We start from the raw sequence: 57,671 nt of genomic DNA on the forward strand, positions 1-57,671 counted from the left end.
TCAAATTACTTTTTATGAAGCGATTGATCATGGTGTAGGTCAAGATGAGCTGGTGACTAACGTATTGGTTGAAAGCACTCAAAGTGATGCTGACGGCACACAAGAGACGGTTGTGGCACCGTTAACGATTACTATTTATGACTCTGATCCGGTGATTAGAGATGACACATACTCAGTCGTAGAAGATCAAACAATTACGGGCAATCTACTTGAAAATGATATTGATCTTGATGGAACACTTTATGTGAAATTTGTAGAGGCTGGCGGGGAGCAGAAGTCAATTCTAGAGGGGGGATCCGTAAGTTTTAGTTTAGAAAAAGGCGAATTAACCGTATTTTCTGATGGCTCTTGGCAGTTTGATGCAGGTCGAAACCTAGATCATTCGGTCGAGCAAAGTGTTTCTTTCAGCTATTTAGCTGCAGATGACTCCCAAGACTATGGCTTGGCTAACGCGACCATTGATATTAGTGATGGACAAGCAGGTTACGTAGGCAATGCGACTATAGACGTAACAGAAGTCCCTTTGGATGGCCCGATATTGAACTTTGAAGGAACTGTCAATATTGTCGCGGGATCTGACAACCCTGATCCGAGTAGTTTGTATTTCGGTGGGTCATCTATTACTAAGTTAGAAGCATTAGGGCTTACAAGCTCAGTCTCTGATAATGAGCTTAGCTACACGTTAAGTTCCAGTGGAAAGCAAATTACAGCATTTGCGAATGGTGTCACTGTATTTACGTTAACATTGAGTGGCGTTGAGTCGGGTAACGATGTATTAGCATCAATTTCGCTTACTCTTGAGCACCCTATCGATCAATTCAATAGCAGTGATATGGTCACTTTCCCGTTGACCATTGGTGGCGTAGATTTAGATGCCACACCGCTTGTAGAGAATGAAATTGACTATGTTCTAAAGGATGGCGCAGACCCAACTTTAAATAATTTGAATGGGGTAGAAGTAAAAGAATCTGATCTCGCAAATGGAAGTGTGTTGAGCTCAGGGAATTTTCAAGTTGAGGTTGGCAGTGATTACCTCGAATCTTTGTCGTTCATCGTCTCTGAACAACCCTTGTTGACGAGTGGTGAACAAGTTGTGCTTTATCAAGTCTCTGCGGATGGCAAAACACTTGATGGTTATATTCTTGACGAAGATGGGCAAACTCAGATTCCCATCTTTCAAGCTACCCTCAATGCTTCATTACCTATTGATGCAAATAGCGACATTACCTACTCCTTTGAGCTTTTTCAGGCTCTCGACCAACAAGAAAATACTGATCCAAACGTGCCTCTCGTTGTTACTGCAATGGACTCAGACCAAGATAACACGTCGGTCGTTTTAGACATTAATGTGATAGATAACGACAATGAACAAGCGCTAATCAATAGTGGCAATGTCGAGTTAACCGAAACACCTGTCGATACAAACATTGCTCCTGATGGTGTTTCAGCCATAGCGAATACGGATGTGATAGTTACGTCATCATTCGATCCGATTGTGTATCTGGGTGTTGACATAAATGATGGAGATACTGTCAAAACTACGCTTGGTGATGCTGTTACTTATAACGGAGAGGCTGCCACTTGGTACGATAACAATGATGGAAGCTTTGACGCAATTTCAGACACTGGAGACGTTGTATTTAGGGTCACGTTACCTAGTGACTTCTCTTTGCCATCAAATGATACGTCTACCGTTAATGTAACTGTAGAGCTTTATCACTCGCTTGACCATGTTTTAGGTGATGGGACGCAATTGTCGATCTCTATGCCCATCGTGGCGAGAGATTCTGATGGAAGCGAGATCTCTACGGAGTCCAACATACTGGTCTATGATGGCTTGTTTCCGGAACTAGTAATTACAGAGGGAATCACAGTCAATGAAAGCGGGTTGAATGATGATTCGCTTGATTCTGGCATCGAGGGCTCGTCACCATCCATTACGCTATTACAAGGTTCAGACTCTATCGCCAGTGTGAGCGTGAATATCGATATGTTCAATGCGCTCGGCTATAAAACAAGTAGTGGTAGCCTGGTTTCGCTTGATTCACCGGACTCGAATGGTTGGTTATATGCAAGAGATGAAAGCGAGCAAGACGTCTTTAGAATTAGATTTAATACCGATGGGACTGCCGAGTTTGATCTATACCGTGCACTTGAACACGATGAACCTGACGGTGTTCCAGCGGACGAGAACACATTAGAACTCAGTTTTTCAATTTATGCCGTTGATAAGGATGGCGACCAGTCTGAAGCTGAGACATATACCGTTAGTGTAGTAGATGATATCCCTGAAGACACAAGCTCACCAATAGAAATTGAACTTACCGAGGGGGATGAGTTTTCGGGAAACTGGTTTAGCAATAATGCCGACTTAATCAGTTCAGATGGCACGTTGATTTCAAGTTTGACCTATGCAGGTGAAACATACGATACGGCGAGTTCGGTATTTAGCAATGATGCTTGGACCATCGATTTAATCAATAGTAGTGATGGTAACTTAAAATATGGAACGCTGACTATTGCTCAAGATGGGACATTTACGCTAACTACCGAGCTTATTGTTAATACGCCTGTAGGTGGTTTGCTTGATGATCTAACGATAACTGTGACGGATGCAGACGGTGACCAAGCAAGCAGTGAAGCTCAATTAATTCTTGATGATGCTAGGGGCTTTATTCGAACCGTTAATGTAGATACGTTAGAAGATAATGGCGCGAATAATAGTGGAGACCCTACGCCAGTCGCGTTACCGATTAGAGTTTCTCCTGGGGATACGGAGAATAATGAGCGTGTTGAAGCGATAAGGATCTCTGTTGAATCTCTACAAGGAGGGGCTCTGTTTTTAGACGGAGCGCGCCTTGAAGATGATGATAATGACGGATTTATTAGTCTTTCTGGTACAGAGCTAATGGGGGTGGGTATATTCACTGTTCCAAATGGTGATCTCACTTATCAACCAGCACTAAACCTGTCGGGCAACACTATCAAAGTTTCGTTAGCAGTGTCTGCATTAATCGTATCTGATGTCGAACCAGATGGTTTTGTATTACAAGGCAATAACACGTTAAATGTTAACGTCTTACCGGTTGCAGATTTGCCAGAGTGGTCTAATGATTCGGACTTTTCTTATCAAAGTGTTGAAGATTCCGCTGAATCACTTTCGCTCAATATTGTCGCTGAAAAGTTTGACCAAGACGGTTCTGAAACGCTCCACTACCAAATTTCGAATATTCCAGATGGACTTATATTAACACTTAACGGAAGTGCTATTGAGGAAGGGAAATCGTATAGCCAATCCGAGTTAGATCAAATTGAAATCACATCTAACGAAAACTTAGCCGGAAGATTTACTTTTGATGTAACGGCAGTAACGACTGAGTCGGGTAGTGTGTTTGCCGATGAGCAAGATAAAACAGCGGAGATCACTGAGCAAGTTGTTATCGATATATCTCCAGATGCCGATGTGCCTGCGCTGACCGTTAAAAACATTCAGGGGCTTGAAGACCAAGCGATTGACTTAAAAGAGTACATCTTAGGGCGGCTCACTGACACAGATGGCTCGGAGTCTCTGTCTTATCGCATAGAAGTTCAAGATGGTTGGACATTGCCTGTCGGAGCTGGGATTACGCTTATCGGTATTAATACCTACCTAGTGACCTCCAATGCTCTAGCCAATTCGGAGGCGTTACTTCAACCAAAATCGGATATCAGCTCATTTACTGAATCTCTATCCCTTCAAGTAACCGCCATTTCAACAGAGTCGACTATTGATGGCTTAGCACCTCTTAATGAAACCGCCGAGAGCCAATCTGCAACCATTGACATTAAGCTAAAAGGCGTGGTCGATGAACCAATTGTCCTAGATGGTGGACAGGGGAATTGGCAATATGATCAAGCGACTAAAGTAATTAGTAATCTCTCTACGTTAGACGAAGATAACCTGATACAACTGGATTTTATCATCCAGACATCAGACGACGATCTATCAGAAGAAATTAATATCTTGCTTCAGAACATCCCTGTGGGAACACAACTGACAGATGTAAATGGTGACCCTATTGCTCTTCCAATTGCATACGTGGACCCAATAACGGGGCCAGTTTATCAGGTCTCGAACGCTGTTCTTGAAAACACTTACCTCAAAACAGAGCAAGATTTTAGTGGAACACTGAGCATGGATGTTATCGTCGTTTCAACAGAGCCGGATGGTGATTCTGCTGAAACCCCTCTTAAAGTGGAAATGGAAATCTTACCTATTGTTGATCAAACTGACGGTCAAGAATTACAAAGCAATGGTATTGAGGACAATTTCATCACACTAAATCTTGAGCCTGTCGTTAATCAAGATATAGATTCTAGTGAGTCCTTGACAGGATACACCATTGTATCCATTTCAGATGGCTTAACACTTTACTTTGATGGTAATGCAGTAGAGGAAAGTAATTTACCGTTAGAACTCAATGAACTACTCGATGGTAGCTCGGCAACATTATCTGAGTTGTTAAACAGTGGACGAATCACTGTAAAAGCTAATGAAGACCTAAGTGGGACGTTTAGCCTGGAAGTTCAGTACGAAGTGACAGACACGTCTCCGACGATGGAGACTGATGTAAAGGCAATCAATGGCTCTTTGAGCGTCGTGGTTTCTGGAAAAGTGGATATTGGTAATGAAGATATTGACAAAACACGTTTAGAAGGCGCGACTGAAGTATTCACAAGTACGGATGGGTCTGCTGTTGACGTGAGTGGAGGCATTACATTTACAGAAGCGGATATTGATGGTTCAGAGTATCTCGATTACATCGTTTTACAGATACCGCAGGGTCAAGACCTCATTGTTACTCATCCGAATGGTGCTTCTCAAGATGCCGATGGGAACTGGCTGATTCCAATGGAAGGAATCACAAGTGATAGCGTGTTGGAAACCGCTCAAGATTTGCTTGCTGGCGCATCGATTTATAGCCCATCTAACACAGAGATACTTGATGTGAATGTGTTAGCGTATGTTCGAGATGGAACGGATGCTCAATACATCACAGGTCAGTTCCAAATTCAAATTACTGGCCATGAAGGAGATGGAGACCAGTGTGCTGATCCTGGTGAACCGGGAAGCGTTCAAAGTGGGGATATTGTAGGTAAAGAAGGTGAAGATGTCTCAATTGGGGCGTTTTTAAACCCTGATGTGGCGAGTAGTGATGATAACTTAGTTTCCTTCTTTGTCGCCGCAGATTCTTTACCTGAAGGAGTCGAGCTTACTGGCGAAGGTGTGATACCTGCTTATGATAATACGGGCAATCTGTTGGGTTATTCAATTTCTAGCGCTGGATTGTCTTCCTTGACGCTTACTGGCGTGGATGAGGACTTTGCTGGTTGCATTACTTTCAATTTAGAAGTGACAGAAACGGCCCCATGCGATGGTGACTCGAAAACAACCGCTCAGACCATTACGGTACAAATCTCTCCTGTTGTCGATGATATCGCGATAGCACCAAGCCAAGTTACGGTTCAAGAAGATACTATAACCAACCTGAATCTTGCTCTTGTATTGGGCGATAGTGAAGGGCCAATGCAGTCCATTACTGGAGAAGGTGACGCAGCGACTGGCCTTGAAAGTGTCAATTGGGTTTCTTTATCGGTGTCTGACGAGAATGCGCGGTTTACTGCCGTGGACCCGAGCCTACTCATTGACAACGGTGATGGAACATGGGTAGTGACAGATGTTACGCGTCTAAACGAAATTCAGTTAATCCCACCTGAAAACTACAGTGGAGAGCTTGTTATTTCCGTTGACGCAAACATTACTGATGAAGTCACGGGAAGTTGTTTAAGTACTGACAGTGCGAAAGATACTCAAACTAAATCAACAGAAGTTACCGTTACCATTGCCCCAGTGGTTGATAAAGCGGTTCTGGAAACAGAAGACGTAGTTGGTAATGAAGATAATTATATTTATTTAGGAAACTTATCTGCATCATTAATCGATCAAGATGGTTCTGAGTCGATGTCTTTGGTCATGACAGGAGTGCCAGACGGAGCCGTGTTGGTTTGGGACAATAATGGGACGTTCGAATTACTCCCTGATAACGGTTCAACGGATGGTGAGAGCAAGGAGTGGCAGCTAACTCAAGCACAACTTGATAAGGTTTACTTTCTACCGCCACTAGATTTTAGTGGGGATATTTCATTAACACTGCAAGCTATTACCCAAGAGTCTGGATCAAACGACTATAACTATACCACTTCTCAGTTCAACGTCGGCGTAAAACCGATTGGCGATGATGTATCTTTGAATACAACCTCTAACACGTTCACTGGAGATGAAGGTGATTCCATTTCGATTGACTTTTTAGCGAGCGGTTTTGAAACAAATAGCAACGAATATATAGAAGTGTCGATGTTGATCAAAGCAAGCTCTGAACCCTCTGCATTGGAAGGCTTAGGTAGGATTCGTATTGGAACTCAATTCTCATCCTTTACCTTCGATGACGCGGGCAATGCCGTGGCGACGGTATTAGTGCGAGCAAATGAAGTGTCAGGTTTGGAGTTCATTCCGAAGGATGCATTTGGAACGATGGATGTTGCTCTCAATGTTAGAACGTTTGATCAAGCGATAGTGTCAGAGACACTCGAAACCGATTTTGGAGATGTGCAAACTACCGATCTAACCATTGTTGTTACCCCTGAAGCTGATGAGCCAACACTAACGGCCGATTATCAGTCTATTGTGTCTGAAGCGTCTGGGAGTATTCCTTTGGGGTTGAGCATGAATTTAGTCAATCCTGCACCCGAAGAGTTTGGAAGTGTGGAGATTCGCGGATTACCAACAGATCTAGAGTTGAGTCATGGTGAAAGATTGAACGGCATTTATACTGTTGATCAAGAGGATGTCGCTGATCTTTCCATCGTTGGCGGGTTTAGCGGTGCAAGTGATTTTTCGTTGTCGATAAAACCGATTGCAACACTGGGTGCTACAGTCGCAGAAGGTGCTGCTCAGACAGTCAATGTTACCTTAGTGGAAGAAGGGGGCCAAACATTACTTGCGACAGATGCTAATGATTTGCTTATTGGAGGAAGTGGCAGCGATGTATTCCAGTTTGACAGTTCAGGGCTCGGTAACGAGTTAAAGCCCTCGTACGATGTGATCAACGATTTCCAAATATCCGTTATTGGTGATGATAATGACACAATTGACATCGCCTCGATAATCACCGCTACCTCGATAACAGAAGTCGATAATAAGCTCGATTTAACAGAGAATGATGATGGCGTAACGCTTCACATAAAACCAGAAGAGACGGGGACAAAACAACAGATTCTTATGCAGGGCGTCACTCTCGATCAGCTTTACAAAGGTGACTCGACTGGCGTAGCCGAAGAAAATGTCTTACAGAAGATGATTGATGACAACAACTTGCTAGTAGGTGGTATGTCATGAAGCATCACTCATCCTCATCAAGTGAGCTGACTAACGATCCTTGGGGGCAATCGTTAACTTGGTTGATGCGTTATTTTGAGGTTAGACACCATACAAAAAAGGTGCTTTCTGGATTACCTCTTGTTGAGGGTAGATTGGATAGTGACTTATTCATCAGAGCCGCTGAGCGAGCCGATCTTGAACTCACATTAATCGATTTAAAATCCACCGCAATGTTGAGCTTTCCATTGGTGGTAATCAATAGGAAGACGTTACAACCCGCTATTATATCTGAGCGACATAACAGCGATTATCAAGTCACGTTATTTAGTGAAGATCAAGGTGAAACGCAATACGTCACGAGCGAGGAGCTGCATAATCAATTCCAGCCTCAAGCATGGCAAGTTTCTATGCGTCCAGAGCTGGACAAACGGATAAGTTCTATTCAAGCGGATTATAATGAACATTGGCTTTTCGCCGTAGTGAAAGAAATGTCTCCGTGGTATCGAGATCTTTTGATTGCCTCTTTCCTTATCAATACGCTAGCGCTAGTTATTCCGCTTTTCACTATGAACGTTTACGATCGTGTAGTGCCTAATCAAGCTTTCAGTACATTATGGGTTTTGGTCGCTGGTGTCTCCGTCATGATTATTTTTGATTGGCTATTGCGTAAAGCAAGGGGAGTTGTCACTGATACCGCGGGTAAGTACATCGATAACAAGCTTTCTTCGATACTTTTTTCTAAAGTTATGGGGATGAAACTTGAACACCGTCCTGCATCAGTCGGTGCATTCGCTCGACAACTACAAGATTTTGATAGTGTTCGCGATTTTTTTACTTCTGCATCTCTTGTGACCTTAGTTGATCTCCCATTTACGTTGTTATTTTTAGTCTTAATAGGTTGGCTAGGTGGGGCAATGATGTTCATACCTATTGCCGTCATGTTTACCCTGCTGATCCTTGGCTTTGCGGTAAAAGCAAAAATAGAACAATCACATACGGAAAGTGCTGCACTATCCATGAAGCGACAAGCTCACTTGTTTGATTCATTGTCCTCTTTAAAAGAGATTAAGCAAAATAACGCTACGGGAGAAGCACAAAAGCGTTGGGAGCAAACGGTATCCATGCTTTCTGATTGGCAAAATCAATCGCGAAACTATTCGAATATCGTTGCTTACTCCATTCAATCTAGCCAGCAGATAATTACCGTAATGTTACTTGTAACAGGCGTGTACAGAATTTCTGAGGGATTGCTCAGCATGGGGGGGCTCATTGCTATTGTCATGCTTAGCGGTCGTGCTGCAGGGGCGATTAACCAGTTAGCTATGCTGTTACTTCGCTATCAACAGACAAAAACAGCGGTTGAAGGCTTAAATTCTATCATGTCTTTACCTCAGGAGGCGCAACGCAGTCAGGTCATTACGTCTGCCGAATTTACAGGGAATATACGTTTAGAAAACGTGAGCTTCCAATACCCAGATGTTGATATGCCATGTTTGAGAGATATTAATCTTACTATCAAGCAAGGCGAACGCGTTGGCGTTATTGGTAGTGCAGGAGCAGGAAAGTCTACACTCCTTTCTATTATTACCAATCAACTCAGTGCCTTACAGGGTAGCGTTTATTTTGATGACATTGACAGTCAGCTTTGGCCCGCCGAATTGATAAGAGAGAAAACGGGTTGGGTTGGCCAAGATTCGCATCTTATATACGGCAGCATTATGGAAAACATAGTATTAGGACATCATGTTATTGATCAAGAACGATTACGCCGTGCGATAGAATTATCGGGTTTGAACCAGTACATGAGTCGCCTTCCTCATGGTCTAGAAACGCAAGTCGGAGAAGGAGGGCGTTATTTGTCGGGGGGGCAAAGGCAAGCTGTAGCGATTTCAAGAGCTTTTTATCGAAACCCTGCAGCATTAATTTTAGACGAGCCAACCAGCTCCTTAGACCAGCCTGCTGAGAATGCATTGTTTAATGCTCTCAAATCGTTGCCGCACTCGACGACGATGATTATTAGCTCTCATAAACATTCCTTATTATCGCTTTGTGATCGAATTGTTGTGCTTGATAAAGGCACAATTTTGAGGGAAGGAGCGCCCCAAGAAATTTTTGCTAAACAACAGTCTAACGCGAAGACGAACAGAGTACGCGCAGTATCAATTGTACGCGAAGGAGGTCAATGATGAGCACAGTTCGTTGGAGTAATGCTCATTTAGCAAACCGTTCGAGAACGTTGATTTGGTTGTCTGCCGCGTTAGTGCTGAGTGTGATTATTTGGGCCTCGTGGGCGAGGTTAGACGAAGTGGTTGTCGGCGAAGGAAAAGTTGTTCCTACTTTGTCTGTTCAGACTATTCAGAGCTTAGAGGGAGGCATTTTAAAGGAGTTACTTGTCATGCCTGGTGAAAGCGTCACTAAGGGGCAAACCATCGCCATTCTGGATGATACAAGGTTTAAGTCGACCTATTCGGAGACCTCTGAGCAAGTTGAATCTTTGCTCGCCAGAAAGCAGAGGCTTCAAATTGAATTAGAAACGGTAAAAGTGAATAGCCTCCAACTGGATTGGAAACAACAAGTGAGTATCGAGCCTCAGACATTTGATATTTCGATGACCGGCCACTCTGCCTATCTGAATGCCAAAGCAAACTATCTTGAGCGGTTGAGCCAACTGGAGTCTGAGCTGGAGGAGGCTAAATTGCGAATTGAGCAACAATCGCAAGCTTATCTTGATACCTTGAATACCATTCAAACACTAAAAAGCAGTCTGGTTATTGTCTCGAAAGAGCGAGATATGCTGAGAGAGGTGGTTTCTAGTGGCGCGGTGGCTGAAGTGGAATTATTAAAACTGAATAGAGACGTTATAAAGCTCAAAGGAGACATCGCGAGTTCACAAGCTGCTGCCCAAAAGCAAAGGGCTGTGTATTCTGAATCCATCGCAGACTATCGTGGTACTGCGCTTGCTTTTAGGGCAGAGGCACAAGGGCAGCTCAATGAAGTTGTGACGCAACTAGCGCAGCTCAATGAAAGTCGTCAGGCGATTGCGGATCAGTTGAATCGAACGCAGTTACTTTCTCCGGTCGATGGAACCATCAAAGATGTTTTTGTCAGAACCATCGGAGGTGTGGTTAAGCCGGGTGAGCCTATTTTAGAAATAGTCCCTCGTAATAGCACGTTAATCGTTGAAGCGAGAATTTCTCCTCAGAATATCGCCTTCATAAGGCCTGGCCTGCCGGCAACGGTAAAGTTGTCTGCCTATGACTTTGTCATTTACGGAGGCCTAGAAGGAGAAGTGACCTACGTAAGCGCCGATGCACTTCAAAATGAAGAGGGCAATGCCTACTACCGTGCCAACGTTACTTTCAAGGTTGATGATAAGTTTACGATCATCCCGGGAATGCAGGTTGTGGTAGACATTCTTACAGGAGAAAAAACAGTACTGAATTATTGGTTAAAACCTATATTACGTGCGAAAGAGAATTCGCTCAGAGAAAGATAGACATAAGGATATAAGATGCGGCTTAAATCAACGTTATTGGTCTTGTTTGCAGTATCATCGTCGCCAAACGCTTTGACTTTAGAAGAGTCAGTTACGTTATCTCTCGATAGCTCCCCCAGTTTGCTTGCTCGCTATTCTCGCTATGAGTCGATGGTACGAGACCGAAATGCCATAAATGGTTCATTTCTTCCTCAGGTTAATTTGTATGCAGCAGCAGGGTACGAAGGTACTCGATATAACAACGGAAACTACATCGACAGTGAAGATAGAACATTAGAAAGAACGGAGATGGGCGTAAGAATCTCCCAACTGTTATTTGATGGATTTAAAACAAGTGCTGATGTTGATCGCCTATCTTACGAGGCTGAAGCTGAACGCTTGGACTTATTGGCATCTGCGGAAAATGTTGCATTAGATACTGTCAGAGCGTATGTGGATGTTTTACATGCCCGAGAGTTGATGAAACTGACAGAAAGAAACCTAAATGAACACCAAGAGATCTACCGTTTCATTCTAGATAAAAAAGAAAAAGGTTTAACCAGCAACTCCGACTTAGCGCAAGTTTCTTCGCGTGTCGCGACAACACAGTCCTCATTGATTGCCGCCCAAAACAATCTTTCCGATGCTAGAACAAGATTTGTACGTTTAGTTGGTCGAGCGCCGCAAAACTTAGTTGAGCCTGTTTACCCGCAGGAATTGCTTCCGAATAAGCTTGACGAAGCACTCAAACAAGCGGTTAGGTTGCACCCATCCATACAGTCGGCGATGAAAGATTTAGAGGCGGCTCGACATGAAGTAAAAAGAGAAAAGGGGGATTACTACCCAGAGCTCAAGCTTGAGCTGTCAGCCAACAAAACAGACAACGTGGATAATATTGAAGGCATTAACGAAGATGCAAAGGTTATGCTGACGATCAACTACGATCTTTTTAACGGCTTTTCTACAGACTCCCGAGTGGAGTCATCTGCCTGGCGAGTAGAGGAGGCGAGGGCTATTCGAGCAAATGCAGAACTAGATGCGAATGAAGGTGTAAGGCTGGCATGGGACGCACATACATTGCTTCAACAGCAAATGGAGTTTTTAAAAGTCAACGTTGATGCGGCGAAAGTAACTGAATTAGGGTACATCCAGCAGTTCAATGTAGGGCGACGCAGTTTGTTAGATGTATTAGATGCCAAAGTTGAAACGTTTGTTGCGAGACGGAACTACACCCGAACAAAGTACGATCATTTGGTTGCCACTTACCGTTTATTCAACTCGATGGGGATTCTGACTTATGCGTTGCGAGTTGAGTATCCAGAGAACTGGAAGGAGAACAATAATGGATAAATTCGCAGTGACGAGTCTTCTAGTTTTCATGTTAGCAGGCTGTGCTGAATCACCGAATACGACGTTGACCACTTACCAGTACAACGACCTTAAAGACAATGATAGTGATGGCGTGATAAACCAACGAGATAACTGCGCAGATACGCCAAAAGGTGTGGTTGTTGACAGTGAAGGCTGTGCGAATTGGGTCAACGACTCGCAGACACACCTGATCAGCTTTTTCTTTGCGATGGATGAGCATCAGGTAACGCCATCTCATGATATGCCGCTAAGCGAGTTGAAAGCACTGCTTCAGAGTAACCCAAATGCGCAAGTCATACTGATAGGAGACACAAGCCCTGAAGCGTCACTCGAATACAACAAAGCGTTGGCAAAGAAAAGGACGGCAGCTATACGAGAATTGCTAGTGAGAAACGGCATTCAAGATAATCGAATTGAAGAGCAAGAGTTTTATCAGAATACGGCATTGACGGTACAACTAAAAAAACGGGAAAGGCGCACAATTGCTGTTGTAAACACGAAAGCTGAAAGTACTGAACAAGCGTGGACTATATTTAGTTCGGACAGCGAGTTGACACCTAATTCGAAGTTGGAGCTGAATTATGAAAATTAAAGTCTTGCCTTTCCTTGCTCTAACTTCATGTTTGATTTCACCGCTGGCATTTTCTGACTCTGAGGCTCGAACATCGATTTTTGTCGAGCCAGAGATACTAGAAACGATAGAAACATTGATAGATGAGCCAAATGTAAATGTAGCGCTTGCATCTCAGTCTGGTGGTTTTAACGACATGCTAAATGACGGAACCTCTATTGCGATCACATCTAAGAAATGGTCAGATGAAAACATCTCCCGATTTCAACGAGAAAGAGGCCACAGGCCTACACGTTTGTTTTTAATGGCAAACGCTATTGTCGTAATCAATAGTCAAAAGAGTACGGTAGATAGTGTTTCCGTTAGTGAATTGAAACGCTGTGATGCAAATACGTATGCTTTCGGGGAGATGCGTTTAAGTAACCCAGATGTGAGCTCTAATGGTTGTCAATCATCGATTCAAATGCTTGATGAAGACCGATTGAAACGGGCTTTAAGTGACGACTTGTCAGCCAAAGCTTATATGCGATACTCCGATTTTAAATACTCAGAACAGTGGTCGAGCTACAAGGCTCTCTCTGTTCATCATAACGATGACTCATGCTCTTTGAGCACAGATTGCATCTATTCTCTTCGCTATCCATTTTCCGTGGTCTATTACGTTTATATAAATAAACAATTCGACACTAATCAGAAGATCAAAAAATCAAAGCTATTTGAACTCCTTACAACCGACAACAATACACAACAGGTACGAAATGCTGGGTTTATTCCACTACCAAAAGCGCTTATTAAAAGAAATAGAGTGAAGTTAGGGCTAGATGAGCCAGTTGTTTTAAACGGGTATAAATAAACTTCATACGCCTAACTATGTGGGCTTGAGTGAACGTACCGTCCTAGGAAGTTTTGCCTTGCTGCTCATTTATCTTTGGTTAACTTTTGGTCAATTGAGTTGGTTATAAGTGGTTTTGTTGGTAATTTTTCTATCATTGTGGCAAGTTTACTTAAAATTACTTAAGTGAATTTAAGTTATGACACAAGAAGAAAGACTCGTAGCGCTCAGAGCGAAGCTGGATCAGCAAAATAAAGTAACGTTGTCTGAAGTTTGTGAGTACTTTGGTATCTCGCGAGATTCAGCTCGTCGAGACTTAGTTAAGTTGAGTCAGCAACCTGGGTTACAAAGAATACGAGGTGGTGTCATGCTTGCGCCGATCTCTTCCCATACCGAGGCATACGCGAGTCGACCCGTGAGTGACGTTAAACATCGACTAGCTCAAGCTGCCGCAGCGTTGTTGGATGAGCGCGACCATCTTGTTATTGATACCAGCACCATTTTGTCTCTGCTCCCACTCTATGCAGGAAAAGCGCGTTGTGGAGAAAACAAGCTCAACGTCGTTACTAACAGCATTGATGTACTGACCGCTGCTGAAACAAACGACACAATGGACGTTCATTTCTTAGGCGGACACTTTGACCCTTATGCCAGAGCAGTTTTAGGGGCGCAAGCAGAGCAGCAAATGCAGCAGTATCACGTGAACAAAGCGTTCATTGGCGTGTGTGCATTGACATCCCGAGGGCTGACAACAAATAGTTTGTTAGAAGCTACAATGAAAGAAGCGATGATTGCTCAAGCTCAGCAGGTCATCGTCGTTTGTGAATCCCGAAAAATTGGTAGCGACAATTTCCACCACGTATGTGATTTGTCAAAGATCGACATCATTATTACCGATCATCCCCCTCAATCAGATTTTCAACAACTCCTCGATCACAATGATATTGAATGTATTGTTGTGTCACCGAAATAAGGAATCTTAGAATGGCTTACGATCCCGTAAAAACCGCTGTGATTGGTTACGGATATTCAGCAAAAACGTTTCATTTACCCTTCATTAAAGCGCTACCAAATTTAACGCTGAGCGCGATAAGCTCTCGTCAACAGGAGGCGGTTCAAAATGATTGGCCAGATGCCAAGTGGTTTTCTGATGCGAATACTTTACTCGATGATAGTGATGCAGAACTCGTAATCATTACTGCGCCAAATGACGTACATTACGAACTTGCAAAGCGTGCGTTGAACAATGGGAAACACGTCATCGTCGAGAAACCGTTTGTTACTCGTATAGAAGACGGTAATGAACTTATCGCCTTGGCGGAAGAGAAAGGTCTAGTGCTGAGCGTTTTTCACAATAGACGTTGGGATGGAGATTTTCTCACGGTTAAATCTCTTATCGAACAAGGTAAGTTAGGTGATATAAAGCTGTTTGAGTCACACTTTGACCGTTACCGCCCTGAAGTTCGTCAACGATGGCGAGAGCTAGCTCAAGATGGTGGTGGTATTCTATTCGACCTTGCTCCTCATCTTCTCGATCAAGCATTGGTGTTGTTTGGCTTGCCAGATGCGATAGACGCACAATGTCGAATGATGCGTCCGGGCGCGACGACGATTGATTATTACAACTTGATACTTCATTACCCTGAGCATATTGTGCACTTGCATTCAAACTTGTATAGCCCAGAGCCGAATCTCCGATACAAAGTATTGGGTACGGAAGCTAAATATGAAAAGTTCGGATTAGATCCTCAAGAGGGCTACTTAAAAGAAGGCCGTTTGCCGGAAAACGATGCTTGGTCGGAAGAAGATGAGGCGTTATACGGAGTCCGTTACGACGAAGACGGTGCGCAAACTATCAAAACGGAGAGAGGCGCGTACCAAGCTTACTTTGTTGGTGTGGCAGACGCCATTCGTTTGGGCACTGATAACCCGGTCCCTGCCGCTCAAGCAGTACAGAATATCGCTCTGATTGAGATGGCATTGGAAAGCAGTAAAACGGGTAAAACGATTCAGGTGAAACCATGAGTTTGACGCTTGAACTCGTGGCCCGGCAAGAGCATGAACTTCAGTTGGCGGAATTTAATCATCATATTGCGTGGTCTATCGGCCTCGCTCTAAAAGAAGAGGCTGAAGCTCGCGGCGCGGCTGTTGCTATTGAGGTTTACGGCTTTGGACAAACGCTATTTCAATACGCGATGGCAGGAACCTGTGCTGATCATTTAGATTGGGTCCGTAGGAAGCGAAACTCAGTATTAAGGTATGGCCACAGCTCTTACTATCTTTCTCTGTACAACAAGCAAAAGCAACGTGATTTCGAAAATCAGCCTCATCTCGATGCTCGTGAGTACTGTGCTCATGGTGGCGCGTTCCCAATTCGGCTTTCTGGGTCTGGTTTGGTTGGGGTTGTGACGGTATCGGGTTTACCGCAGTTAGATGATCATCAGCTAGTTGTGGATATATTAAAAACGATGACAGAGACAAAACCCTCTTAAACGCCAAATATGAAAGTAGCACGGTTCTTTATCGTGCTACTGAATTCTCTTTTTAGCTCATAAAGTGTTCTTTAATGTGAGCAAATATTAACATTGATCCCAACTTACTACCTGAAAATCAAATCAATTTCATATAACCTATACGCTCATTTATATAGAAAGCCTTCAAAGTTGGCCATTGGCAATGTCTTTTAGAAGAAAAGAAAAACTCAATCTTAGAAATCTTATTGTCACCCTATGTGTGTTCAGTGTGCTTGTCACTTTGATCAACGCATTCTACTCGATTTATCGTGTTCAAAGGGATCTCATCATCAATAACACGTTAGAATCAAACCGTGTTTACGCCCAAAAAATGTCTGAAATGACAGACTCTTTCATAGAAAGCTCAATGTCGCAGCTAAAATACAGTGCGAACGTGCTAAAAGACAAGATGCATGACGCTCAACTTCTTGATAAAGAGGCTGAGAGATTAAGAACGCAAACCAAATCATTTAACTCTGTGGTTGTCGTTAATGCAAAAGGGGTTATTATTTCTGTATCCCCTGAAACACTTCAGGTTAAAGGTGTAAGGTTAGTGGGTGAAAGAAAACGCCAGTCTTTAAACGCTCAAGCACCGGTTGTTACTGAACCATTTATATCGCCAGCTGGAAATTACTTGTTAACCATCTCATACCCTATATTTTCTCAATCTAATGAATATTTAGGTTATATCGGCGGCACTATTTATCTAGAAAAAGAAAATATTCTCGCAGAGTTACTCAGCCAGCACGCATACAAAGATGGTTCTTTCCTTTACGTTGTCGATGAGAGTAATACTCTGATTTATCACCCAGATCAATCGAGAGTTGGTGAAGTAATCGACGATAATGAGGCAATCAAAGCGGTGACGATGGGGCAGAGCGGTAACAAAGAAATTGTTAACTCTCGCGGCGTCGAAATGCTTGCTGGTTATGCACCAGTAAAGTCATCAGGATGGGGAATTGTTGCTCAGCGCCCGAAATCGATGACGTTATCTGTGCTAGATGAACAGATGTGGAATGTTTTCCTTAAGTCGATTCCAATTGGTTTATTAACTTTGTTGCTAATTTGGTTCTTGTCCCTTCTTATTTCTAGACCACTTTGGCAGTTAGCTGGTGCTGTGCGAGGTGTCGAAGAACATTCATCCTCTATCGATGATCTCAAACTGGTTAAGTCTTGGTATTTTGAGGTCTCACATTTGAAGCTTAGCTTTCTTAAAGCATTTGGTATCGTGTCAAAAACCATTGATAAGCTGCAACTGGATACATTAACAGATTCGATGACTGGATTATTGAATCGACGTGGATTAGATAAAGTTCTTGGTTTGTTTAAGCAGGAAAATACCGCGTTCTCTGTTTTGGCGCTAGATATTGACCACTTTAAGAGCGTAAACGATAACTATGGCCATGACGTGGGTGACAATTTACTTAGAGAGTTTGCGCAGTTAATGAAAGACCAAGCTCGCTCTAATGATCAGCTGTGTCGTTCTGGCGGTGAAGAGTTTATGATGTTTTTGGAAAAAACAGACGTAAACCACGCTATGGATGTTGCAGAGCGTATTAGACACAACGTGGAACAACATGACTTCCAAGTCGTTGGTAAGGTCACGGTTTCGTTGGGCGTTTCTCACTGGAAAGGCAATGACACACCAATTGAAGCGGTAATGAAAGACGCCGATAATGCACTTTATAAAGCGAAACATAATGGAAGAAATAGAACGGAGTTGGGTGACGACGCACAATAGATATTGCGCTTTATGCTGAACATAAAACGAGCCAGTGACTAACCTTTGCTGTTAATCGCTGGCGTAACCGCTACCAATTGCGCGAAACGGCAAGTTCAGCTCTAATTCTGGAATTTGTTTACCCACCCAAGCCGGAAATGTATTGCTATTTGGCCCTGGAAACAGCGTATATTCTTCAGCCCAAGGGTATTGGTTAATCACACTTTGTATTTTAGGGATAAGCTGGCGGGCCTTTTCACCTTGTATGGAGAGGATCTTTTCTGGTTTTGCACCATACCAATATCGATCTGGCGTCCCAGTTTGGTACTGATATAGAGCGGGTTGTCCGCGATTCACTCTCCAGCCGACTACTTCATACACTGTATATTCGTTCGCATTTTCAGGCTTTATTGCAAACCATGTATGAACGGCAAACCAGCCTCGCCAACCAAACGCGTCTGCGGCGTAAAACTCAATCACAGCATGCTTGACATTGGAAGGATCGGGTGCGATACCCGCAGGTTCTCTGCTTGCGGTACGCCAATCTCCTTGAGTGCATCCACCCAGCATAACCGCGATTGACATGAGCCAAATTTTTACAAGGTGAGTAAAGTTGAGAGGGTCTTTCATTTATTGCTCCTAGACCAACCGATGCTGGTAACGCTCTATTGATTTTAGCTATAAAAACGTGGCAAGTCTGATTGTTCAAATCTTCTCCTTATTAAAAGAGAGAGGGAAGTTAGTGCCATAATTCCAGTTCATACGTAATAATAAGGTAAGCCGATTTGTAACATGTGGCATAGACGATGCCGTATTTCTCGAACGATTCGTCTAGTTGCGTATGAAAAAGTAAGAGGTTGTATGTATTCCTTACACGGCCACATGAATTAAAAACATTAAAAAACAGAGGTTTACAGTGGATTTTGACTAATTGAGTGAGTTTGGGACCCTCACATTGTCTCGCATTTGCTTGTTTTGGGCGGAATTTTCATCGCTCATCTTTTTGCGCGTTTAGAGTCAGCGTTCAGCTATGGCACAATAGGCGCTCACAGAACAAGTGCTGTTTGGTCATGCAAATAGCAGAAAAATAACTAGAAATAGAATAATTAATGTTTAAATCAAAAAGTATACTCGCATTAAGCATGTTCGCATTTGGCTGTTTTGCCAATCAAGATAGCGAACCAACGTCCGTTGTGCTGAACTATGGTGACTCCTCCATCAGTACTGATATTCAAGCCAATCGAAAATTTCATGTTGTCCGAGACAATGAAAGTGAGCACGTAGAATTTTCCGGCGGAATCACAAAGGAGTATTCCGATTATATTGTGAATATTCATATCATAAGAAAAAGCAATATACGCAGATCAAGCCGTGAGCTGAATACTACCGTATTGATGAACAGTAATCAGATTGGGAAGCCTTTAGTGATTGGCATTGAAAATGATGAGTTCACTAGTATCACTTTGCGTTAATGCTTAGTATTTATTGAATAGGAATGAGGAAATTGATGCTCTCAATACGCTGCTATCGCACCGAGGATGCCCCAACACTGTGGGCACTCTTTTACCATACTGTGCGAGTCATTAATCGTCGCGATTACACTGAATCACAAGTTTCCGCTTGGGCACCATCAGATTTTGACCTCGATGTGTGGCAACGCAAAATGGACGATATTCAACCCTACGTCGCGGAGATAGAAGGGCAGGTCGTTGGCTATTGTGATTTGCAAGGTGACGGTTTGATTGATCATTTCTTTTGCCATCATGAATACCAAGGACAAGGTGTTGGTCGTGATTTGATGTCTTTTCTTTGTTCACAGGCAAAAGTACAGGGGATAAAACGACTGTATTCTGAAGTGAGTATTACCGCCCGACCTTTTTACGAGAAAATGGGTTTCACAGTTAAGTCTCGACAACGTGTTGAGGTTAGGGGAGAAACCTTAACTAACTTTATGATGGAAAAGTATATTTAACTTAAATAGTGAGCTTGAACACAGATATAAAATGTTTTCCAATGTGAAAACGAGTTCATTGATCTCGCACCAACGTTTTGTTTGAAAACAGTGTACATAATCTTCTCTGGAACGCCATTACCGCATTTCGTCTCTGAAGGCTTAAAACAGTCTGAAAGTTTTGGTTTTGCGGCGGGTAATAGCGTTCCAAACGCCAAATGTGTCTGGCTAACCATCTCAGGAAGAGAAGTAGTACTATGCGCCCTTATCTCAAATACGTTGTTCCAACATTGATACCATTGCTTGTTTGGTTGATGCCTCTCTCTGCGTTCCCATTTGATGGCATTACTATCGTCCAGCAAAGAGTGATTGCAATCTTCTTGCTTGCCGCACTTTGCTGGGTATTCGAGCCAATTCCAATCTACGCCACTTCGGTTGTGATCATTGTCCTAGAGCTATTGCTTGTATCAAATAAAGGTATTGTGCTCTTTCGTTTGCAAGAAGGGCAGCCACATTTTGGTGAGCTATTACAATACAACGAGATAATGGCGACCTTCGCTAGTCCGATTATCATGCTCTTCCTCGGCGGTTTCTTTTTGGCTATGGCGGCGACAAAGTACAGGTTAGATGTCAACTTAGCCCGAGTGTTACTCAAACCATTTGGACAAAAACCAAAGTTCGTTATGCTGGGGTTGATGCTGATCACCGCTGTTTTTTCCATGTTTATGTCAAACACCGCAACAACAGCGATGATGTTGTCCATTTTAACCCCTGTGATAGCGGTTTTCGGGCCTAAAGACCCAGGTCGAATTGCATTCGCCTTGTGTATTCCTGTTGCAGCCAACATTGGTGGCATTGGTACTCCAATCGGCACGCCACCGAATGCCATCGCCCTAAAATATTTGGTTGGTGACAACTTAATTACGTTTGGTGAATGGATGGTATTTGGTGTGCCATTCGTTATTGTGATGATGGCGTTAGCTTGGTTTCTGATTGGCTTTTTATATAAAGCCGAACAAACCACCATCGATCTGAACATTAAAAGCAAGTTTTTGAAAACACCCAAAGCAATAATGGTTTACGTCACCTTTGCCGGCACGATTATTCTTTGGTTGATGGGTTCTGCACATGGAATGAATTCTTACACAGTAGCATTAATTCCGGTCGCAGTGTTCTCATTGACGGGCATCATCAACAAAGAAGACTTGAAGAAAATCTCTTGGGATGTGCTTTGGTTGGTGTCAGGCGGTATTGCTCTGGGCCTTGCTCTAGATAAAACCGGGCTTGCGAAGCTGGTGGTACACAGCATTCCGTTTGATCAGTTCTCGCCATATGTTGTCTTGTTTGGTGCGGCTTTCTTGTGCTTGTTAATGGCAAACTTTATGTCGCATACAGCCACCGCAAACTTGCTGATGCCGATTATGGCTGCGCTGGGTACTTCTATGGCTTCGCTAACGCCTCTCGGCGGTGAAGTTACTCTGATCTTAGTCGTGACATTTGCTGCTTCACTCGGTATGTCGTTACCAATCAGTACGCCACCAAACGCGTTAGCTCATGCAACAGGGCATGTCGAGAGTGGCCAAATGGCTCGTATCGGTGCCGTGCTAGGCGTGATTGGCGTATTACTCAGTTTTGTGATGGTGTGGATTTTACATACTGTTGGGCATATTGGATAACCCATGTACGAAACGAAGTTAGACGCGTTAGTACAACGCTACTTTAATCACCTTGAACGCCGATTAACGGTTTTATCCGGGTCGGTGCTTATTGAGCAAGCTGGCTACAACGATCGCTTGTACTATGTGCTGTCGGGAGAACTGGCGGGGTATTACGCGGAAGATGACAAGAAACCGATTCAGGTATTTTCTGCGTCTCAAGGTGCGTTTATTGGCGTACACAGTTTCTTTTCTGGTACGTGGACTGCCTCTTCGACAGTGATTGCTCAAACCGATGTTGAATTGGCTTGGATACAGCGTGATACGCCCGCCGTGGAAGAGGCGACATACGGACCATTGACGACACAATTTATGCCTGTGATGGTTAACGAATTATCTCGTCGTCAACGGCGTGCAATGCAAGAGGCATTAGCTAAAGAAAAAGCGCTACAAAAGCTTCATACCGCAGAGCAAATGACAACGTTGGGGCAGCTTGCAGCGGGTATTGCTCATGAGTTGAACAATGCGATAGGCGTTGTAAGCAGTAAATCAGAACGGCTAGAGACAGTTATCATGGAACTGCTTGAAGAAGTTCATCCGGAAGCGAGTCAATTTTTTGATTTTGGTTTAATGCAAGGGCAGAAAGTCTCTTCTAGCGAAGCGAGAAAGCGGGGGCGCCACTTCGAAAAATACTACGGTTTAACCAAGGAGGTTGCTCGTGATCTTGCGCGAGCCGTTCCAAATAACTTCCTTTCAGAACATTGGCTAAAAAGACCAGAAGAAGCGATACGTTTCTGGCAAATGGGGCGAGATCTCCATGACTTACGCATCGCTTCTAAACATACCGTTGGCATTGTGCGATCCGTAAAACAATTGGGGCGCACGGATATCGACTTGGATGAAGCGATTAACATCAATGATTCAATCAATCGCGCCTTGGCTCTATTGCAAAGTGACTTAAGACGAGTGAGTGTTCGTTTTAGCCCTGCGGATTTACCTGCTTTTATTGGTTCTCAAACCGAACTCGTCCAAGTTTGGGTAAATATCTTAAAGAATGCGTGCGATGCACTTGGTGAAACGGAGAAACCCGGTATCGAAATACATACTCGGGAGAGTAAGGGTAAAATTTTGGTCACGATTGCTAACAACGGACCAGAAATTGATGAAGCGACACGTAGAAAAATTTTCCGGCCAAACTTCACCACTAAAAAGGGGGGATTGTCGTTTGGTTTAGGGTTAGGTCTGTCGATTGTGAAGCGCATTATCGCCGGATATAACGGCTCTATTGTAGTAAAGAGCGACAGTGAAAAAACGATTTTTAGAATCAAGTTACCAGTAGAGGGTGAACATGGAGAAGCTTAATGTAATTTGCGTTGATGACCAACGAGAGGTACTAAGCGCGGTTCTACAAGATTTAGAGCCGTTAAATCAGTGGTTGAATGTCGAAGACTGCGAATCAGCGGGTGAGGCTCTAGAACTGATGGATGAATTTGATGCAGAAGGCGAGATGATCGCATTGATTATTTCCGATCATGTGATGCCAGGTAAAACGGGAGTAGAGCTGCTGACCGATGTATCAAGGGACGGTCGTTTTGGCTTTACGAGGAAAGTGCTTCTTACCGGGCAAGCGACGCACACCGATACGATTAATGCGATCAACTCCGCAGGCATTGATCGCTACTTTGAAAAACCATGGCAAGCAAGCCAATTAATAGAGTGCGTTAGAAACCTGGTGACCCAATATATCTTTGATGTGGGCTTAGATTACACTCAGTATCACGAACATTTAGATCAGAGTGTGGTGTTTGAACGTCTACGTTAATCGGGGGACATTAAGCTTGTTTTCGTCACGGCCAGTTAGTGTCTGAAATCTATAGTGAATAGTTCAGCATGTTTAACGTGGCCGTGCGGAATATTGCTCTAGTATGCTTAACTCAACGAATAGCGGCTTGCACTGGCAACAGAAAGTGGCTTAGAGAACCAATAACCTTGCAGATAATCGACGCCCATTTCGGTAAAAAATTCACACATTTTGGCGTCTTCAATTCCCTCAATCACTACTTCAATATTATTTTCCTGGCACATAGTGATAAGAAACTTCAGATATTCTTGTGAAGAGCGGTTGGTTAGTGTTTTCCACGCCATCGACCTATCAATTTTGATTTGTGTCATCGGGAGGTCGAAGAAGCTATTTAATGAACTGTAACCGGATCCAAAGTCATCCAGAGAGAGTGCAAATCCTAGTTCCCTGAGGGTATTCAGAGGGGCAATGGCTGTCTGATTATTATCCAAAATAAACGTTTCTGTTAGTTCCAACACAATAGACTCAGGATCGACACCAACCTCATCCGCCATGGCTTTAATTCGCGCAGGGAATTCACTATTCATTAACTGAAGTACAGAAACATTCACGTTTACACGAACTTGGTTTTGGTAACGCTCACGGTAGTTTTTGATAAATTCACACGCTTTGGCAAAGACTTGATATCCGAGTTCGACAATCAAACCTTTGTTCTCTGCCACGGGGATGAATTCGTCTGGATAAATTTCGCCAAACTCTTTGCTACGCCAGCGAACCAGAGATTCGAAGCTCACTACTTTTGAGCTTTTGGCGTCAATAATTGGCTGAAACTTAACGCTTAATGTCTGTTTTTCTAGTGCACTTTTTAGACCTTGTTCAATAAAGAAATAACGGTCTACGGCATGCTGAGTTTTCTCACTGTAAACCGCAACACGGTCTTTATTCTGCTCGCTTGCGTACTGACAAGTTCGTGCTGCTTTACGCAATATTTCCTCTGCTGAGTGACTTGGATCTATGCAAGGATACAAACCAATACTAATGTTACTTCCTAAGTATTGGCCCTCTTCAATCACTGCCTCGTGGTAGGTTTCCTTTAAACTTTCGGCATAACTTTGCAGCGTTTCTACCGAGCATTCATCGTGAATCAAAATCGCAAAGTCATCATCATGTACGCGATATACAGAACTATTTGGAGAAGGTAGGTGACTGAGAGTTTGTAGCAATTTTTCCACTAACCCATCGACCAACTCGCTGCCATATTGATTTAAGTAAGATTTAATCTCTTCTATCTGAATGTAACAGATAGATGCACAAGAATCGGTGGCTCGCACACTATCTTCAATATCCAGCAAGAGATGGGCGCGATTAGCCATACCTGACGCATTGTCATGAAATGCGACTTGATGAATGTAGCTTTCCATCAGCTTGCGTTCAGAAATATCACGGTGGCTACCAACCATATAATGACCATGTTCTGTTTCTTTGGTCATGGCTACGCCTTCAATCCAGACGTACTGTCCATTGGGTTTACGCACGCGGTAGGTCGTTGTGACCCTCGTGTTGTTGGTAATGATGTGAGCATCGACCCGAGTGGAGAGTCTTTCTCGATCGAGAGGGTGAACAAGGTCTAACCATTGCTCTAAGCTGATTCGACCAGCGTTGATACCAAGCTGCTCATAAAAGCCCTTGTTATAAAATACCATGGTGCCAAACTCATCCATGTAAAAGAGGCCTTCGTTAAATACATCGAAGATATGAATGAATCGTTCTTCGACGATTTTTAGGAACTCTCGGTCACTATCTGAGACTTGTTGGTCAAATATGGTGGTCAAGATATTTCCTCCTCGAGCCTTTTAGCATCAGAGATGAGTGTTGGGGTTGATAACATAGAGTTGATCTGCTGGCGTACATTACAATCACAAAAGTGTCAGTTCAAATTGTTTGGCTATCATTTTATGCGCTACTAGGTTAATAACATACTAAGATTAGGCGGCTAATCATCGACATTTATAAAAAATAGTCAACAGTAAAAATCATTTATAAAATACAGTTATTGATGCCGTCCGCAATCTATAAATATTTATGAATAATTATCCTAAAGTTATTTTCAGTTGTGTCGGTATCAATGTGCTGTTTTCTAACGTCATTTGTATATATGTTATCTTGGATAAAACCATAATAACAAAAAGGACTTAATGAGCGCGACCGATTATTAATTGACAGGATGCTCATTAATTGTAATCAATTCAAATTTATTATCACGCCAAGTAATCAAATCTCTTATAATGCGGACGTTAATATCGAGTAAGCCTTCTTTATATGCAGTACGATCCGAAAAATTCAATCAAAATTGCGCTCGCTGATATCGGCGTTGGTATGTTTGTTACCGCGATAGAGCACAACAAGCGCGTCAATTTAGCCAATGCAGGGCGGATATCTAGCCCTGAAGGCATTAAGAAGCTTGCTACAAGTGGCGTAAAGTATGTTTGGGTAGATCAAACATTATCTTCGCAGCAGTGTGTCTTCAAGCCTGTAGATGAATCAACTGATGCCACTAAAGAGACGCGAGAGCAGAAACACTCCGATTTTAAGAGGGGTCAACGAACTTATCGTTCGAGAGACATCCAACACAAGCGAGCCAAAAAGCTGATCGCCGAAGCAAAAGATTTGGCGCAGAAACTATTGAATCAAACTTTTGAAGGAAAAATCATTGAAGTTGATGAAGTAGAAGCTTGGGCTGACGATGTCATTGAAAGTGTTTTGATTGACTCAGATGCGTTGCAGTGTGTCTCTGCACTCCGAAAAAAAGACTCTTACTTATTGGAACACTCCGTCAATGTCGCTTGTCTTTTAGTGTCATTCGGTAAGTACTTGGGCTTGGATAAGCCAACGCTAAAACAGCTTGCTGTAGGTGGCATTATTCATGATGTAGGTAAAATTAAAGTCGATGATAAGATCTTGCACAAGCCAGCGAAGCTAACGCCTGAAGAATTTGAACATATGAAGCTACATCAAGTGTTCGCAGGTGAGATAATCCTTCACGTAAAAGGACTTAGTGACGTAAGCCGTGATGTTTGTTTGATGCACCACGAGAAGTTAGATGGCAATGGTTATCCTAGAGGCTTGAAGGGGGAGGAGATTCCAATTCACGGCCGTATGAGCTGTATTGTAGATATCTACGATGCGCTAACGGCTGATCGCTGTTACAAAAAAGGCATGAGTTCTGCGGAAGCGTTTAAAATCTTGTTGAGTCTAACGCCATTTCATTTAGACGCCGACTTAGTTTACAAATTCATTAATTGCATTGGGATGTACCCCGTCGGCTCCATTGTCGAGTTGAACGATGGGCGTGTTGGTATTGTTTGGTCTTCAAATGAATCTCAAGCATTAAAGCCAGAAGTGAAATGTTTCTACTCCCGCAAGTATAAACGATACATTGATGTCACGATGGTGGATTTAAAAACGAGTGCGTACAAAATTGAAAGAGCGATCGCGCCTTCATCGTTAGAGATCGATCCTAAGCCTTTTTATGATTAAGAGAAATAGATAAGCTTATACAACAGGCTTTACATCCTTGCATGTAGATCGTATTTTATTTGCATAACTATCTATTAATTTTTTCTAAGTTGTTTAGATGCAAGATGGTTATTAAGACCTCGGCTTCATGGATAGAAACCGGGCGATAAAATAGTTCTATACACAATGGGCTATAAACCTCATTTTGCTGGAAGGGATGCCAATGCAAATAGATACATGGATTTTTTACACTCTTGCTATTCTCGTGCTCACAGCTTCACCAGGACCAAGCTCACTGTTGTGTTTAAGTAAAGGAGTGAGTAGTGGGTTTCGTATTGCTTTCATGACTGCGCTTGGCAGTTTGTCTGCGATTACGATCATCCTTACGCTCTCATTTACCGGGCTGGGAGTTGTCATTGCTTCATCTGAGTTAGTTTTTAATATTATCAAATGGTGTGGCGCCGCTTATTTAATCTGGTTAGGTATTCAAGCGTTGCGCTCATCTCAGACAGATTTTAATAAAACGGCAACGACTCAAAGTTCCGCGACAGCGTTTAGCGCGTTCACTAGTGGTTTCATTGTTGGCGCTAGTAATCCCAAAGCGATAGTCTTTTTCACCGCTTTGTTTCCTCAATTCATAGAACCTTCCGCACCGCTACTGTCTCAATACGCGATTTTCGCGTCTACATTTGTGGTTTTTGAGCTTAGCTGGCTAACATTTTATGCATTGTTAGGGGTAAAAGCCTCCGATTGGTTGTTTGTCGCTGGAAGAGCGAAGTTGTTTAATCGTTTGACTGGGGGAGTATTTATTGGTGCAGGCGTGATGTTGTCGACGGCAAACCGATAAATAAGACAGACTTCGGTACGCAGTTAGGTTTTCCCATATAGTAAGTTGGAATGCGCTAATTTAGCTTTGTCTTATTTCCAGAATGGAAATAGACGTTTTGTTTATTTTCATTAGTGGCAACAGCCAAGCAGGAGTAAAATCACGTTACTCTTTAGGGGTAGAGCTCGTATTTTGTCTTGTGGGCTTGTGGTTACTTTGTAGGAATATCTTAGATGACAAGCCTTTCTAAACTACAACAACGTTTTCTAGATATCGCGACCGACGTCCGTCTTTCTCCAAAACAGAAGTCGAGTTTTTTAGCTTTAGAGGCTGAAGCGTGCATTCCTTACATGACCATATCTCCATCACTGAGACAAGCAATGGATGAAGGCATCATCTGCGATATGTTTGAAGGTCATGCACCGTTTAAACCTCGCTATGTGTTGCCTGATTACGCTAAATTTCTATCGCAAGGCTCAGACTATTTAGAGTTGTCTCCGGCTGATGATTTCGATGATGCGTTGAACATGCTGACCATCATTTACCATCATGTTCCTTCGGTAACGAACATTCCGGTTTACTTAGGCCAGTTAGATGATGTCTTGTTGCCTTACATAGGCGACCTAACAGAGAGCCAGATTTACAAAAAGTTAAAACATTTTTGGATCATGCTGGATCGCACATTGCCAGATGCGTTTATGCATGTGAATGTCGGACCGACAGACAACATTATTTGTCGCACTGTTTTAAAAGTAGATGCGGAGCTCAAGCAGATCGCACCGAATCTCACCTTTATGTACGACGAGACAGTTACACCTGATGATTTACTTCGTCAAGCGACACAGAACATTTGTGAATGCAGTAAACCGCATATCGCCAATTACCCAATGCACGCGAAAGCCTACAACGGCTCACGCTTTGGTATTGTAAGTTGCTACAACTCGCTTCCATTAGCAGGTGGCTCGAACACATTGGTGCGAATGAATTTAAAAGAAGTTGCAAAACGAGCATCAGACTGTAACGACTTCTTAAACAGTGCGTTGCCTTCTTACCATCGATTAATGGTCGAGCTCATAAACGCAAGAAGCACGCACTTGCATGAAAAATCGAACTTCTTTCAAGGCTTTTTGACGCAAGAAGGGTTGATAAAAGAGTCCTATTTCGCGCCAATGTATGGCGTTTACGGCATGGCCGAAGCGGTAAACCTTCTATTTGAAAAAGAAGGGCAAATAGGGCGATACGGAAAAAATGATCGAGCAAATACTTTTGCTCATGATGTTTCAGCAACACTGGCTAAACTGGTGGACTCAACCCCGGTGAAATATGGTTTAGATGGCAAAGCGCTCTTACATGCACAAGGCGGCATTAGCTTAGATCATGATGTTACGCCAGGTGTACGTCTGCCTTATGGTGCAGAGCCAGACCCTGTCACTTATGTACAAGCAACGGCGAAGCATCATCAGTATTATCGTGCGGGTATCAGCGATATTTTGACGATTGATGAAACGGTGAAATCTAACCCAGAAGCGATGTTCAATTTATGTAAAGGGGCACTAAATGCTGGTTATCGTGAGTTTACCGCGAATGTCACTTCAAATGACTTAATTCGCGTGACAGGCTACATGATCAAACTTTCAGACGTCGCGAAATATGATGAAGAAGGTTCGAGAACCAACACGACGTTTCTAGGTGCAGAAGCAGCAAAAAATACCAAAATTTTAGAACGCTCACCACGTGTGGTGAGCCATGAAGTAACACCGACTTACACGCAGGCATAAGTTCGGTTTAGGAAAGAACAAGATGTCTAGACGAAGTGGAAGCCTTTTGGCAAAAGTCACTCATATCCTTCCTTTCTCTTGTGTTGATGGGCCAGGAAATCGTCTAGTCATCTTTCTACAGGGTTGTAACTATCAGTGTTTGAACTGCCACAATCCTCACACGATAAACCATTGTAATCATTGTGGTGAGTGTGTGAGTGAATGTTCAGCAGGCGCATTGAAGTTCGACGAAAACAACAACGTTGTTTGGCTTAAAGAGGAGTGCACCCACTGCGATCATTGTATAGAGATATGTCAGAACCAATCTAATCCAAAAATTACTGACTACTCTGTAGTAACAATGCTCGATTTGATACGCAAACATCGCTTTTTCATCAGTGGTGTTACTGTATCCGGTGGGGAATCTACCTTACAACTTCCTTTCATTATTGAGCTGTTTAAAGGGATAAAACAAGATCCTGAATTACGGCACCTCTCTTGTTTCATCGACAGTAACGGTTCTTTAGCGGTTGCTGGTTGGCAGCGTATTCTACCTTTTCTGGATGGCGCAATGATCGATTTGAAAGCGTGGCAGACGGAGACGCATCAGTGGCTAACTGGGCGTGATAATCATCGTGTATTTAAAACCCTTCAGTACCTTGTTGAGCACGAAAAATTGTACGAGGTCCGCTTACTGCATATTCCCCAAAAAAGTGATTTAGATATAGAAATCGTAGCAATTGGACGTTACTTGAGTACTCTTCCTGAATCGGTGCTTATACGTTTAAATGCCTTTCAGCATCACGGAGTAATGGGGGAGGCGTTAACTTGGGATATGTGCTCTCATCATGATATCGAACGCTTAAAATCAGAGCTTCGATGCTACGTGAGTAACCCTATCACAGTGCCGACAGTACTCACGTAGTACCGTTGTTTATCTATGCTTACGCATCACAGGCATCTAACATGGCGCAAGCGTCGAGTAATTGTTGCTGTAACCATTTTAAAGCGGGATCGTTTAAGCTCGCTTTGTTCCAAACGAGGCTGTAGGCAACTTGCCCGTAATCGAATGGAAGAGCTTGCTCAACCAAACCTTTTGCTTGCATTGCCGCTCTTGCCCAAAGCTTGGAGCATGTGAATAAGTAATCCGAGTGCTGACACATCACCGCAGCTGAACCAAAGTCGGCTACACGCATGGCCAAGTTTCGCTTTGAATGCCTTTGGGTGAGATTTTGCTCAAAATAAGGTTGTGACAGATCTTTATCATGAATACCGATGTGTCTTGCACAAAGGTAACTTTCAACAGATAAGGGTTGCTCAGCGAGTGGGTTCGATGCTCTCATTAAGCAAACCATTTCGTCTTTCAAAATGGTTTTCCAGACCAAGTCTTTATTTTGTGTGGGTGGTTGGCTGAGATCGTGAGGAAGCAACAAAAAATCTACTTGACCTCTTGCTAATGCATCGAAGCTCATTTCCTCTTTCGCATGGACATTCAAGTGCGCGTGATTGCTCAGTTGTTGGGACAAGTGCTGTAGAACTGGCGCAAAGAGCTCAAATGAACTTTCACGCATTGCTAATGAAAAACTACCTTGATAGTAAGCCGGATTGAAAGAGCCTTGATGTAATAACCCATTCATACTGGAGAGTATGCCATGGATTGACGGGCCTATATGCAGCGCAAATGCTGTCGGCACTAAGCGAGTGCCATCACGGTAAAAAAGGTCATCCTTTAGCGTTTCGCGCAACTGTCCGAGCGTTTTACTGACGCTCGATGGTGTTACACACAAGCGTTCTGCCGCAAGTGTGACGCTGTGAGTGGTTAACAACATATGTAAAACAGTTAGATGTTTAAGGCTTATACGCGAAAGAGCAATGTAGTCCATAAATAGCATGGTTTCTTATGATTTTTGGCAGTATATCAGCATGAAACAAATTTTTACTATTGTTTATCTCGGAAACACGCCTGTTTCTCTTTGAGCTCAATGCATTTAATGGGTTGCATAAGGGTTGATGGTGCTTATAAGTCTAGAAATTTATCTTAGTTTTGTTGGACTTTAATGCTTTCATTTATTCAATTCTAAAGCTTCTATGTAATTTTAATCAATTTGGAGGAGTTGATTGATTTGTACACGAATTAAACTTGTTCCTTGTTAATTAAAATAGATATTGTTTTGTTGATTGTTTGGTGATTTACTCATGATCCCTCAGTAACAAAGGTATAAATAATTAATGGACGACCCCTTTAGTCGGCAAAACCCTTCACCATATGTCTTCTTATTATTGGAGACATGCTCATGCTAGAACTTTTTATGCAACCAGAAGCTTGGGCTATTTTCGCCACTTTGTTTGCGCTTGAAGTTGTCTTAGGCGTTGATAACGTCGTTTTTATCTCTGTCTTATGTGAAAGACTGCCGCTGCACCAACGTAAGCTGGCAAGAAACCTTGGTATTGGTCTTGCTGTTATTGCTCGTATTGGTTTAGTGTTTTCAATCTCTTGGATCATGCAACTGACTCAACCGCTATTTTCTTTGGCGAACCAAGCGTTTACCGGAAGAGACGTCATCATGATTGCGGGTGGTGCATTCCTCTTGGCTAAAAGCCTGAAAGAGTTGTGGAGTTGGTTAAATCACAACGAGTCTGCTCACTCAACTCACGCCCGTACTGGTTTAGCGGTAGTTCTGTTGCAGATTGTTGCCGTGGATGCTGTATTCTCGATGGACTCGGTGATAACCGCCGTTGGTTTAACAAGTGATGTCCCACTTATGGTCGCAGCGATTGTTTCTTCTGCTATCGTGATGGTCATGACAGCAGAAAAAATCAATAACCTGGTGTCGTGTTACCCTGGTTTTAAGACACTTGCTTTGTTATTCCTCGTTTTGTTAGGTGGTTTATTGATGGCAGAAGGCTTCGAAATTCATATCAACAAAGGTTATGTGTACTTTGCGATGGCATTCGGCTTAATTCTGGAACTTTGCCATATCCAGTTAAAAAACAAACAACGCCCGACTATTAAACGTCTTAGTCCGTTGCGAGTTCATCCAACCAGATTAGAAGCTCGTCAATAATAAAAGATATTGCCGCTCATATGAGCGGCATTTTTATATTCGTCATCACCTATTTTTACTCTCTTTTATTTTGTTGTCGTTTCGACAAAAAATCGCATTTGTTGTGGGGTTGAAGATTTTTTATATAGACCGCCCAACTAATATGAGTGAACGACAATAATGGATAAAATGATCGATGCGTTAGCAACCCATGGCTACTACATCTGGGATGATTTTCTTTCTGAACAAGAAGTGGCTCAATTACGAGACTGCATTCCAAGTAACTGGAAAAAAGCGCGTATTGGTCGTAATGACGATGTGACACGTATTGAGTCAATTCGAAGTGACAAAATTCAATGGTTATCGCCCAATATGGGGCACGCGGTTACTTCTTACTTAGATAAGATGGAAGAAATACGCCAAGAAGTGAACCGTCACTTGTTTCTGGGGCTTTTTGAGTATGAAGCTCACTTTGCCAAGTACGAGGAAGGGGATTTCTACCAAAAGCATCTAGATTGTTTTAAGGGCAATGAAAACCGTCGATTGACAACCGTTTTTTACATGAACGAATCTTGGACGGAAAAGGATGCAGGTGAATTGGTGGTTTACGATCTAAATGATAATAAGATAGCAACCATCCCTCCTCAATCAGGACGCTTACTTTTATTCTTATCTGAGCAATTCCCGCATGAGGTTTTACCGACCAACGCAGAGCGGTTCAGCATTGCAGGTTGGTTCAGAATCAATGGTGTGCGAGACAATGTACTTGATATTGCAAAATGATTGGTTTGCAACCTGTACAAAATCAGCAAAGGGCGTAGATACGCCCTTTATCGATTAAACATTAGTTGATAGCTCGTAACACTCGGTCATGTTTCGCTCTAGCACTGCATAGACGTCAGAACAAAGTTCTTGATTAGCGACTTGCTCGCCCATAATCGCGGCGATTTGCGCTTGAGCCATTCGTCCTCGGTAGGGACGGTCCTGAGACAGAGCTTGGAAGACATCCGCGACAGCAATGATACGCGATGGAACATCGAGCTCGGCGCCTGTTTTGTGATAGGGATAGCCCGACCCGTCTAAACGTTCATGATGATTGGAAGCCCACTCCGCTATTTTCGCGTTAGGGAAGACCTTATGCAATGCGAGCTGAGTATCAATTGTATGGCGTTTGATACGCGTATACTCTTGTTTATTAAGAGATCCTTCTTTATGAAGAATCTCATCTGGTGTTTTTAACTTTCCGATATCATGCACCAACCCAGCAATAAATAACATCTCTTGGTCGTTCTCACAGAACCCAAGCTTGATGGCTAGATACCGAGATAACTCCGCCACTTTTTGCGAATGTTGATAAGTAAATGGGCTTTTTGCGTCAACAATTCGAGCGATAAACATGCCCAAACTATTCATATCTTGGATGGTGAGCTGTTTTTGAAGCCAATCAATGCTTTTAAAGTTTAATCCGATGGTTTCTATATTTTCAGACTCCATCGCGAACCAAAATGCGTCGGTCATAACGAGCTTAACCATTGCCTTAGCCATGTCTGGATTAAACAAAGTTCCAGCGTTTGCCATGATGCATTCTGCAATTAGTTCTTCATGAAGTGTGACAATGTCACAGTGGCAGTTCATGACGTATTTGGAACGCATAAAATCGAGACGGTCGGCTAAATAAAGTAGGGCAGCGACCTCTTTTTCAAAAGGCGGTAAATCAAGATATTTTAGTTCACTCCAATGTGTATGGTGGTAAAGAACAGGTGTAGCAAACTGACGCAACAAACGACACTGCTTGAGGCTTCGGTATCCTCTTAAGCAATGTGTTTTTACATCTTGTGGCACCAACTCCTCAAGTAACATTTTATGTTCTTGTGTTTCGGAGACTCCACAATCGTGGATCATCCCTGCGAAGTAGCAAAACTCCGCTTTTTCTGGTTCCCAGTTCATGACCCGAGCACATTGGTAAGCGATGTAAGCGACACGATGGCTATGGTGCGTATCATCAACACCTACATAGTCGAGTGCTCGAGCAACCCAGATAAGTGCTTGTTTCAGATCGACTTCAAAGCCCATGTCCGTATGGGAATGGCAAGAATGATTCATGGTTTATACCGACATTGCTAATTAGCCCACGCTAAACCCAAATCAGAAGGTGATAGGAAAAATTGGGTACGACAGCGAATAGACCCCAAAAAGGTGGGCGTTTAGACATAGTTTTGATTATGGGCGGGATAATAATCCTAGTTGCATAATAATATCACCTGAAGCTCATGGTTAAGAGTCAGATATTTGAACTAAGTATAAGTTTTGAAAGATTATTGTTGCTCTTGTTGACTTATTTGAAAACGACAATAAATCATGATGTAACGCATTCTTATTTTTATTTTTGTAAATCGTGCTCGCGCTCAACCAGAGACACACGGTATTGATGTGTGTTTAACAGAATTCATATTGTTGCTTTTGGCAAAAAATAAGAAGACTTCTTCGAGGCTCGCTCTGTAACTAACAGAGTAATAGGGAAAGAAGCTTGTTAACTACATGACAATAGAGCGTCGTTGAAAACATTTTCTCTGTAGCTCATGTCGTTGAGGAAAGATAATAAAATGGTACGGTTTCCCAGCGATGCTAGCCCTTTTAGTGAGATAAGTTTATTGAAAATGTGTGATTGCAAAGTAAGCATAGGTAGTAAAAGTAGCTAGAATGATAGCTCTAAATGAAAAGGATTTCGTATGTTGAAGCATCGTTTATACCGGAGTTACACCGCTGGGTTAAAAATTGCAGCCCATATCCTTCCTATGCCGAGACCAACCTTGTTTTCCGGCCCTGGTTCGATGAATGAGCTATTAGAATCGATGACCGAGCTGGGATTTAAACGCGTTTTGTTAGTTACCGACGAAGGGTTGGTCCAAGTCGGTATTGTAGATAAGGTGCTTGAGGCAGCAGCACAACTCGATTTACAGTTAGATGTTTTCTCGCAAGTTAAGCCCGATCCTACCTATGATCAGGTTGAGAGCGGTCTAGAGGCTTATCATCGTTTTCATTGTGAGGGCATATTAGCTTTGGGTGGCGGCTCTGCAATGGATTGTGCAAAAGTTATTGCTGCGAAAGTTACCAATAAACGGCCAATAAAAAAATTAGCTGGACTATTGAAGGTATGGCGAATGCCAGCACCGCTTTTTGCTATTCCAACAACGGCTGGAACCGGAAGTGAAGTTACTATCGCTGCGGTCGTGTCAGATCCCTCCTCACACATTAAAACCCCTTTAATGGATCCAAAGTTGGTGCCACTAATGGCAGCTTTAGATGCGAATTTAATGATTGGTTTACCTCCTAAGATCACGGCTGATACTGGCGTTGATGCATTAACCCACGCTATTGAGGCCTATGTATCGAAAAACGCTACTCAAGAAACGATGGCTTATTCGGTTGCCGCTATTAAACTCATTTTTAAATATCTTCCTAGGGCTGTGATGCAAGGGGATGATGTCGAAGCTCGTCATAAAATGGCTATGGCATCCTATTACGCGGGTTTAGCATTTACCAAAGCGAGTTTGGGTTATGTTCATGCCTTTGCTCACACATTCGGTGCGAGATATGGAATACCTCATGGTATGGCAAACGGATTAGCCTTGTTGCCTGTGCTGCGCTTTTCATTATCAGAGATTGAGCCTCAACTAAGAAAGCTCGATGAGTTGACGGCCGAGGGGCAGTTAGGTAACGCAAGTGCTCAGCATTTTTTGGCGAATCTGGAGTCCTTGTTTTCAACTATTGATATTGAGCAAACCAGTGCGCTCATTCAACGTGAAGATGCTGATGCGCTTGTTGATTTAATTCTGAAAGAGGCGCACTGGAATTACCCTGTTCCCAAGTTCATGAACAGGGAAGAATGCACACAGTTATTGTTAAATATCAGCAATGTGTAAATTATAGTTTACATGTGTGGTTTTTTATCCTTACACTTTGCTTGATCTTCTGCTAAAGATCCTACAATATCGACGGCAATACAAATATGGTGTTGGTTTCGGTCCGCTGTTGCCCGATCTAATACTGATAATTTCTGATAAAGTGTAAAGATTAATATACAATGAGTCGTTCTAAAGTATTCGGTAGTACGCTAATTATTGCGGGCACTACAATAGGCGCTGGTATGCTAGCGCTTCCACTTGCCTCTGCCGGCATTGGTTTTTCAACTTCTATTATCATCATGCTAGGCTTATGGGCTCTGATGGCTTTCACTGCCTTGCTTATGCTTGAGCTTCATCAACATGCGGAGAGTAGTGCTACACTTCATACTTTGGCGAAACAGATCCTAGGTCAAAAAGGCAAGTGGGTGGCAAGTTTTGCGATGTTGTTTCTTTTCTACTCATTATGTGCAGCGTATATCGCTGGCGGTGGTGCTCAGTTCGGAGACCGCCTTGCACAATGGTTTGACCTCGATATTTCAGGGCCTACATCAACGATAATCTTTACCTTGATTGTGACTTTAGTTGTGACAGTGGGTACCGGTACGGTCGATAAAGTAAACCGAGTTCTGTTCGCGATGAAGCTCATTGCGATGGTTGCGGTGCTTTCTTTTCTTGCTCCAAACGTTACGGAATCTTACTTGTTAAGTATGCCAATCGAACAAGGCCTTGTTGTAGCGGCGATTCCGGTGATCTTTACTTCGTTTGGTTTCCACGGAAGTATACCTGCAATTGTGAATTACTTAGACGGTGACACTTCTTCTTTACGCAAAGCCGTTATTATTGGTTCGACGATTCCACTCGTTATTTATATCTTTTGGCAAATCGTGACGTTGGGTGTGGTTAGCCAAAGTACGCTTGTTGAGAACGGAGGGTTGAGCGCACTGATTGGTCAACTATCTCAGACAGTACACCAATCAAATTTGGGTAGCATTGTTGGTGTGTTTGCTGACTTGGCATTGTTGACATCGTTCCTTGGCGTGAGTTTGGGTCTATTCGAATTTTTGGGTGATACCATCAAAGGAAGTAACGATAAGCCTAATCGTTTGATTGCGGCACTAGTGACGTTTACTCCACCGCTAGGCTTCGCACTTTTCTATCCTCAAGGCTTTATTATGGCTTTGGGCTATGCAGCGATTGCCTTAGCGATTTTAGCCATCTTTTTGCCTTTGGTTATGGTGATCAAGGTTCGTAAATCGGATGATTTTACTGGGGAGTACCGCGTCGCAGGTGGTCAAGGTGCGTTAGTGATAACGGGCATCGCTGGCACTGGCATCGTATTCGCTCAGGTGTTAATTACGCTGGGTGTGCTTCCTGCTCTAGGCTAGTTGTTTAGAACGTTCTTTGAATAACTTCTAGTTACTGAATCCATCGTAATCAATCAGTATTGTTAGGCCAACGAGTTTCGCTCGTTGGCTTTTTTAATCTGGATCAAATTACCGTAAGATATCCGGTGAAAAAATTGGTAGAAATGTGCTTTTATTTCGTACACTTAAGTTGTGGTATATCGATAGTTTAAGTGGAGAAAACCGCTCAAAATACCATTGAATTTGCAACACAATGAGCTTTTCTTGTTTCTCTGCTTTGGTGTGGAGGTGAAGCATGGCGCACCGGAGTTTTTACCCGTTTGCAAAACCGCTTAACGAGCAACTGCAAACGCTAAAAGGCAGGATGCAGGCGCACTTGCCATGTATTGATAGGGTGTCATTTGCAAAATATCACCCAGACCAAGATGTGCTCAAATCATTTGCAGAAAGTGAGTTCGACACTTGGTGTCTAGCCCATCACGAATCAGCATTCCGTAAACTCCACCACCTCAATATTGCCTCTAAAAACGCGGTTCCTCGTATCGTCGAAGACCTTCATGATATTAATCACTGTCCTCGGGTTCAAATTTTACTCAAACACGGATATCAGTCGTCGGCTGCTATTCCTTGTTATGACAATAAAGCTTTTACTGGTTTTGTATTTTTGAACTCCACTCAACGTGATGCGTTTAGTTTAGAAGCGCTGAATGGTCTTAAACCTTATTTCGAAATGATTCGATTTGCGGTTGAATCAGAAACTCAAGTAGTCAATGCGATAGAAACGCTAGCGAACCGAATGCAATGTATGATGCCAGGCTATTCACCTGAGTATTACGCGCATACCAAACGCATGAAGTACTACAGTCAAATTATCGCAACGCAGTTAGCGGATCGTTATCACCTGAATGACGAAATGGTCGAAGATATTGGTATTTTTGCTCAGTTCCATGCGCTCGGTGATAGTCAGCTGCCAGTTGAAATTGCTAGCCGCCGAACAAATTACTCTCAAGAACAAGAGGCGATATTGATTCAACATATTGAGCGTTGTATCGATTCAGCGGATGACATAGTTGCCCGTATCGGAAATCCGGTTCACCCGAGTATGACTTTGTTTTTGCAGATGGTTACTTATCAGTACGAAAACTTAAATGGTACTGGTTATCCGTATGGTTTAACCAGTGACGATATACCAATCGCCGCGCAAATTACGGCTGTCGCGAATGCCTTTGATTTTATGACAACGCACCATCCGTATAGACAAGCGTGGTCCATCCCATACGCATTGTTAGAGCTTGAAAAATGGGTATATCAGGGATGGTTATCTCGAGAATGTGTTAATGCTCTGCGAGAGCATCAAGGTTATATAAAGCAAATCATCCACAAATATCCCGAGCACTATACAGGCTTGGGGCTGATGTGAAGATCAGTAAAGGAGTTGAAATGTTGACGAGGAGGAATATTTAAACAATACTGTTTTTATATACAGTAATAAGTTTGGAGGTGAAGTATGTTGTGGGAAACCCTTGAAAGAGTAAACCGCTTACGCCAACAAGCACTTGCAAATCCTGAGTTTGTTGAGTCAGCAAAAGAGCACGAACAAGCACTTCAGGAGCAAGAATACCATTATCAAACTAAGAAAAAGCGTTCAGCCAAAGACAAACAAGGTAAAAAGTCGCTGGCCGATATCTATAAAGAAGTAGAGTTTGGCGCTGACGCTCGTCATTAATGTATTCACTGCGGCATTTTTCATTTCTTCATACGCTGCAGTATTCGTTCAAATTTATTCGAGAGCAGTGTGAGACCGCTGCTCTCGTTGACCTGCCGATAATTTACTAATGAAGTTCAGCCGAGCAAATCATCACTAACACTTAGCAATTCTCTCAATGATTTTGTTGATGTAATGATAATGACAACGGTTTGCATTTGTATCTTTGTTGTTATATAAAACCTCCCTTATTAATCGTTCTGTTGAATAAGAACGGCAAACGTGATCAACGAATGAGAGCTTTGAATAACTGTTATTCGTAAATGGCTATTAGGTGAAGTAGGGATGTTGGAAGCTAAAGCACTCCAGTTTGAGATTGAAGGCAAGTCATTGCTTAAAGCGTTTGATGTGACATTTGAACCCGGAAAAACATACGCTCTTGTTGGGCATAATGGCTCAGGAAAATCCACATTGTTAAAGTTGCTGGCACAGCAACAGCCATATACTGCAGGGGATGTGGTTTTGCATGGCACGAGCATTAACGATCTCTCAGCGAAAAAGTTCGCCCAACACATTGCCTACTTGCCTCAGCATCTTCCAGTGACCGACAGTATTTTAGGTCGAGATTTAGTCGGTTTTGGTCGTTATCCATGGCATGGTTTACTTGGACGTTTGAGTCAGAAAGATCACGACATTGTTGAAGAAGCAATGGCGATGACAGGCACACTAAAATACGCAGATCGCTTAGTGGACACGTTATCTGGAGGAGAGCGTCAACGTGTGTGGCTAGCTATGCTGTTAGCCCAAAAAACCGAGTATTTGCTTCTTGATGAGCCTTTGTCTGCGCTAGATATCAGCCATCAAGTAGATATGTTGAAGCTTATCTCTAAACTCAGTCAAGAACTGGGTTTGGGCGTTATTATCGTATTGCACGACATCAACTTGGCTGCACGATTTTGCGACTACATCGTTGCATTACATCAAGGTGATTTGATTGCACAAGGCAATGTTGAACAGGTGTTTACTGAACCTAAGCTGAGGGACATATATGGGATAGAGATGATGATCTCTGACCACCCTGCGGGTTATCCGGTGGCGATGCCAAGCTAAAGGTTGGAATAATGAGCAGTACAAACACTCGACTTAAACATTTCTCTTTCGCTCTCTCACTTAGTGCGCTTTTGGTCAGTTCTTTTCAAGCACTAGCTGACGCATCACCTCGGGTGATGTCGGTTGATTGGACACAAACTGAAACGATGTTGGCTTTAGGGGTCGTACCTGTAGGCGTTGCTCAAGGGCAAGATTACGATGCTTGGGTAAAGTCACCACCGTTACCGCCTCAAACAAAGGATGTAGGGTTAAGGACTCAACCCAATATAGAGCGCATTTACGAGCTCAGACCTGATCGTATTTTTATTGCCCCGTACTTCTCCTCAATGAAGCATCGCTTAGTTGATATCGCCCCGGTTACCACCATTGACTTATATGAAAGCGGGATTACGGATTGGTCGGTACTTACCAGTTTCACTCGGAGGTTTGGTGAAGAGCTGGGAAGAGAGGCGGAAGCAGAGGCGCTTATCCAACAATATGAAAAACGTTTGTCTTTATTAAAACAGCGTATAAATAAAGGCCAGCCGCCACTTCTAATGATTCAGTTTATGGATACAAAGCACGTACGTGTTTTTGGTCAAAATAGTCTTTACTCCCAGGCTATCGAAAAGATTGGGCTGAGTAATGCATGGAATGAAAAGACGAATAGCTGGGGCTTCAGCCTAGTTGGCATCGACAAGTTAGCTGGCATAAAAGCTCAAATCGTTATCGTAGAGCCATTACCTTATGGTGGAGCGGAGCAGCTCTCTCAAGACCCATTTTGGCAATATGTTGTTCAACAATCTGGTGAAAAGGTCATGCAAGTCGCGCCCGTTTGGAGTTTTGGTTCTATGCCTTCAGCCCTCCGTTTCGCAGAGTTAGTTACGGCGAGTAAGGTCGAGGAGTTAACACAATGAAAACGATGCCTTTAAGCTTTGTGGTGTTACTTTCGGCATTTACCTTTTCTATTGGTGCTTTCCAATTGTACCAAGTAAGCTCATTTTCGTTGGCTCTAATCAGTTTATGGGAGCCTAACTTTCAATCTATCGATTCTGTTTTACTTCACTTTAGCTGGTGGCCTCGAGTCTTCACCACGATTATATCTGGTGCTGGATTAGCGGTTGCTGGGGTATTGATGCAGCAAGTGCTGCGTAACCCTCTCGCTTCACCCACGACACTTGGTGTGGCGAGCGGTTCAAGTTTTGCTTTGATGTTAGCTACGCTATTCGCACCTTGGATGTTGGATATCGCGCCTAATTTGGTTGCTCTCATCGGCGGTGTGATATCGATGGGGTTGGTGATGCTGTTGTCATGGCGACGAGCGTTATCTCCAACGGTTGTCGTCGTTTCTGGGTTAGTGATAAACCTGTACTTTGCATCATTAAGTACGGTTATTCTGATGATGAATACCGAAAAGCTGAATGGGTTAATGATATGGGGAGCCGGTTCGCTTGTTCAGAGTGGATGGGGAGATTTCTCGTATCTTGCCCCTCGAATCGCACTTGCTACGGTCGTTGCATTTGTGATTGCAAAGCCGTTAAGTCTGTTGGAACTCTCCGAGCAAGGTGCCAAGAGTTTAGGTGTCTCGCTAGCTAAGTTGCGTTTTGTCTGTCTTGGGCTTGCGGTGTTAATCACTTCTTGGGTGGTTTCTGCCGTAGGAATCATCGGTTTCATCGGGTTAGCGGCGCCAGCAATTACTCGATTGATAGGTATCAATAAAGTCCAGCATAAGCTTTGGGTATCAATGCTTATTGGTGCCATGTTATTGACTTTAACCGATTTGGTTATTCAGCAACTGCCAGGGCTAATGGCGAGTTTTATACCAACGGGAGCAGCAACGGCTGCATTGGGCGCTCCGTTACTGTTATGGCTGTTACCTCGTTTATCACAAAAGACGCAGGGCCATACTCAAACAGTGTTAACTCGACACCGTCAACATGTTTACAAGCTAAACCCTAAAGCGATCTCATTGGCGTTGATCGGCACGTTAATTTCTGTTGTTCTTTTTGCCACGGTTGCTGTGCAAAATGAAGGGTGGACAAACTTATTTGCTAGCCAAAATTGGATTTTTTTGGAATGGCGCGCACCTAGATTATTTGCAGCAGCAATTGCGGGGGCAATGTTAGCGATTGCTGGAACCATGATTCAACGCCTAAGTGGAAACCCAATGGCAAGTCCTGAAGTGATCGGTATCAGTTCAGGGACAGCGATGGGATTGATCATCGCGATGTTTACTGGGTTTGGTTCGTCAATTTTCACTCTTTCTCTAGGCGGGCTCGTAGGCGCATTAGCGACGGTATTAGTCATTGTGCTGCTAAACCGTAAGTCAGGCTTTCAGCCGGAGCGTATTTTGTTGACTGGTATTGCGATAACCGCACTGATGAATGCAATACAGAGCTTTATTCTAGCCACTGGTGACCCAAGAAGTTATCAAGCATTGGCTTGGTTGTCTGGGTCTACCTACTATGTCTCGGTTGAAACGTTACTCCCATTGTCTTTATCTGCGCTTGTCTTTATAGGGTTGAGTTTTCTCTGCGTAAGATGGCTAGATATTCTTCCTGTCGGTGCCGCTTCCTCTAAAGCACTTGGAATTCGAGTTGATCGTTCACGCGCAATACTGCTTCTTTTAGTTGCTTGTCTCACGGTCAGTGCGACATTGGTTGTTGGCCCGATTAGCTTTGTTGGGTTGTTGGCTCCGCATTTAGCTCGCTTATTTGGTTTTAACAAAGCGTCACAACACATGTTATGCGCCGCGATACTGGGGGCAGGGGTGATGTTGTTGGCTGATTGGTTGGGACGACAGGTCCTTTACCCGCAAGAAATACCAACAGGACTTATGGCGTCTCTCATTGGCGGTTTGTATTTAATGTGGGGTTTACGCCGTTTATAGAGATGAGTTAAGCCTCAACCAAGAAAGTACTTATACAAATAAGCACTCGTAGTGGCATTCGTAACCTATGCGAGTGCTTTATGCAAAACCTCTGGTTTGTCTTTTACGGAAACAACTGGCGATGCCGTAACTCGCTTTTCTTTCAGCGGTCGCTGAAGTCATGAAGGGTTGGTTTGGCTACCGACAAAAAGGAGAGAATATGACTCGGCAGTTTATGCTGACACCAACGTCGATGGCGGTTGTATTAGCTGTATCAACGCCAAATGTCTTGGCTCAGGAAGATGAAAATATAGTTGTGATTGGACAGCAGCAAGACAGTGCAGTTGGTCCAGATTTTAGTTATCTCGGAGCGAAGAGTCGGGCAGCGACGAAAACTGATATTGCTATCAATGAGACTCCAAGAGCGGTGTCTGTTGTTACGCGAGAGCAAATGGATGATCGTGCCTCTATTAGCATTTCTGACGCACTACAGTACACACCAAGCATTCAAACTAATTATTTCGGCGAAGATAACAAGCAAGATTGGTTTATTATTCGTGGTTTTAAACAAGCGAACAGCGGGTTGTATCAAGATGGTACCCGTTTATATTCTTCTGGCTTCTATAGTTGGCAAATAGATCCGTTTGCGTTAGAGAGGGTTGAAGTTTTACGTGGTGCAGCGTCTGTTCTTTATGGGCAAAACCCTCCAGGTGGGGTTATCAATGTTGTCAGTAAGCGACCTCAATTTGATGGGGGGTCAGGACTTGTATCTTTGGAGTACGGTTCTGAAGACCGTAAACAACTTTCTCTTGACGTAAACTCTGAGGTGAGTGAGCAGCTAGCTTTCCGCTTTCAAGGGTTAGCGAGAAAAAATGGGACGAGAATTAGTGGGGTAGAAGCAGAGCGCATTCTTCTCTCTCCATCGATAACGTACAAATTTAATGAGACGTCTGAAATTACCTTTCTAACGAGCTATCAAAAAGACGACTCAGATCCTTATCTGCAATTTTTGCCAGTTGAAGGAACGTTAACGCCAAACAAAAATGGAAAGATCAGTGATAGTTTAGCGATAGGCAATCCTAACTGGGAGACGTTTGAGCGTGAGCAGGTGTCTTTAGGCTATGAGTTTTCTCATGCATTTAATGATACCACTTCATTTGTTCAAGCAGCTCGTTACAGCGAAATGGATGTTAAGCTAAGACAAATGTATTCGTACGTTTACTCGGCTGACGTGCCTGCGTTGGGGCCGGTTTTGGACCCATCAAATGAACGCAAAACCATACTTCGGGGTGCTTCAACAGAAGATGGGTCATCTGATGCTTTTAATATCGATAATCGTTTGATGCACCAAGTAAATTGGCGAAGTGTTGAGCATAACTTGATGTTGGGCATAGATTTTCAAATGATCAGTATCGATGGTAAAGATTTTGCCAATGACCCTATCGTTGCTAATGGTAATGCATTATTAAACACACCAATGGGAGCTTTGCCCGATCCTAGGTTTAATGTATTTAATCCTACTTATTCGGATAACATAATGTTACTCGATCCGAATACGCTACAACCATTGAGCGAAACCGATAAACAAAGAACGAAAATCGATAATCAGCAGCTCGGCGTCTACTTTCAAGATCATATGCTGATCAACGATAAATGGGCGATGTTATTGGGCGCACGTTACGACGATACAAGTAATGAAGTACATAATGTTACCACGGGGGCTCGCACGAAAGTCGATCATGGAGAGTGGACGTTTAGCGTGGGAACGGCTTATATTTCTGATTCTGGCTTCACGCCATACTTTAGTTACTCTCAGTACTTTGATCCAATTATTCAAGAAGACAGCAATGGTAAGCCAGCGAAGCCTGAAAGCGGTGATCAATTTGAAATCGGTATGAAATACCAACCGGATTCATTTGATGGTTATTTCAATATTGCAACGTATCGAGCAACAAAAGAAAACTTGGCTCGTATCTACTTGAGTGAATTAACGCAAATAGGAAAAATAGAAAATAACGGCGTTGAGTTTGAAGCTGTAGCTAATGTGACACCATCCTTAACATTGATCGGGAACATTGCGTACGTTGATGCAGAGATAAAAGAAGACATCAATAAGGCATGGGTTGGCAAAACACCTTCCCAAGTGGCGAATACCGTATCATCAGCTTGGGCACAATATCGTTTCTTTGATGGACCTCTTGATGGCTTTGCTGTTGGCTTGGGCGCGCGCTATACAGGTGAGTCATACGGAGACAACGAAGAGAGACTAAAAGTACCAAGTTATTTCTTAATGGATGCGACGGTCAGTTATCGAATCGGCGATTACAAGCTACAAGTCGCAGCTAAAAACATCGCGGATAAAAAGTACATAGCGACATGTGATGGCTTTTGTTGGTATGGCGACCGACAAAATGTTATTGCAAGTTTAACTTACGACTGGTGAGTTAACGTATAAATAAACACCCCTCACTTTAGGGGTGTTTATTTAGAAATCGGCTTTACGGACAAAGTGCGGGTTTTTGTACTTTTTCTGCGGGCCAAACGATGATATGACAAGTTTGTTCCATAATGTTTTGTCAAACTCACCCTTTGGAATCGAAGGGTAGAGGGTTTCCTCTTCTTCTCTTGCAAAGTTCATATATTGTTTCTTTTTAATTTGATTGTACTTTTTGGCGATCTGGTTATGTTTTCTTACCCACTCCAGCTTGTAATTGTGGAGCACTTTTTCACCTTCTTCGAGAGCCATTCGAGATAGGAACAGTCGCTTGTATGAGACCTTTCTGTCCAGCATTGTGCGCATAACGGTTTGGATATATTTACCGTGATGCGTAATGGTAATGTCGTTTTCATCAATAGGAGTGACACACCAGCCTTTAGGTAAAAAGTCTGGCTTCTTAAATTGCTTATTACGTTCCATTAGCGCCTGATGTAAAACTAAATCAGAGGTGCCGCGGAACGTCTTTTGCCATTTACCGATACGAATTTGAATCGAACCAGGCAAGCGATAGATGTTAGTAAACTTATCTTTGTCCATGGACTTGTGTCATGAGATTAATGTGCATAATTAGAAAGCGGAATTCAGTCCAATGCCACAGGCAGTAGACTTAAGTACCGTACGATTTTACAACGACCTTGCGCGATATAGCGAGGGGTTATGTCAATAATAGGTAAGAAATAGAAAATTAGTTCACATTATGAAGAAATTGGAAGCTAACAGGTTAAATTTTGAAGTTACACCAATTATGCCCATGCCGACTAAATAAAAAGAAGGCACGGGCATAAAATCACACCGCTTCTTCGAGTTGCTTGGTGTCTTCTTCAATCTGTTGTAGGTGTCGGTTTGCTTGCTGTAACTGATACATTTGAGCATAACGACCATTTTGCGTTAAGAGTGCTTTGTGTGTGCCTTTCTCGACTAACTCCCCATGATGAAGAACAATGATTTGGTCTGCATCTAAGATAGTTGAAAGCCGATGAGCAATAACAACGAGCGTCATGTCTTGTCTGAGGACCGCCAAGCTCTTTTGGATTAAAGCCTCTGTTCCTGAGTCAATATTTGCGGTTGCTTCATCTAATATCAATATCTTAGGTTTTACCACAAGCACACGTGCTAACGCCAAAAGCTGTTTCTGACCTGCAGATAAATTAGTTTCGCCTTGACCTAACTGCGTGTCTAGCCCGTTAGGGTAACGATGAATTTGTTCTGCCAAACCTACCTTGTCTAACGCATCCCATATTTGATTGTCATCAACCGCCCGACTGAGAGAGATGTTTTCTCTGACTGAAGCAGGGAGAATATGTGGATCTTGTTGAACCATTGCCACATCTTTGCGAAGTACGTCTTTCCCTAATGTTTTAAGTGGACGACCATCTATGAGCAGTTCACCACATTGCGTTGGATAAAAGCCCATTAACAGTGACGCTAATGTGCTTTTACCGCTTCCTGTATGCCCGACAAGCGCGATAAAGTCTTGGTGGTTGGCCTTCAACGAAATGTCTTTTAGGACGTCCTGTTTACCATCGTAGCTAAATGAGAGGTCTTTAAGTTCGATAGCACCTGACCTTAATGGTTGATGATCGCCCCCGTAAGTTTGTTCTTTCGCATCAATCAATTCAAAAACACGTTCGCTTGATACTAACGCCTGCTGAAGTAGAGCAAGTTGCTGAGTCATCTCAATTAGTGGTTCAGTAACTCGCGCAAGATAACTGATAAATGCATACAGTACCCCCACACCAATCAACTCAATACCATTAAAACCAAAGATCGCAACCAAGCAAAGCAACGCAAGACCAGCGAGTAAGTCCATTAATGGTCTTAGCAGATAGCCGTTTAGCCGAATCACTCGTTTAGATGCCACCAGATGCTCTGCGGTTAGCTCGTTGAACTGTTTATTAAAACGCTCTTCTTGTTGCATTAATTGGATGACACTCATCCCTTGAATGGATTCACTCAGATTCGCATTTATATCGGTCAATAGGTCACGCATCTTTCGGTAGCTTTCTGTACTTAGCTGCTTAAACAAGTACATAAAGCCGATGACGATCGGCAGCAATACAAGCACAACGAGTGTGAGCTTCCAGCTCATGAAAAACATAACGCCAAGCATTACGACAATCATGACCACGTTTTTCACCACGGTCGCGATCAAAAGCTCATAAAATTGCTGTAAAGATTCCGTATCGTTGGTGATTCGCGACACCAATTTTCCAGCAGGAGTGTAATCAAACGCAGATAACGGCTGCTTAATCACGCCAGAAAATACTTGCTTACGAATCGCTTTGATCGTGTTAGCCGCGACAATGCTAAATTGCAATGATTGAAAATACTGGAATGTTGCCGATACGATCTGAAGAGCTATATAACCTACTGCTAGCGAAATCAGAACATTTTGTGAATAGTCACCTTTAGCGATGTGCTCATCAATGAAATATTGAATCAACCAAGGGCCGCCGGCGCTAGCTAACGCTGCAATAAACAGCAAGGCGAGTCCTTTAGTCATTGGCTTTGGTTGAGATAATGGGTAAGACATTAACCGTTTAAACGTGCTGGTCTGGTTCATTCATTATTCCTCCATCGCCTGTTCTAGTTTTTGGTACTCGAACATTTCGGCGTACCATCCCTGATGCGCTAATAAAGCGCTATGTTGCCCACGTTCAGTAATGTGGCCGTGATTCAAGACAATGATCTCGTCTGCTGCTTCCAATGCGGTGAGGCGGTGTGCAATAACGATTAGGGCTTGATCACGGTAGTGTGTTTCCAAATTCTTAAGGATTTGATGTTCGGTCCGTCCATCAACAGCGGAAAGTGCATCGTCCAAAACCAACACTTGGGCATTCAGCAGCATAGCGCGTGCTATCGCAATACGTTGTTTTTGCCCGCCGGAGAGTGTAATGCCTTTTTCACCAACTTCTGTTTGGTAGCCTTCAGGAAACTTCTCAATATCGTCATGTATACAGGCTAACTTTGCTGCTCTATAGACTTCTTCTTTCTCTGCATTAGGGTTGCCTAAGGCAATATTGTCGAAGATAGATTTGGAGAATAGAAACGGACTTTGGTTAACGACAGCAAAGCGGTTTCGCCACTGTGGAAGTAGGGCATCCTTGATCTCGACATCACCGAATTTAATTGAGCCGTTTTCTAAATCATGTTGACGCAAAAGTAGTGTTAACAGGGTCGATTTTCCGCTTCCTACAGGTCCTGCAACTCCCAACATTTTTCCGGGTTCAAGTTCGATGTTTACTTCCGTCAAAGCGGGCGGCAAATCACTAGACCAGTGGAAATCGTCGATATCAATTTTTAACGGAAGTGGTTTATTTTCTATTGGCTTATTACCACTGATAATTTCTGGCTTTTCATCAAAGATCTCTTGTAGTCGGTTCCATGCAGCTGAGCCTCTTTCTAAAATGTTAAATAGGAATGCGAATGCCAGCATCGGCCATATCATCAACCCTAAATACATCGTAAATGCGGTCAGATCACCAAGCGTGATCTCACCTTTATCAACAAGGTAAGCACCAGCAGCGACACTAAGAAGGAAAGAAAGACCGATGGTTAACTGAATTGCCGGGTCAAATCTAGCATCGACTCTTGCGACAGCGATGTTCTTTTCGCCAGTATTATCCACAACCTCTTCAAAACGTTGCTGCTCTTGGTTTTCTAATCCGAAAGCACGCAGCATTCGCACGCCATTAAGTGACTCTTGTGTCATGTCTGACATGGTAGAAAAGGCTTCCTGAGCGACACGAAAGCGTTGATGTAGGATACGCACAATAAAGAAGATGATGATGGCAAGAAATGGCATTGGAAGAAGCGCCATTACGGTGAGCTTCCAGCTTACTTGCGTTACCATAATGATTAAAACCGCAATACCAGTGATCAAAGAGTCTGCGGCGGTTAAAACCCCTTCGCCGGCAGTCATAACGATATTACGCACATCATTAGTGCCACGAGCCATCAGATCCCCCGTCTTGTAACGTTCAAAAAAACGAGGTGGCTGTGTCGATAAGTGCCTATATAGACGGTTACGTAGAATGGTCCCGAGTTCCCAGCTTGCGCCGAAAAGCCAAATTCGCCATAAGATGCGACACCCATAAATAGTAAAGATCAGTACAGTTAACCCTGAGAGCCATAGAATCAGCGTATTTGTATCTAAAGTGTTGTCTACGACGCCATCAACTATGATGCCAACTGCTTTGGGCGGAACAAGCTGTAGTGCTGATATCACAGCGAAAAGCAGAATGGATCCGACATAGTGCCTCCACTTTTGTTGGAAATACCAACGTAGCTGCCAGAATATTCTCATTACGCCTCCCGCTTTAAATTATTGAATTTGTTATAGAACTATTATTGAGCGAAATGATGAGTTTACAAGCACAAGTTATAGGCGGGTTTAAAAACGATAGATTGTTTCAATTATAGCCATGTGTCGGCGCAAATTACTGGTTTTATCTCTATGAGCTAACTGTGCGACGACATTATGTGAAATAGTTGTTAATGGTGGTTTTGGAGCCATTACCTCGCAATAACGATGAAGACACCAAAAGTAAAAGTGTTACTGCCACTCTATATGGGAATTAGCAATCGTCAGTTTGTATTTTGTATTTCACTTGGCCACCAGGAGTTTCTGGGTAGTAAACTTCGACATAACACATATGTTCTGGACCAACAGGCTTGTTTGCAAAACCAATAAGGAAGTAGGGCTCGTCTGGGCTATCTACCCCATACCAAGTGTTAATAGTGAGTTGCGGATCAAAGCCTGCTAGCTCTTTTGCTGGAATAACATTTTTGATAAATCCAAAGTAACCAATTAGGTCGTTATGGCCGTCATTATCTAGATCAATGTTATATTGTATGCCGCCATCTACTGTCTCTTGAGATTGAATCACTGCTTTGGTGTAGACAAAGTTGTTGGCGGTCATGAGTGCTTCTCTGGCTCCATATAGAACCGCCACTCTGGCATCTTTTTGTAAGCCAAGAAATTTAGGAAATGCAACGACGCTTACAATACCAAGAATGATGATGCACACAATGAGTTCAATAAGAGTAAATCCTTGAGAGCGACGCACAGCCTTTCTCCATGTTTTAGAAACGAATAGGCGGCTATTCTGATATAGAAACTTTCAGGTCAAGTATTAAAAAAGAATGATAATAAGAGATCGGGATTGCAAATCTCAAATATAAAACAAGTTGCTTACTTTCGGGATGAGGAGTGATTTTGATAAAAACCAAGGAATGAACTCGAGAGGATAAAATCCTCCCGAGTAAAGCGACTAAGATTCGTGTGTCAGAGCACTGCGGTTACGTTTAAAAATGAATCGCCAAATAAATAAGACAATTGCGATGTAACCTAATCCTACACCAAGCGCTTGCCAGTGCATGCCGTTATACATCGCGATTGGCATCAAAGAGATGATAAAGATGTCAGTGATTGAGCCAGGGACATAAGCGATGGCGTAATCATCAAGCACCTTGCTACGCATTTTTGGATCAACAATACGAAGCAAGGCAATACCCATGGCAACCGTACCGGTTAACCAACCCCAAGAGAAAATGCCTTTCTCGAACCAATCTTCTCCCATGATACGTGGGGCAACCCAGAAGATTAGCCATAGTGTGAAGGCGATACCGCCGATTGCAAGCACTACCATCGGCATTAAATACTGGGCTAGGACGGTAATCTTGATGGCTGAGATACCAAAGATAATCAAATAATCGGTACTGATGCCCGCAGCGTGTTTGAATGCACCGTCACAAAGATAGCGTGAAGCTTTCGTTTGTTTCGCGACGATTCGCACGAGCATGCCGCCAAGGAAGCCAGTTACGAACGTAGGGATTTGTACCTTATCGTGGAAAGAAGATAAGTAGTTAGCCGCTACATACGAGAAAGCTGTTACCACTACAACCAACGCCGCGTGAATCGCAAAAGAATCAACCGACAGGGAAGACATGGTGTCTTTCATTACCGGCTCTTGATCATCAGGCTTAACGAGCCCCTTGCGTTCGTGTTCATCCATGCTATCGAATGTCGTAAAGCTACGAATCCAACCCATCTTCAATGCGAATTGCAGCATGAGCATGCCGACAGAAATTGAAATGAAAATACCCACGGTTGCGAACGTTAAGCCAAGTGTGAAGCCATCTTCCCAGCCAAGCCCCGTGAAGATTTCACCAACAACAGAGGCAGACCCGTGACCACCCATAAAGCCCGCAGACATTGTCACACCAAAGCCGGGATTAATCTCTGGCCAGAAGAAGGTTGTGAGAACTAGACCAAACATTGCCGCAAACAACCACTGAGAAACAGAAGCGATTTGGTTGAATGCCCACAATGAGCCAGCGCGTTGTGCGACGGTTTTAGGTGATGGAACATCCGTTGCCAGACCTAACGCAGAAAAAAGTGCAGCAGTTAACAGGCTTGCGTTAGCGGTAAAGGTATCGGTCCAAGGCAGTACGTCTAGCAGGGCTGGTCCAAAAATTAGACCGAATAATCCCGCGAGAACCGCCGATGGAATGTACATACGTTGCAGTAATGGCGTGTGAACGCGAATGACTTTTGCCAAAATCAATAGCAAGCCAGCAATGGCTAAGTCAGTCAGCATTAGACCTTTAGGCATCTTATCCTCCAGTAAATGCAGTCAAGGGGTAGCGTCCTTGTGACCAACCTTGATTGAAAAATCACTCCCAACGAAAAAAGTCACATACGTGACCAAAAGTGTTGAGAAATCAATGTCGTTTTCATAAGCAAAGGAATGTGCTTATGCAGTTTGAAATGAGTGCAAATGTCGTGATTGCGCACGAACTTGAAGAGAAATTTGATGAAATTTCTCGATGTTATTTTGATAGTTCACTCAGGAAAGGCGGCAATCCTAGTCACTTTGTCAGAGCAATGCAATTGATGGGAATCAATAAATGATGTTCACTAAATGAGCGTTCTCTACTAACGGCATGAAAAATAAAGATAATTAACAAGAAATAATATTTGTCATATCGACAATAAAAGTTGATTGAGTGGTTAAATTGTCGCCGCTTTATGAGGTGGTGTTACGGATTCACATGCGAAAGAACAAAATCAACCAAGGTGCGGTTTTTAAGGGAAAGCTGTTTTGAACGGTAAAGCAGGTGGATCGGTTTTGGCTTGGGAGCATGTTGCTGGAGAATTTCTACCAAGGCACCAGATTGGATTTCCTGTTCAACTAAGATCTTTGGTTGTAGAAGAACGCCAGAGCCTTTTAACGCGGCAAACTTAAGCACATCACCATTGTTAGACGTTAATCGGGTGTTGCTGTTTCCAAAGGTATTAGATGGCATGTTCACCACTTGTTGGCTTTCTCCTTGGTGATACTGAAACCCCAAACAATGATGATGTTCAAGGTCATCAAGCGATTGGATAGGGGCATGTTGCTCAAGGTAAGAGGGTGAGGCGCAGTAAGTCATGTGGTATTCACCCAATTTTCTCGCGACTAACGAGGAATCGACCAATTCACCAATTCGAATAATCACGTCAGCTTCGCTTCGATATGGGTCAATCAAATTGTTATCCAACATCAGCTCAACGTTCAAATCGGGAAATTCAGCTAAGAAGTCAGCCACGATAGGAGCAATGACCTTTTTGCCATACGTGACAGGGCTGTTAACTTTTACTGTTCCGGTTGGACGGTTGATCAGCGTCTGGATCAGGTTCTCTGCGTTGGTGATATCTTCAATAATGCGGTGGCACTCTTGATAGTAGAGCCTGCCAGCTTCGGTCAGGGACTGTTTACGCGTGGTGCGATGAATTAGCTGTGTACCTAAGCTTTGCTCAAGAAAGCTCACGTGCTTGCCAACCATGGTCGGTGAAATATCAAAGTGGTGTGCGGCGTTACGAAAGCTGCCGTGCTCGACCACGTAAGCGAAAACTTTCATGCTTGTCAGTTTATCCATTGCACACTCATAGTTGATAAAGAAATAACTAAAGCAGAGTTTATCAATCAAATGAGGTTAATTACAGTGGGCGTATGATTAAGAATGGAGAAAGAGAGCCATCATGAGCGAGACGATTTTTGTTACCGCCGAACTGAAAATGAATGCCGATAAGCCAAGACAACAAGTGGTTGAAGCCATTGAACAATTTTGCCTTGATATGCAGAGCGAGGCTGGGTGTTTGCAAGCGAATGCGACCTACGATTCGAAAGACCCACTGCGTGTGATTCTTTGGGAGCGATATGAAAGCCGCACCGCGATTGAAGCGCATTTTGCTATGCCGCACACACAAGCGTTCATTGCGGCTGAAATGGCAGAGTTAGTCCAAGCATTCGAAACCCAAGCGCAATAGGAGACGTGAAGATGAAATGGGGCATTTTAGGCACAAGCTTTATCTCCGGTGTCATGGCTGAAGCAATCCAAGGTGATGACAAGAGTGAACTGTACGCGGTTGCTGGGCGTTCGGAGCAGAACTTACAGGCATTCGCTGAGCAATATGGCATCGAGAATACGTTCAACGATTACGATGCGTTGATTGCTGATGAGCAAGTCGACATTATTTATATCGCATTGCCAAATCACCTTCATCATGACTTTATCGTCAAAGCGGCTGAGCAGGGCAAAGCGATCCTGTGTGAAAAGTCACTTTCGGTAGATATGGAAAAAACCGAGCTGGCACTTCAAGCAGTAGAAGCGCACAAGGTATTCTTTGCTGAAGGCTTAATGTATTTACATCACCCGTTGATCCGCGAGTTGGTTTCGGTGCTGAAATCGGGAGAGATTGGTGAGCTTCGCTCGATCCATACTTCTTATATCGCGTCGATTGCGCAGTTTGTTAATCCAGATAGTAAAGGTGCTTTGTATAACTTAGGTTGCTACCCAATGTCATTGGTGCATTTGGTGGTGAAAACCATGTTGGGTGAACAAACCTTTGAGAACCGTTCAATGACAGCGATTGGTCGACAAGGTAACGATGGGAATATCTGTGAATCGAGTTTGATGATGCAATTTGGTGAGCAACAAACGGTGAGCGTACATACTGCCGAAGATCATGGATTGAAACACCAGTTCACCATCCTGGGTAGCAAAGGCTGTATTACGTTAGATTCAAACCCATGGCTACCAACGCAAGATAACCAGTTTAGTGTGGAAATTTACGAGACGTCGAAGCGTGAAGTGTCTGTACCGGCTGCAGGGGACGCTTTCTTCTATCAAGTGCGCAATATTCGCCAAGCGGTTGAAGCAGGGCGTACCTCGTTAGAAAACCCTTGTGCAACATGGGAAGACTCTCACCGTATTATGCAGCTACTGACTGAGTGGGAATCACTAGCTTCAAAGTAAGTCTGTACTTGAACCGATGAACATAAAAACGGCGCACTAAATACAATATTTGGTGCGCCGTTTTTATTTTGTGTTCAGTCTGGATTAAAAGCGATTATCACCGGTGCTGAACGCAATGATTTGGCTGATCTCAGAAAGGCTTCTGCCACTTTCTTGTTGCCATTGAACAAACGCTTTGTTGGTAGCATCGAGCGATTTCTTCGTATCTTTGCCACCTTCAATGATCTTGCAATTGCGCAGGTAAGCTTCAACGTCGCTAGACAAGATGAAGGTATCAACGCCCATTTGACGCAGTGTGTAAGGGCCTGTATTTCCGCCTAGGCGATTACCGCGTTTCTTCAAATACGCCCATAGGTCGGTGATTTTCTCTTGCGGCCAATCGGCAACCATTTTACCAAACGAACCGTATTCGATTTTTGCTTCGTGGATCATACGAGCGTTGGCTGGAATCGACATGACTTTAGTGAGGTGGCGAATGATGCGTTTGTCGGTTGCTTTGGTTTCCCATTGCTCGTCTGACAGCATCAACAGCGGCTCAATCTTAAATCCGAAGAACACTTCTTCGAAGTTCGGCCACTTGTTGCGAACCACGCTCCACGAAATCCCACTTTGGAATACCTTCATTGAAAAAGCGGCTAGCCAACGGTCGTCGGGAATCGCTGCCAGCTCTTCTTTGCTTAGTGGATGAGATAAAAGCGCTTCAAGTTGATCTTCACCACCTTTACGCTCGGAAGCGCGCTGATAAATCGCGTCAAATTTTTCGATACTCATAAAAGAAGTTAGTCCTAGTTTATGTCGATATTTGCGAAACATACTACGCTTAAGTGGCTGAATCGTAAATTGATGGAGTGTCACAAATGAAGAAGGTCACATTAACGTTTGTCGGGGAAGGTTCGGATCGTATTGCGGAAAAATTTTATGCGTGGATGACGGACGGTGGGTTAGAAGACAGCATGATTGAGAATTTATCTGACCGTGAAATCTCAGTTGTCGGCATTAGTGATATGGATAATGAAACGCGTGATGTGGTGATCAATACGGAAATGAACTAACGAGTTGTCTTTGGTCAGCAAGTAGAATCAGATAAAACAAAGCCCTTCACGAGAAGGGCTTTGTTGCGTTTATAAACTTGGGAGCTTAGTTATTTACCAGCGTCAGACCACTTGGTAATGCATCACCAAAGATACGCTTCGATTCGCTCTCAGATAACTCTTTGACTTCTTCAACCAGTGATACCCAAGACTCAGGTACCTTGCTTTGCTTCAACTTAGCCAGCACTTGCTCACGGTAGTCGTCAGAGATATCGAATAGTCGGTCGCCCGTCTTACGACAAATCATTACGGCTGCGAAAGCGATCATTGGTTCTTTCTGCCAGTTCTGCTCTAACAGCTTAGGCAACCACTGTTCCGCTTGTTCACGAGGAACGACGTTATGCTGACTGCCATACAAAGGCGTACGTGATGCCAAGCGCCCCATTGCCCACCAGTGTGCTTGTTCAAACTGGTTATGGTTGATGGCTTTGCTCAAGAACCACGTTGCCAATAGAACTTTGTCTTCGACTTCTAGATGCTCCAGAGAGGCTGACAAACGTACCATCGACTCGTAACCCATATCTTGTGCCGCTTTGGCGGATTGTGGGTTTTTCATCGCGCCAGGGTGTAGGTATTTCGCGATGTCCGCCAAGATAGTCTCTTGTTGCTCTTGGCTTAAACCACCTGCGATACGACGCCAGAATACCCACCAGTCGGTCCAACCTTGATGGTTCTTAAACTGAATGTTCTGTTGGTAGAGACCCCAAACTTGCTCAATACGCCATGAGTCGGTTGGATCGCCAAACCCCGGACGCAATGCAAAGCCCGCCAAACGAAGCCAGTTTTTCTCGTGTTGTTCAGAGCGGCGGCGACGTTTACGACCTTGTGCAAAGGTATCAAACAGTTGACGTAGGGTCGTGAAATCCCACTCGTCACGTTTGCCCAGTTTCTTCTCAAGATCTTTGGCTAAGGTTTTGATCTCTTTGCTTTCCGCGCTTTTCTTATTACCGCTGTAAAGGCGAGCGATCAGCTCCTTACATTCGTTCAGTTTAGGGTGAAGCTTAACTTGCTCGCTGTCGTCGGTTTGCTTGTTACGAACTTCGAATTCTAGCTCCCAACGTTTGTTGTCGTCTTCTGCGCTGACACATTCCATCTTAAGCGTGCCGACTTCAGTCAACTGACACGCCAGTTGCACTTCTACGCGCTCTTTCTGGTTGGCTTGCAGTTCGGCGCCTTCACCTTCAAGAGTGGTGATATAAGGTGGCAGAGGAGCAAATAAGTCGGGGTCAACGTCCACCATCACGCCATTTTGAATAGCGGTGTTATTGGTTAAGGTGTCGTGGGTAGAAGTCAGCAGGTTAAAGCGAACAGGTTCACCTAGGGTAAGCGAGAAACGACGACCACTTAAGCGGATCTCGTGTCCTTCTTCTGTACCTTTTGCAAGCAAACAGAGCGCTTT

45 protein-coding genes (1 of these 45 running past the window's edge) are annotated in these 57,671 nt (G+C 43.4%); 33 read left to right on the forward strand and 12 right to left on the reverse strand.

The window, feature by feature from the left end; genetic code table 11:
* Window positions 1–52: 52 nt before the first annotated feature.
* From R8N47_RS16135 to R8N47_RS16180, 10 genes are all read left to right on the forward strand, one after another.
* Entirely contained in the window at window positions 53–7,435 is a 7,383-nt protein-coding gene (locus R8N47_RS16135; protein WP_262594047.1) for an Ig-like domain-containing protein, read from the forward strand.
* A complete protein-coding gene (locus R8N47_RS16140; protein ID WP_064353875.1) occupies window positions 7,432–9,603 on the forward strand; it encodes a type I secretion system permease/ATPase in 2,172 nt (723 codons plus the stop codon). Before R8N47_RS16135 ends, R8N47_RS16140 begins: the two co-directional genes overlap by 4 nt.
* Window positions 9,600–10,913, forward strand: coding sequence for an HlyD family type I secretion periplasmic adaptor subunit (locus tag R8N47_RS16145; RefSeq protein ID WP_047102180.1), 1,314 nt, complete (start codon window positions 9,600–9,602; stop codon window positions 10,911–10,913). The genes R8N47_RS16140 and R8N47_RS16145 overlap by 4 nt, the downstream gene beginning before the upstream one ends.
* Window positions 10,914–10,928: 15 nt before the next feature.
* On the forward strand, window positions 10,929–12,242 hold the full coding sequence (locus R8N47_RS16150; RefSeq protein WP_054576924.1) for a TolC family outer membrane protein: 1,314 nt from the start codon (window positions 10,929–10,931) through the stop codon (window positions 12,240–12,242).
* Window positions 12,235–12,855: an OmpA family protein gene (locus R8N47_RS16155; RefSeq protein WP_053303115.1), complete on the forward strand. Its 621-nt coding sequence runs from the start codon at window positions 12,235–12,237 to the stop codon at window positions 12,853–12,855. The genes R8N47_RS16150 and R8N47_RS16155 overlap by 8 nt, the downstream gene beginning before the upstream one ends.
* A complete protein-coding gene (locus R8N47_RS16160) occupies window positions 12,845–13,687 on the forward strand; it encodes a hypothetical protein (protein ID WP_064353876.1) in 843 nt (280 codons plus the stop codon). The genes R8N47_RS16155 and R8N47_RS16160 overlap by 11 nt, the downstream gene beginning before the upstream one ends.
* 178 nt (window positions 13,688–13,865) lie before the next feature.
* Window positions 13,866–14,639 (forward strand): DeoR/GlpR family DNA-binding transcription regulator, encoded by a 774-nt coding sequence (locus R8N47_RS16165; protein ID WP_064353877.1) that lies wholly within the window; start codon window positions 13,866–13,868, stop codon window positions 14,637–14,639.
* Window positions 14,640–14,650: 11 nt separating this feature from the next.
* On the forward strand, window positions 14,651–15,691 hold the full coding sequence (locus R8N47_RS16170; RefSeq protein WP_005377752.1) for an oxidoreductase: 1,041 nt from the start codon (window positions 14,651–14,653) through the stop codon (window positions 15,689–15,691).
* Window positions 15,688–16,158, forward strand: a complete 471-nt coding sequence (locus tag R8N47_RS16175; protein WP_005389124.1) for a heme-degrading domain-containing protein — start codon at window positions 15,688–15,690, stop codon at window positions 16,156–16,158. Before R8N47_RS16170 ends, R8N47_RS16175 begins: the two co-directional genes overlap by 4 nt.
* A 184-nt stretch (window positions 16,159–16,342) precedes the next feature.
* Window positions 16,343–17,920: a sensor domain-containing diguanylate cyclase gene (locus R8N47_RS16180; protein WP_064353878.1), complete on the forward strand. Its 1,578-nt coding sequence runs from the start codon at window positions 16,343–16,345 to the stop codon at window positions 17,918–17,920.
* Window positions 17,921–17,971: 51 nt separating this feature from the next.
* Here the strand turns inward: R8N47_RS16180 and R8N47_RS16185 are convergent, their stop codons facing one another.
* Window positions 17,972–18,529, reverse strand: a complete 558-nt coding sequence (locus tag R8N47_RS16185; protein WP_064353879.1) for a DUF3750 domain-containing protein — start codon at window positions 18,527–18,529, stop codon at window positions 17,972–17,974.
* Window positions 18,530–19,008: 479 nt separating this feature from the next.
* On the opposite strand from R8N47_RS16185, the gene R8N47_RS16190 reads away from it, so the two are divergent.
* From R8N47_RS16190 to R8N47_RS16210, 5 genes are all read left to right on the forward strand, one after another.
* Window positions 19,009–19,371, forward strand: a complete 363-nt coding sequence (locus R8N47_RS16190) for a hypothetical protein (protein ID WP_064353880.1) — start codon at window positions 19,009–19,011, stop codon at window positions 19,369–19,371.
* A 35-nt stretch (window positions 19,372–19,406) separates the two neighbouring features.
* Window positions 19,407–19,871 carry a GNAT family N-acetyltransferase gene (locus R8N47_RS16195; RefSeq protein WP_064353881.1) on the forward strand — a complete coding sequence of 155 codons (465 nt, stop codon included), beginning with the start codon at window positions 19,407–19,409 and terminating at the stop codon, window positions 19,869–19,871.
* Window positions 19,872–20,107: 236 nt separating this feature from the next.
* On the forward strand, window positions 20,108–21,526 hold the full coding sequence (locus tag R8N47_RS16200) for an SLC13 family permease (RefSeq protein ID WP_017634015.1): 1,419 nt from the start codon (window positions 20,108–20,110) through the stop codon (window positions 21,524–21,526).
* A 3-nt stretch (window positions 21,527–21,529) separates the two neighbouring features.
* Window positions 21,530–22,867: an ATP-binding protein gene (locus tag R8N47_RS16205; protein WP_005389108.1), complete on the forward strand. Its 1,338-nt coding sequence runs from the start codon at window positions 21,530–21,532 to the stop codon at window positions 22,865–22,867.
* Entirely contained in the window at window positions 22,854–23,327 is a 474-nt protein-coding gene (locus R8N47_RS16210; RefSeq protein WP_064353882.1) for a response regulator, read from the forward strand. The genes R8N47_RS16205 and R8N47_RS16210 overlap by 14 nt, the downstream gene beginning before the upstream one ends.
* 107 nt (window positions 23,328–23,434) lie before the next feature.
* Here R8N47_RS16210 and R8N47_RS16215 read toward each other — a convergent pair whose 3' ends face one another.
* The gene (locus tag R8N47_RS16215) at window positions 23,435–25,138 is read right to left on the reverse strand and encodes a putative bifunctional diguanylate cyclase/phosphodiesterase (protein WP_005377743.1); all 1,704 of its coding nucleotides are present in this window, start codon (window positions 25,136–25,138) and stop codon (window positions 23,435–23,437) included.
* A gap of 487 nt (window positions 25,139–25,625) precedes the next feature.
* Between R8N47_RS16215 and R8N47_RS16220 the strand changes: the two genes are divergently transcribed.
* The 4 genes from R8N47_RS16220 to R8N47_RS16235 all read left to right on the forward strand — a co-directional run bounded on the left by R8N47_RS16220 (window position 25,626) and on the right by R8N47_RS16235 (window position 30,330).
* The gene (locus R8N47_RS16220) at window positions 25,626–26,843 is read left to right on the forward strand and encodes an HD-GYP domain-containing protein (protein WP_025766705.1); all 1,218 of its coding nucleotides are present in this window, start codon (window positions 25,626–25,628) and stop codon (window positions 26,841–26,843) included.
* Between the two features lie 202 nt (window positions 26,844–27,045).
* Entirely contained in the window at window positions 27,046–27,669 is a 624-nt protein-coding gene (locus R8N47_RS16225) for a LysE family translocator (RefSeq protein WP_025766704.1), read from the forward strand.
* 212 nt (window positions 27,670–27,881) lie between these two features.
* Window positions 27,882–29,426, forward strand: a complete 1,545-nt coding sequence (locus R8N47_RS16230) for a YjjI family glycine radical enzyme (protein ID WP_064353883.1) — start codon at window positions 27,882–27,884, stop codon at window positions 29,424–29,426.
* Window positions 29,427–29,448: 22 nt separating this feature from the next.
* Complete coding sequence (locus tag R8N47_RS16235) at window positions 29,449–30,330, forward strand: YjjW family glycine radical enzyme activase (RefSeq protein WP_064353884.1); 882 nt, start codon at window positions 29,449–29,451, stop codon at window positions 30,328–30,330.
* A 19-nt stretch (window positions 30,331–30,349) separates the two neighbouring features.
* Here R8N47_RS16235 and R8N47_RS16240 read toward each other — a convergent pair whose 3' ends face one another.
* On the reverse strand, window positions 30,350–31,288 hold the full coding sequence (locus tag R8N47_RS16240) for a LysR family transcriptional regulator (RefSeq protein ID WP_005377737.1): 939 nt from the start codon (window positions 31,286–31,288) through the stop codon (window positions 30,350–30,352).
* A 411-nt stretch (window positions 31,289–31,699) separates the two neighbouring features.
* On the opposite strand from R8N47_RS16240, the gene R8N47_RS16245 reads away from it, so the two are divergent.
* Both R8N47_RS16245 and R8N47_RS16250 read left to right on the forward strand, forming a co-directional pair.
* Window positions 31,700–32,470, forward strand: a complete 771-nt coding sequence (locus R8N47_RS16245; RefSeq protein WP_005377734.1) for a TerC family protein — start codon at window positions 31,700–31,702, stop codon at window positions 32,468–32,470.
* 159 nt (window positions 32,471–32,629) lie between these two features.
* The gene (locus R8N47_RS16250; protein WP_005377733.1) at window positions 32,630–33,232 is read left to right on the forward strand and encodes a 2OG-Fe(II) oxygenase; all 603 of its coding nucleotides are present in this window, start codon (window positions 32,630–32,632) and stop codon (window positions 33,230–33,232) included.
* A gap of 54 nt (window positions 33,233–33,286) precedes the next feature.
* Here the strand turns inward: R8N47_RS16250 and R8N47_RS16255 are convergent, their stop codons facing one another.
* Window positions 33,287–34,552, reverse strand: coding sequence for an HD domain-containing phosphohydrolase (locus R8N47_RS16255; protein WP_031778971.1), 1,266 nt, complete (start codon window positions 34,550–34,552; stop codon window positions 33,287–33,289).
* A gap of 626 nt (window positions 34,553–35,178) precedes the next feature.
* Between R8N47_RS16255 and R8N47_RS16260 the strand changes: the two genes are divergently transcribed.
* From R8N47_RS16260 to R8N47_RS16295, 8 genes are all read left to right on the forward strand, one after another.
* On the forward strand, window positions 35,179–36,372 hold the full coding sequence (locus R8N47_RS16260; RefSeq protein ID WP_064353885.1) for an iron-containing alcohol dehydrogenase: 1,194 nt from the start codon (window positions 35,179–35,181) through the stop codon (window positions 36,370–36,372).
* Window positions 36,373–36,533: 161 nt separating this feature from the next.
* Window positions 36,534–37,739 carry an aromatic amino acid transport family protein gene (locus R8N47_RS16265; RefSeq protein WP_033905238.1) on the forward strand — a complete coding sequence of 402 codons (1,206 nt, stop codon included), beginning with the start codon at window positions 36,534–36,536 and terminating at the stop codon, window positions 37,737–37,739.
* A 274-nt stretch (window positions 37,740–38,013) separates the two neighbouring features.
* Window positions 38,014–39,138, forward strand: a complete 1,125-nt coding sequence (locus R8N47_RS16270; RefSeq protein ID WP_064353886.1) for an HD-GYP domain-containing protein — start codon at window positions 38,014–38,016, stop codon at window positions 39,136–39,138.
* Window positions 39,139–39,225: 87 nt separating this feature from the next.
* On the forward strand, window positions 39,226–39,444 hold the full coding sequence (locus R8N47_RS16275; protein ID WP_005377723.1) for a hypothetical protein: 219 nt from the start codon (window positions 39,226–39,228) through the stop codon (window positions 39,442–39,444).
* A 324-nt stretch (window positions 39,445–39,768) separates the two neighbouring features.
* Complete coding sequence (locus tag R8N47_RS16280; RefSeq protein WP_064353887.1) at window positions 39,769–40,533, forward strand: ABC transporter ATP-binding protein; 765 nt, start codon at window positions 39,769–39,771, stop codon at window positions 40,531–40,533.
* Between the two features lie 11 nt (window positions 40,534–40,544).
* Window positions 40,545–41,429: an iron-siderophore ABC transporter substrate-binding protein gene (locus tag R8N47_RS16285; RefSeq protein ID WP_005377718.1), complete on the forward strand. Its 885-nt coding sequence runs from the start codon at window positions 40,545–40,547 to the stop codon at window positions 41,427–41,429.
* Window positions 41,426–43,402, forward strand: coding sequence for a Fe(3+)-hydroxamate ABC transporter permease FhuB (gene fhuB, locus R8N47_RS16290; protein ID WP_064353888.1), 1,977 nt, complete (start codon window positions 41,426–41,428; stop codon window positions 43,400–43,402). The genes R8N47_RS16285 and fhuB overlap by 4 nt, the downstream gene beginning before the upstream one ends.
* 199 nt (window positions 43,403–43,601) lie before the next feature.
* Window positions 43,602–45,824 (forward strand): TonB-dependent siderophore receptor, encoded by a 2,223-nt coding sequence (locus R8N47_RS16295; RefSeq protein ID WP_064353889.1) that lies wholly within the window; start codon window positions 43,602–43,604, stop codon window positions 45,822–45,824.
* A 42-nt stretch (window positions 45,825–45,866) separates the two neighbouring features.
* Here the strand turns inward: R8N47_RS16295 and R8N47_RS16300 are convergent, their stop codons facing one another.
* The 5 genes from R8N47_RS16300 to R8N47_RS16320 all read right to left on the reverse strand — a co-directional run bounded on the left by R8N47_RS16300 (window position 45,867) and on the right by R8N47_RS16320 (window position 52,495).
* Window positions 45,867–46,415: a hypothetical protein gene (locus tag R8N47_RS16300; protein WP_064353890.1), complete on the reverse strand. Its 549-nt coding sequence runs from the start codon at window positions 46,413–46,415 to the stop codon at window positions 45,867–45,869.
* Window positions 46,416–46,665: 250 nt separating this feature from the next.
* Window positions 46,666–48,441 (reverse strand): ABC transporter transmembrane domain-containing protein, encoded by a 1,776-nt coding sequence (locus R8N47_RS16305; protein ID WP_064353891.1) that lies wholly within the window; start codon window positions 48,439–48,441, stop codon window positions 46,666–46,668.
* Window positions 48,442–48,444: 3 nt separating this feature from the next.
* Complete coding sequence (locus tag R8N47_RS16310; RefSeq protein WP_064353892.1) at window positions 48,445–50,184, reverse strand: ABC transporter transmembrane domain-containing protein; 1,740 nt, start codon at window positions 50,182–50,184, stop codon at window positions 48,445–48,447.
* Between the two features lie 271 nt (window positions 50,185–50,455).
* On the reverse strand, window positions 50,456–50,947 hold the full coding sequence (locus R8N47_RS16315) for a type II secretion system protein (protein WP_005377704.1): 492 nt from the start codon (window positions 50,945–50,947) through the stop codon (window positions 50,456–50,458).
* A 204-nt stretch (window positions 50,948–51,151) separates the two neighbouring features.
* Window positions 51,152–52,495: a sodium/glutamate symporter gene (locus R8N47_RS16320; RefSeq protein WP_064353893.1), complete on the reverse strand. Its 1,344-nt coding sequence runs from the start codon at window positions 52,493–52,495 to the stop codon at window positions 51,152–51,154.
* Window positions 52,496–52,638: 143 nt separating this feature from the next.
* Between R8N47_RS16320 and R8N47_RS16325 the strand changes: the two genes are divergently transcribed.
* Window positions 52,639–52,794 carry a hypothetical protein gene (locus tag R8N47_RS16325; protein WP_192947914.1) on the forward strand — a complete coding sequence of 52 codons (156 nt, stop codon included), beginning with the start codon at window positions 52,639–52,641 and terminating at the stop codon, window positions 52,792–52,794.
* Between the two features lie 128 nt (window positions 52,795–52,922).
* On the opposite strand, the gene R8N47_RS16330 is transcribed toward R8N47_RS16325, so the two are convergent.
* The gene (locus tag R8N47_RS16330) at window positions 52,923–53,801 is read right to left on the reverse strand and encodes a LysR family transcriptional regulator (RefSeq protein WP_064353894.1); all 879 of its coding nucleotides are present in this window, start codon (window positions 53,799–53,801) and stop codon (window positions 52,923–52,925) included.
* A 103-nt stretch (window positions 53,802–53,904) separates the two neighbouring features.
* Here R8N47_RS16330 and R8N47_RS16335 point away from each other — a divergent pair, with 103 nt between their 5' ends.
* Both R8N47_RS16335 and R8N47_RS16340 read left to right on the forward strand, forming a co-directional pair.
* Window positions 53,905–54,192, forward strand: a complete 288-nt coding sequence (locus R8N47_RS16335) for a putative quinol monooxygenase (protein ID WP_061008507.1) — start codon at window positions 53,905–53,907, stop codon at window positions 54,190–54,192.
* Between the two features lie 11 nt (window positions 54,193–54,203).
* Window positions 54,204–55,181: a Gfo/Idh/MocA family protein gene (locus R8N47_RS16340; protein ID WP_064353895.1), complete on the forward strand. Its 978-nt coding sequence runs from the start codon at window positions 54,204–54,206 to the stop codon at window positions 55,179–55,181.
* Between the two features lie 84 nt (window positions 55,182–55,265).
* Here the strand turns inward: R8N47_RS16340 and R8N47_RS16345 are convergent, their stop codons facing one another.
* Complete coding sequence (locus R8N47_RS16345) at window positions 55,266–55,952, reverse strand: DNA-3-methyladenine glycosylase I (RefSeq protein WP_064353896.1); 687 nt, start codon at window positions 55,950–55,952, stop codon at window positions 55,266–55,268.
* Window positions 55,953–56,038: 86 nt separating this feature from the next.
* On the opposite strand from R8N47_RS16345, the gene R8N47_RS16350 reads away from it, so the two are divergent.
* Entirely contained in the window at window positions 56,039–56,233 is a 195-nt protein-coding gene (locus tag R8N47_RS16350; RefSeq protein WP_005377692.1) for a hypothetical protein, read from the forward strand.
* 85 nt (window positions 56,234–56,318) lie between these two features.
* Here R8N47_RS16350 and R8N47_RS16355 read toward each other — a convergent pair whose 3' ends face one another.
* Window positions 56,319–57,671, reverse strand: partial view of an Hsp70 family protein gene (locus tag R8N47_RS16355; protein WP_064353897.1) — the end only. 1,458 nt of this gene lie beyond the right edge of the window; 1,353 of the gene's 2,811 nt are visible here — the last part of the coding sequence; the start codon falls outside the window, past its right edge; its stop codon occupies window positions 56,319–56,321.

The organism is Vibrio sp. 2132-1 (assembly GCF_033344315.1).

Coding starts and splice junctions, on each gene's coding strand:
- R8N47_RS16175 (WP_005389124.1), top strand. CDS start 15,688: ATGAGTTTGACGCTTGAACTCGTGGCCCGGCAAGAGCATGAACTTCAG.
- R8N47_RS16205 (WP_005389108.1), top strand. CDS start 21,530: ATGTACGAAACGAAGTTAGACGCGTTAGTACAACGCTACTTTAATCAC.
- R8N47_RS16230 (WP_064353883.1), top strand. CDS start 27,882: ATGACAAGCCTTTCTAAACTACAACAACGTTTTCTAGATATCGCGACC.
- R8N47_RS16140 (WP_064353875.1), top strand. CDS start 7,432: ATGAAGCATCACTCATCCTCATCAAGTGAGCTGACTAACGATCCTTGG.
- R8N47_RS16240 (WP_005377737.1), bottom strand. CDS start 31,288: ATGGACTACATTGCTCTTTCGCGTATAAGCCTTAAACATCTAACTGTT.
- R8N47_RS16195 (WP_064353881.1), top strand. CDS start 19,407: ATGCTCTCAATACGCTGCTATCGCACCGAGGATGCCCCAACACTGTGG.
- R8N47_RS16265 (WP_033905238.1), top strand. CDS start 36,534: ATGAGTCGTTCTAAAGTATTCGGTAGTACGCTAATTATTGCGGGCACT.
- R8N47_RS16295 (WP_064353889.1), top strand. CDS start 43,602: ATGACTCGGCAGTTTATGCTGACACCAACGTCGATGGCGGTTGTATTA.
- R8N47_RS16340 (WP_064353895.1), top strand. CDS start 54,204: ATGAAATGGGGCATTTTAGGCACAAGCTTTATCTCCGGTGTCATGGCT.
- R8N47_RS16330 (WP_064353894.1), bottom strand. CDS start 53,801: ATGGATAAACTGACAAGCATGAAAGTTTTCGCTTACGTGGTCGAGCAC.
- R8N47_RS16250 (WP_005377733.1), top strand. CDS start 32,630: ATGGATAAAATGATCGATGCGTTAGCAACCCATGGCTACTACATCTGG.
- R8N47_RS16260 (WP_064353885.1), top strand. CDS start 35,179: ATGTTGAAGCATCGTTTATACCGGAGTTACACCGCTGGGTTAAAAATT.
- R8N47_RS16225 (WP_025766704.1), top strand. CDS start 27,046: ATGCAAATAGATACATGGATTTTTTACACTCTTGCTATTCTCGTGCTC.
- R8N47_RS16300 (WP_064353890.1), bottom strand. CDS start 46,415: ATGGACAAAGATAAGTTTACTAACATCTATCGCTTGCCTGGTTCGATT.
- R8N47_RS16210 (WP_064353882.1), top strand. CDS start 22,854: ATGGAGAAGCTTAATGTAATTTGCGTTGATGACCAACGAGAGGTACTA.
- R8N47_RS16150 (WP_054576924.1), top strand. CDS start 10,929: ATGCGGCTTAAATCAACGTTATTGGTCTTGTTTGCAGTATCATCGTCG.
- R8N47_RS16305 (WP_064353891.1), bottom strand. CDS start 48,441: ATGAACCAGACCAGCACGTTTAAACGGTTAATGTCTTACCCATTATCT.
- R8N47_RS16145 (WP_047102180.1), top strand. CDS start 9,600: ATGATGAGCACAGTTCGTTGGAGTAATGCTCATTTAGCAAACCGTTCG.
- fhuB (WP_064353888.1), top strand. CDS start 41,426: ATGAAAACGATGCCTTTAAGCTTTGTGGTGTTACTTTCGGCATTTACC.
- R8N47_RS16155 (WP_053303115.1), top strand. CDS start 12,235: ATGGATAAATTCGCAGTGACGAGTCTTCTAGTTTTCATGTTAGCAGGC.
- R8N47_RS16345 (WP_064353896.1), bottom strand. CDS start 55,952: ATGAGTATCGAAAAATTTGACGCGATTTATCAGCGCGCTTCCGAGCGT.
- R8N47_RS16310 (WP_064353892.1), bottom strand. CDS start 50,184: ATGAGAATATTCTGGCAGCTACGTTGGTATTTCCAACAAAAGTGGAGG.
- R8N47_RS16280 (WP_064353887.1), top strand. CDS start 39,769: ATGTTGGAAGCTAAAGCACTCCAGTTTGAGATTGAAGGCAAGTCATTG.
- R8N47_RS16220 (WP_025766705.1), top strand. CDS start 25,626: ATGCAGTACGATCCGAAAAATTCAATCAAAATTGCGCTCGCTGATATC.
- R8N47_RS16235 (WP_064353884.1), top strand. CDS start 29,449: ATGTCTAGACGAAGTGGAAGCCTTTTGGCAAAAGTCACTCATATCCTT.
- R8N47_RS16200 (WP_017634015.1), top strand. CDS start 20,108: ATGCGCCCTTATCTCAAATACGTTGTTCCAACATTGATACCATTGCTT.
- R8N47_RS16285 (WP_005377718.1), top strand. CDS start 40,545: ATGAGCAGTACAAACACTCGACTTAAACATTTCTCTTTCGCTCTCTCA.
- R8N47_RS16180 (WP_064353878.1), top strand. CDS start 16,343: ATGTCTTTTAGAAGAAAAGAAAAACTCAATCTTAGAAATCTTATTGTC.
- R8N47_RS16185 (WP_064353879.1), bottom strand. CDS start 18,529: ATGAAAGACCCTCTCAACTTTACTCACCTTGTAAAAATTTGGCTCATG.
- R8N47_RS16245 (WP_005377734.1), top strand. CDS start 31,700: ATGCTAGAACTTTTTATGCAACCAGAAGCTTGGGCTATTTTCGCCACT.
- R8N47_RS16190 (WP_064353880.1), top strand. CDS start 19,009: ATGTTTAAATCAAAAAGTATACTCGCATTAAGCATGTTCGCATTTGGC.
- R8N47_RS16275 (WP_005377723.1), top strand. CDS start 39,226: ATGTTGTGGGAAACCCTTGAAAGAGTAAACCGCTTACGCCAACAAGCA.
- R8N47_RS16325 (WP_192947914.1), top strand. CDS start 52,639: ATGCAGTTTGAAATGAGTGCAAATGTCGTGATTGCGCACGAACTTGAA.
- R8N47_RS16320 (WP_064353893.1), bottom strand. CDS start 52,495: ATGCCTAAAGGTCTAATGCTGACTGACTTAGCCATTGCTGGCTTGCTA.
- R8N47_RS16335 (WP_061008507.1), top strand. CDS start 53,905: ATGAGCGAGACGATTTTTGTTACCGCCGAACTGAAAATGAATGCCGAT.
- R8N47_RS16170 (WP_005377752.1), top strand. CDS start 14,651: ATGGCTTACGATCCCGTAAAAACCGCTGTGATTGGTTACGGATATTCA.
- R8N47_RS16165 (WP_064353877.1), top strand. CDS start 13,866: ATGACACAAGAAGAAAGACTCGTAGCGCTCAGAGCGAAGCTGGATCAG.
- R8N47_RS16270 (WP_064353886.1), top strand. CDS start 38,014: ATGGCGCACCGGAGTTTTTACCCGTTTGCAAAACCGCTTAACGAGCAA.
- R8N47_RS16350 (WP_005377692.1), top strand. CDS start 56,039: ATGAAGAAGGTCACATTAACGTTTGTCGGGGAAGGTTCGGATCGTATT.
- R8N47_RS16255 (WP_031778971.1), bottom strand. CDS start 34,552: ATGAATCATTCTTGCCATTCCCATACGGACATGGGCTTTGAAGTCGAT.
- R8N47_RS16160 (WP_064353876.1), top strand. CDS start 12,845: ATGAAAATTAAAGTCTTGCCTTTCCTTGCTCTAACTTCATGTTTGATT.